General features: G+C 35.9%; 48 protein-coding genes (1 of these 48 running past the window's edge). 19 read left to right on the top strand and 29 right to left on the bottom strand.

The window, feature by feature from the left end; all coding sequences use genetic code 11:
* Both WD055_05275 and WD055_05270 read left to right on the top strand, forming a co-directional pair.
* On the top strand, positions 1-246 hold the 3' portion of the coding sequence (locus tag WD055_05275) for an HAD family acid phosphatase (protein MEX0849616.1). 30 nt of this gene lie to the left of the window's left edge; only the last 246 of its 276 coding nucleotides appear in the window; its start codon lies beyond the left edge, outside the window; it ends in the stop codon at positions 244-246.
* A 403-nt stretch (positions 247-649) separates the two neighbouring features.
* Positions 650-1,342: a hemerythrin domain-containing protein gene (locus WD055_05270; protein MEX0849615.1), complete on the top strand. Its 693-nt coding sequence runs from the start codon at positions 650-652 to the stop codon at positions 1,340-1,342.
* Between the two features lie 3 nt (positions 1,343-1,345).
* On the opposite strand, the gene WD055_05265 is transcribed toward WD055_05270, so the two are convergent.
* From WD055_05265 to WD055_05255, 3 genes are all read right to left on the bottom strand, one after another.
* Positions 1,346-3,967: a pitrilysin family protein gene (locus tag WD055_05265; GenBank protein ID MEX0849614.1), complete on the bottom strand. Its 2,622-nt coding sequence runs from the start codon at positions 3,965-3,967 to the stop codon at positions 1,346-1,348.
* Positions 3,968-4,044: 77 nt separating this feature from the next.
* The gene (locus WD055_05260; protein ID MEX0849613.1) at positions 4,045-4,506 is read right to left on the bottom strand and encodes a hypothetical protein; all 462 of its coding nucleotides are present in this window, start codon (positions 4,504-4,506) and stop codon (positions 4,045-4,047) included.
* A 1,048-nt stretch (positions 4,507-5,554) separates the two neighbouring features.
* Complete coding sequence (locus WD055_05255) at positions 5,555-5,695, bottom strand: hypothetical protein (GenBank protein MEX0849612.1); 141 nt, start codon at positions 5,693-5,695, stop codon at positions 5,555-5,557.
* Positions 5,696-5,878: 183 nt separating this feature from the next.
* Between WD055_05255 and WD055_05250 the strand changes: the two genes are divergently transcribed.
* From WD055_05250 to WD055_05230, 5 genes are all read left to right on the top strand, one after another.
* Positions 5,879-7,408, top strand: coding sequence for a clostripain-related cysteine peptidase (locus WD055_05250; protein MEX0849611.1), 1,530 nt, complete (start codon positions 5,879-5,881; stop codon positions 7,406-7,408).
* A gap of 76 nt (positions 7,409-7,484) precedes the next feature.
* Complete coding sequence (locus tag WD055_05245; GenBank protein ID MEX0849610.1) at positions 7,485-8,054, top strand: uracil-DNA glycosylase; 570 nt, start codon at positions 7,485-7,487, stop codon at positions 8,052-8,054.
* A gap of 512 nt (positions 8,055-8,566) precedes the next feature.
* Complete coding sequence (gene nusA / locus WD055_05240) at positions 8,567-9,634, top strand: transcription termination factor NusA (protein MEX0849609.1); 1,068 nt, start codon at positions 8,567-8,569, stop codon at positions 9,632-9,634.
* Positions 9,635-9,665: 31 nt separating this feature from the next.
* On the top strand, positions 9,666-11,624 hold the full coding sequence (gene infB, locus WD055_05235; protein MEX0849608.1) for a translation initiation factor IF-2: 1,959 nt from the start codon (positions 9,666-9,668) through the stop codon (positions 11,622-11,624).
* Positions 11,625-11,790: 166 nt separating this feature from the next.
* Positions 11,791-12,780: an MraY family glycosyltransferase gene (locus tag WD055_05230; GenBank protein ID MEX0849607.1), complete on the top strand. Its 990-nt coding sequence runs from the start codon at positions 11,791-11,793 to the stop codon at positions 12,778-12,780.
* A 370-nt stretch (positions 12,781-13,150) separates the two neighbouring features.
* Here the strand turns inward: WD055_05230 and nfo are convergent, their stop codons facing one another.
* Positions 13,151-14,008, bottom strand: coding sequence for a deoxyribonuclease IV (gene nfo, locus WD055_05225; protein MEX0849606.1), 858 nt, complete (start codon positions 14,006-14,008; stop codon positions 13,151-13,153).
* A gap of 277 nt (positions 14,009-14,285) precedes the next feature.
* Here nfo and WD055_05220 point away from each other — a divergent pair, with 277 nt between their 5' ends.
* Both WD055_05220 and WD055_05215 read left to right on the top strand, forming a co-directional pair.
* Positions 14,286-16,319 (top strand): hypothetical protein, encoded by a 2,034-nt coding sequence (locus tag WD055_05220; protein ID MEX0849605.1) that lies wholly within the window; start codon positions 14,286-14,288, stop codon positions 16,317-16,319.
* Positions 16,320-16,374: 55 nt separating this feature from the next.
* The gene (locus tag WD055_05215; GenBank protein ID MEX0849604.1) at positions 16,375-16,671 is read left to right on the top strand and encodes a nucleotidyltransferase domain-containing protein; all 297 of its coding nucleotides are present in this window, start codon (positions 16,375-16,377) and stop codon (positions 16,669-16,671) included.
* 939 nt (positions 16,672-17,610) lie between these two features.
* Here the strand turns inward: WD055_05215 and WD055_05210 are convergent.
* Positions 17,611-18,408, bottom strand: coding sequence for a hypothetical protein (locus tag WD055_05210; protein MEX0849603.1), 798 nt, complete (start codon positions 18,406-18,408; stop codon positions 17,611-17,613).
* Between the two features lie 167 nt (positions 18,409-18,575).
* Here WD055_05210 and WD055_05205 point away from each other — a divergent pair, with 167 nt between their 5' ends.
* Together WD055_05205 and aspS are read left to right on the top strand one after the other, a co-directional pair.
* Positions 18,576-18,935 carry a DUF1499 domain-containing protein gene (locus WD055_05205; GenBank protein MEX0849602.1) on the top strand — a complete coding sequence of 120 codons (360 nt, stop codon included), beginning with the start codon at positions 18,576-18,578 and terminating at the stop codon, positions 18,933-18,935.
* Between the two features lie 138 nt (positions 18,936-19,073).
* Positions 19,074-20,843: an aspartate--tRNA ligase gene (gene aspS, locus WD055_05200; protein ID MEX0849601.1), complete on the top strand. Its 1,770-nt coding sequence runs from the start codon at positions 19,074-19,076 to the stop codon at positions 20,841-20,843.
* 93 nt (positions 20,844-20,936) lie between these two features.
* Here the strand turns inward: aspS and WD055_05195 are convergent, their stop codons facing one another.
* From WD055_05195 to WD055_05185, 3 genes are all read right to left on the bottom strand, one after another.
* Positions 20,937-21,998 (bottom strand): hypothetical protein, encoded by a 1,062-nt coding sequence (locus WD055_05195; protein MEX0849600.1) that lies wholly within the window; start codon positions 21,996-21,998, stop codon positions 20,937-20,939.
* Positions 21,999-22,165: 167 nt separating this feature from the next.
* Positions 22,166-23,101 (bottom strand): hypothetical protein, encoded by a 936-nt coding sequence (locus WD055_05190; GenBank protein MEX0849599.1) that lies wholly within the window; start codon positions 23,099-23,101, stop codon positions 22,166-22,168.
* Between the two features lie 350 nt (positions 23,102-23,451).
* On the bottom strand, positions 23,452-24,603 hold the full coding sequence (locus tag WD055_05185) for a hypothetical protein (GenBank protein ID MEX0849598.1): 1,152 nt from the start codon (positions 24,601-24,603) through the stop codon (positions 23,452-23,454).
* A gap of 236 nt (positions 24,604-24,839) precedes the next feature.
* On the opposite strand from WD055_05185, the gene eno reads away from it, so the two are divergent.
* Complete coding sequence (gene eno, locus WD055_05180; protein ID MEX0849597.1) at positions 24,840-26,090, top strand: phosphopyruvate hydratase; 1,251 nt, start codon at positions 24,840-24,842, stop codon at positions 26,088-26,090.
* Here eno and WD055_05175 read toward each other — a convergent pair.
* The 6 genes from WD055_05175 to WD055_05150 form a co-directional block, all read right to left on the bottom strand.
* Complete coding sequence (locus tag WD055_05175) at positions 26,079-28,736, bottom strand: secretin N-terminal domain-containing protein (protein ID MEX0849596.1); 2,658 nt, start codon at positions 28,734-28,736, stop codon at positions 26,079-26,081. The genes eno and WD055_05175 overlap by 12 nt on opposite strands.
* A 24-nt stretch (positions 28,737-28,760) precedes the next feature.
* Positions 28,761-29,315, bottom strand: coding sequence for a hypothetical protein (locus tag WD055_05170; GenBank protein ID MEX0849595.1), 555 nt, complete (start codon positions 29,313-29,315; stop codon positions 28,761-28,763).
* Positions 29,312-30,934 (bottom strand): pilus assembly protein PilM, encoded by a 1,623-nt coding sequence (pilM, locus tag WD055_05165; protein ID MEX0849594.1) that lies wholly within the window; start codon positions 30,932-30,934, stop codon positions 29,312-29,314. The genes WD055_05170 and pilM overlap by 4 nt, the downstream gene beginning before the upstream one ends.
* Positions 30,931-33,942: a secretin N-terminal domain-containing protein gene (locus tag WD055_05160; GenBank protein MEX0849593.1), complete on the bottom strand. Its 3,012-nt coding sequence runs from the start codon at positions 33,940-33,942 to the stop codon at positions 30,931-30,933. Before WD055_05160 ends, pilM begins: the two co-directional genes overlap by 4 nt.
* A 6-nt stretch (positions 33,943-33,948) precedes the next feature.
* Complete coding sequence (locus WD055_05155) at positions 33,949-35,070, bottom strand: type II secretion system protein N (protein ID MEX0849592.1); 1,122 nt, start codon at positions 35,068-35,070, stop codon at positions 33,949-33,951.
* Positions 35,071-35,184: 114 nt separating this feature from the next.
* On the bottom strand, positions 35,185-36,174 hold the full coding sequence (locus tag WD055_05150) for a MoxR family ATPase (GenBank protein ID MEX0849591.1): 990 nt from the start codon (positions 36,172-36,174) through the stop codon (positions 35,185-35,187).
* Positions 36,175-36,311: 137 nt separating this feature from the next.
* Here WD055_05150 and dcd point away from each other — a divergent pair, with 137 nt between their 5' ends.
* On the top strand, positions 36,312-36,842 hold the full coding sequence (gene dcd, locus WD055_05145; protein MEX0849590.1) for a dCTP deaminase: 531 nt from the start codon (positions 36,312-36,314) through the stop codon (positions 36,840-36,842).
* A gap of 41 nt (positions 36,843-36,883) precedes the next feature.
* On the opposite strand, the gene WD055_05140 is transcribed toward dcd, so the two are convergent.
* The 9 genes from WD055_05140 to WD055_05100 all read right to left on the bottom strand — a co-directional run bounded on the left by WD055_05140 (position 36,884) and on the right by WD055_05100 (position 45,315).
* On the bottom strand, positions 36,884-38,128 hold the full coding sequence (locus WD055_05140; protein MEX0849589.1) for a hypothetical protein: 1,245 nt from the start codon (positions 38,126-38,128) through the stop codon (positions 36,884-36,886).
* Between the two features lie 81 nt (positions 38,129-38,209).
* Positions 38,210-38,953, bottom strand: a complete 744-nt coding sequence (locus WD055_05135) for an ATP-binding cassette domain-containing protein (protein ID MEX0849588.1) — start codon at positions 38,951-38,953, stop codon at positions 38,210-38,212.
* Positions 38,950-39,738 carry an ABC transporter permease gene (locus tag WD055_05130; protein ID MEX0849587.1) on the bottom strand — a complete coding sequence of 263 codons (789 nt, stop codon included), beginning with the start codon at positions 39,736-39,738 and terminating at the stop codon, positions 38,950-38,952. The genes WD055_05135 and WD055_05130 overlap by 4 nt, the downstream gene beginning before the upstream one ends.
* 14 nt (positions 39,739-39,752) lie before the next feature.
* Positions 39,753-40,076, bottom strand: coding sequence for a preprotein translocase subunit SecG (gene secG, locus WD055_05125; protein ID MEX0849586.1), 324 nt, complete (start codon positions 40,074-40,076; stop codon positions 39,753-39,755).
* A 103-nt stretch (positions 40,077-40,179) separates the two neighbouring features.
* Positions 40,180-40,503 carry a hypothetical protein gene (locus tag WD055_05120; protein ID MEX0849585.1) on the bottom strand — a complete coding sequence of 108 codons (324 nt, stop codon included), beginning with the start codon at positions 40,501-40,503 and terminating at the stop codon, positions 40,180-40,182.
* Between the two features lie 111 nt (positions 40,504-40,614).
* Positions 40,615-41,580, bottom strand: a complete 966-nt coding sequence (locus WD055_05115) for a hypothetical protein (protein ID MEX0849584.1) — start codon at positions 41,578-41,580, stop codon at positions 40,615-40,617.
* A gap of 18 nt (positions 41,581-41,598) precedes the next feature.
* Positions 41,599-42,351 carry a triose-phosphate isomerase gene (tpiA, locus tag WD055_05110; GenBank protein ID MEX0849583.1) on the bottom strand — a complete coding sequence of 251 codons (753 nt, stop codon included), beginning with the start codon at positions 42,349-42,351 and terminating at the stop codon, positions 41,599-41,601.
* Between the two features lie 43 nt (positions 42,352-42,394).
* Positions 42,395-42,700 carry a hypothetical protein gene (locus WD055_05105; GenBank protein ID MEX0849582.1) on the bottom strand — a complete coding sequence of 102 codons (306 nt, stop codon included), beginning with the start codon at positions 42,698-42,700 and terminating at the stop codon, positions 42,395-42,397.
* Positions 42,701-42,753: 53 nt separating this feature from the next.
* Complete coding sequence (locus WD055_05100; protein ID MEX0849581.1) at positions 42,754-45,315, bottom strand: AAA family ATPase; 2,562 nt, start codon at positions 45,313-45,315, stop codon at positions 42,754-42,756.
* Positions 45,316-45,477: 162 nt separating this feature from the next.
* Here WD055_05100 and WD055_05095 point away from each other — a divergent pair, with 162 nt between their 5' ends.
* Positions 45,478-45,837, top strand: coding sequence for a hypothetical protein (locus tag WD055_05095; GenBank protein ID MEX0849580.1), 360 nt, complete (start codon positions 45,478-45,480; stop codon positions 45,835-45,837).
* Between the two features lie 5 nt (positions 45,838-45,842).
* Here WD055_05095 and WD055_05090 read toward each other — a convergent pair whose 3' ends face one another.
* From WD055_05090 to WD055_05080, 3 genes are all read right to left on the bottom strand, one after another.
* Positions 45,843-46,181 (bottom strand): hypothetical protein, encoded by a 339-nt coding sequence (locus tag WD055_05090; protein MEX0849579.1) that lies wholly within the window; start codon positions 46,179-46,181, stop codon positions 45,843-45,845.
* A 78-nt stretch (positions 46,182-46,259) separates the two neighbouring features.
* Positions 46,260-46,682: a hypothetical protein gene (locus WD055_05085; GenBank protein MEX0849578.1), complete on the bottom strand. Its 423-nt coding sequence runs from the start codon at positions 46,680-46,682 to the stop codon at positions 46,260-46,262.
* 143 nt (positions 46,683-46,825) lie between these two features.
* Positions 46,826-48,088 carry a GIY-YIG nuclease family protein gene (locus tag WD055_05080; protein MEX0849577.1) on the bottom strand — a complete coding sequence of 421 codons (1,263 nt, stop codon included), beginning with the start codon at positions 48,086-48,088 and terminating at the stop codon, positions 46,826-46,828.
* Positions 48,089-48,251: 163 nt separating this feature from the next.
* On the opposite strand from WD055_05080, the gene WD055_05075 reads away from it, so the two are divergent.
* Positions 48,252-48,374, top strand: coding sequence for a hypothetical protein (locus WD055_05075; protein MEX0849576.1), 123 nt, complete (start codon positions 48,252-48,254; stop codon positions 48,372-48,374).
* Positions 48,375-48,449: 75 nt separating this feature from the next.
* Here the strand turns inward: WD055_05075 and WD055_05070 are convergent, their stop codons facing one another.
* Positions 48,450-49,202, bottom strand: a complete 753-nt coding sequence (locus WD055_05070) for a hypothetical protein (GenBank protein MEX0849575.1) — start codon at positions 49,200-49,202, stop codon at positions 48,450-48,452.
* 191 nt (positions 49,203-49,393) lie between these two features.
* Here WD055_05070 and WD055_05065 point away from each other — a divergent pair, with 191 nt between their 5' ends.
* On the top strand, positions 49,394-50,404 hold the full coding sequence (locus tag WD055_05065) for a PP2C family protein-serine/threonine phosphatase (protein ID MEX0849574.1): 1,011 nt from the start codon (positions 49,394-49,396) through the stop codon (positions 50,402-50,404).
* Between the two features lie 246 nt (positions 50,405-50,650).
* Complete coding sequence (locus WD055_05060; protein ID MEX0849573.1) at positions 50,651-52,636, top strand: hypothetical protein; 1,986 nt, start codon at positions 50,651-50,653, stop codon at positions 52,634-52,636.
* A 77-nt stretch (positions 52,637-52,713) separates the two neighbouring features.
* Here the strand turns inward: WD055_05060 and WD055_05055 are convergent, their stop codons facing one another.
* Positions 52,714-53,661 carry a hypothetical protein gene (locus tag WD055_05055; protein MEX0849572.1) on the bottom strand — a complete coding sequence of 316 codons (948 nt, stop codon included), beginning with the start codon at positions 53,659-53,661 and terminating at the stop codon, positions 52,714-52,716.
* A 14-nt stretch (positions 53,662-53,675) separates the two neighbouring features.
* The gene (locus WD055_05050; protein ID MEX0849571.1) at positions 53,676-55,412 is read right to left on the bottom strand and encodes a vanadium-dependent haloperoxidase; all 1,737 of its coding nucleotides are present in this window, start codon (positions 55,410-55,412) and stop codon (positions 53,676-53,678) included.
* Between the two features lie 185 nt (positions 55,413-55,597).
* On the opposite strand from WD055_05050, the gene WD055_05045 reads away from it, so the two are divergent.
* Both WD055_05045 and WD055_05040 read left to right on the top strand, forming a co-directional pair.
* The gene (locus tag WD055_05045) at positions 55,598-56,788 is read left to right on the top strand and encodes a M23 family metallopeptidase (GenBank protein MEX0849570.1); all 1,191 of its coding nucleotides are present in this window, start codon (positions 55,598-55,600) and stop codon (positions 56,786-56,788) included.
* Positions 56,789-56,815: 27 nt separating this feature from the next.
* Positions 56,816-57,376, top strand: a complete 561-nt coding sequence (locus tag WD055_05040; GenBank protein MEX0849569.1) for a hypothetical protein — start codon at positions 56,816-56,818, stop codon at positions 57,374-57,376.
* Positions 57,377-57,671 lie beyond the last annotated feature (295 nt).

The following is a 57,671-nucleotide window of genomic DNA, read 5'->3' as shown; positions in this document are numbered from 1 at the left end:
GCGTTCTATTTTTTTGCAATCATAACAAATGACATTTTAGCAAAACCCGCAAACATCGCTGAAGTAAAAAAACAAGTTCAAGAATATTATGAATCTGAAGCATTTGAAAAGGAAACAGATAAAGCTTTGCAAAAAGCATGGCAACAGTTGCAAAACATAAAAGCAACTGAAACCTCAGTGGTGATTATTGATATTGACGAAACGGCACTTTCGTACTACGCATACTTTAATAATAATGCAATTTAGCAAAGAAGAAAACACAACTTTTGAGCGCATTATCTTGCGTACACCTGAAGAAAAAAATCACCCCATTTTATCAATATAAAAAACAAAAACGTGCTGAACTTGTACAAGAAAGCTATGACATTATTACGCATTGGAGATCAATAGAGTGACTTAGAAGGTGACTATACAGGCATTAAAATAAAAATTCCAAATTATATTTTGAGTGAATAGCGTATTGCTTCAATATCTGGGTGAACTTTTGAACAAAAATCTCGAGAGCTAAATTTTTCTTTTTTTGATCTATGAAGCAAAAATTTCACTATTAATCACACAAACTTGTAAAGTTATTACATATTCGATAATAATAATAACAAGGGACTGATTCATCTCATGTTCTTAATTACTATAAAAGAGGAAATAAAACATGAAGAAATTGTTAGCTATTTTTTTTGTTATTCCTATATTATTAAATTTTAAGATTTTATTCTCTATCGAGCAAAAGGATGTAAATGTGATTAAAAAAGAAGAATTTGAAATCCCATTAACAGAAGATCTCATGAGAGAACATGGCATTCTCAATCGTCTTTTATTGATCTATGAAGAGTGCATTAGAAGAATAGATTGCAAGTCTGATTTTCCAATACAATCACTTGAAAAAGCTATTCAAATAATTGAATCTTTTATAGAAAATTATCATGAAAAACTGGAAGAAGATTATATCTTTCCACTTTTTGAAAAAAAGAAAAAAAAGGTACAATTGGTCAGAACATTAAAAGACCAACATGTAAAAGGCCGAATAATTACATCACAACTTAAAAAAATAGTTACTAACAAAAAAGATCTTAATACAAAAGAAAAACATGCCGCAAAAAGATTAATGCAAAAGTTTATATCTATGTACCGTCCACATGAAGCACGTGAGGACACGGTTTTATTTCCTCTTATTCGTTCACTAATAAGTCCAAAAGAATTTAAAGAGCTCAGTGAGAAATTTGAAGAATTGGAGCATAAACTATTTGGCGATAATGGCTTTAAATCTATTTTAAATAAAGTAGCTGACATTGAAAAACAATTTGGCATCTATAAATTAGAACAATTCACTCCGAATACAAAGTAATATCTACAATCGACCAACTTTTATTGTGCTGATATTATCAACATCCATAACTTCTTGGACCGCCTTCATCATTTCATTTCTATCGACTTGTTCAATCATATGCACTCGTTGAGCATAATAATCTTTTGGCAATGAGAGTCGATCGATGAGCAAGAAGCTGTGAGCAATACCTTTTTGTGTTGCAAACTGATCAATTAAAGAATGAGACAATGCATCTTTTGCAGCACGGAACTCTTGTGAGTCAACTTTCTGTGCGGACGATTGCATTGTTTGCTTAATAACTTTTTCAGCTTCATGCAAGCGATCTTGTGAAACGATTGTCTTAATAAAGAACATTCCCGGTTGATGGCCGGCACCAAATACCAAAGAACCACCAATCGTATAAAATAGACCAGTTTGCTCACGCAATTGAAATAAATGTGAACTCATAGATCCGGTAACACCACCGGCAAAAATTTGATCGAACACCAAAAGAGGGTCATATTTTATATTTTTTCGGTCAACTGAAAGCCCTGTAAATGCAAGAACAACCTGGTCACGAACAATAGGATGAATAATATTTTTTTGCTTAGGCATTACAAGATGAGGATATTCAATTCGAACTGATTGCACCGGCTCCCATTGATTGAATATTTCTTGGACTTTTAGTTCAAGATTTTTTTCATCAAATGCACCTACAACTGCCAAACAAGCATTGTTGGGCCTTACATGCTGTTTATAATAATGCAATAAATCATCACGATTGATCTTAGCAACAGACTCCTTTGTCCCTAAGAATGATTTTTTATAAGGGTGATCCTGATAAATATGCTCTCGTGCAATTTGTTTTATAAACTGATTAGGCTCATCCCAAAAATCATCAATATCAGATAGAATCTGTGCTCGTACTTTTTCAATAGCTCTTTCATCAAATAATGCATTTTCCACCAACTCATCTATCACTTGCAATGCAAAATCTAAATCTTCTTTTAACAAAGTCAACGAAATGGAACCGGCTCCAACCTCTAAATGCATTCCCCGTGAGGCTAGTTCTTGCACAAGCTTTGTTTTACTAAACTTTTTAGTGCCTTCTTCAAGCAGTGCAAAGGTAAAATTACACAAGCCCTGTAAATGCTCCGGATCACAATAAAATTGCGATTCAAATTCTAAAATCAGTTCAATTTTTTGTCCCCCCGTAGGAGAAAAAAGAACTTTTAAACCATTTTGCAAATCAAATCGCTCATGCTGTGGTACAACAAACTGATTCATTTTTTTCGTGTCTATTTGATGTACCAACTTACCCGGCTCAATTTCAGTCTCGCGCACTTTACGTGATAAAATAACAGCATCAGTTCGATCACTTTCTTCTTGAACGGAAAGCCAATGCTCTTTTTCTGTATCAGGCAATGGTGCTATTACACCTTTATGCATCGTTGTTGCACGCAAACAGTTGGATATTAACGTTTTTATTTGCTCTTTTATTGTACGTTCATCTGTTTGAATAAACTCATTAATATAATTTGGATTTTTTGTTGCAAGAAAACCTTTGCCTATCATATAAGCGCGCTCTTGCAATGTTTCACCTTGAACTAAATGCCCCATACTCACTTGCTTGATTGCGCGAGAAATTTCATCATCATCAACAGACTCTTGCAATGCTATAAGCACCTTTTTTATCTGTATTTCGATCTCCTTAACTGCATTTTCATCCACCGGGTCAACATGAAAAAAGAGCAAACCATGCTCAAAAAGGTCATCCAAAAACATACTCACATCAGTTGCCAGTTGCAGATCATCAACCAACAATCGATACAACCTTGAGTTTTGTGATTGACCAACTATGTGCGCTAACACACTCAACAAAAATTCACTGTTTTCTTTAATCCCCGGCACGCGCCAAGCATACATCAATAATGGACGCTGAATATCACGATACAAGGTAGCGCTTGTAGATTGCATATCTTGTTGTGCATAATGTTCTATTTTTTCAATCTTATCGCCCGCAGGAATTGCTCCAAAATAATTTTTTATTTCAGCAAGCGCCTTTGCCGGATCAACATCACCGACCACAACCAAAGTTGCATTATTTGGTTTATAATGCTTTTTATAAAACGCAACTAATCCGTCTCGCGTTATACTCCATAAATCTTGCTTATAACCAATAATAGGGTGATGATAAGGGTGGTCAGAAAATGCCGAACTTGTCATCGACTCGATCAAACTTGAAACATAATTGTCTTTATACATTTTAAGTTCTTGAATCACTGCTTTTAGCTCAGACTGCAGCATATCATCAGGAAATGTACAATTAGTCATGCAATCAGAAAGCATTTCAAGAGCAGCATGCCAATGCTGCTTGGGAAAATCAAATAAATATCCTGTATAATCATATGAAGTAAATGCATTGGTATAGCCGGATAATTTTTGAGTAATCATATTGATATCGGATTCAGAAAGCTTATGAGTTCCCTTGAAAATCATATGCTCAAGCAAGTGGGCTAACCCTTTTTCTCCATCTTTTTCATCTTTTGAGCCGACATTATACCAAAGTTGTACAGAAACCTTCGGTGTTGATGAGTCAGGATTAATAATTATTTGAAGACCATTTTCTAATGTATAATGCTCAATAGAGCCAAAAGCTTTCATATTTCCTCATTTCGTTGATATAGAGCGATATTTTAAGTGTAGATTAATTTGCTAAAATGAGCAAAGAAAAGGCCAATTTAGCTTGTTTTTCCCAGCCTACTCATAGCAAAATTAACAATACTAGCCACATCTGGATTAAGAGGAGAACCTAAAGGAAGATTAAGCATTTGAGCACACAATTGATGATCCTCTTTACCTAAATGCAGCGTAGCGCCTGATCTATCAAATAAAACATGCAAATTGGCCCAATGCTCTCCATTGTTTAACTTCATATCTGCAGGAATATCTTGACCAAATATCTTATTTAGCATATCAGTAAATATCTCGCGAGAATCTTGTGTATCTCTCCTGACACAACAAGATATTGATACTGCACATATTAATACAGTACATACACCAACAAAAGGCCAAAAATATATTTCCCCTTTTTTCTGCCATTGCTCAGGAAAATTCATAACAATTTTATGTTTAATCCGATTTAAATGCTTCTGAACATCAAACTGCTTATTACAATTTACAGGAATTATATATGACATCATGAATATAAAAAATAACCGGTTTTTCATTTTTTTGTTCCTAATATAAATAGGCACCAACGTGACTATTGGAAACATTATGTTACCACACATATTATTTTATACACAATAGGGCTCTTTATTTTCCATTTACTTGATTACATAGTCAAATCTTATATACTTACATAATGAAAGAACATGACAAAAAATCAATAGTTAAATCTCACGCAAATCGCCTGATCTTATGGCTTGCATTCACAAGCTCTTTTTTGCTGGGCATCAGTTTTGCTTATACATATCAATGGATAATATTTTCAGTCTTTTGGTTTATTTCAATATTTATTACACTAAATTCATCTTCATGGAAACCATTTTTTTTGTGTATTATTTTTTTTGTACTAGGATTCACCCGCTTACAATTTCAGCTGTATAGACACAATTGCCATGCATCTCTCATTCGCAATCAAATAGTAAATATAACCGGATCGGTTTATGATATTGATCCCGTGCAGCACGACCTATATCATTATACTGTTTTAATTGACGTCACTTCGACAACCAACACTAAGAACAACATCCCCTCACGATTCAATTGGCGACTACAGTGCTATACAAAACAAAAGCCTTATTACACAGTTGGCGACACAATCATGCTCCAGGATATTAAAATAGGAAAAAAAAATAGTAATTCTTTTAATACCTATTTAATAAAAGAAGGAATACATGCAACTACGTTTTTAAAAAATAACAAGGCAAGCATTCTTTATCATCCAAGGTTTCATCTTAAAAGATCTATACATACATTCAAACACAACATATTAAATCAACTACAAAAAAAATGTTCTCCTAATACAATAACATTACTGTCGTCAATTTTTCTAGGCAATAGATCTTGCATAAAAAAGCAGTATCAGCACATTAAAAACCTCTTTTTAAATTGGGGCATTATACATTATCTGGCCCGGTCAGGATTGCATCTCATTATATTCATTTTATTATTACAGTTAATCCTCCGATATATTCCTATCCCTCTCCTTTCAAAACAATTAGTTACTCTTTTAGTCACAGGTTTTTATGCTTTACTCACTTGGCCAAGTATCTCATTTTCACGAGCATATACCGGATTTTTATGGTGCATGTTTTGCAAAATATCAGGGCTCCAAATCAATATCGTCCATACCATCCTCATGCTTATTTGTCTTTTTTTATTCATCAATCCTTCGTTACTTTTTTTTCTAGATTTTCAATTGAGCTTTGGGTTGACTCTTGTTCTTGCAATAACAAATAGCCAACTGTTGTATCAAAAGTAAAAACAGAATACCAATTCATTGCATTTTGCCTCCTATTTTTCATATCATGTAATTAAAATTCACATCAAAAAAAAGGGGAAGGGATAATGAATTTTAAAACAATAAAAGCATGTTTAATTGTTTTTACTTTATTTACTTATGAGCATCTCGCTTTATCGCGAGAGCAACATATTATGCCTGCGGTTTCATACAACAAAGAAAAAAAACATCATAAAAAAACATCCAAAAGACAAACCTCCATCATTGTTTATATGGCAGCCGACAATGATTTACGCAGCTTTGCAGCACGCAACATAAAACAAATGGCGGCAATTGGCTCAAATGAAAATATCCACATAGTTGTGCATCTGGATATTCGCATCGCAGGAAACAAAAAAATAACTCGACGTTACTATATTGAAAAAAATAAAATATTACACGTTAATGCTTATGATCCTGCAACACAACGCATGGACAGTGGACAACCTGAAACATTAATATCTGCTTGCCAATGGGCAATTACAGATTATCCGGCACATGACTACGCTCTTATTTTCTGGAATCATGGAACCGGTGCTCTTGATCCATATCATGGCAGAATTATCAGCCCAACAGAACTCTTCACATATAATCCAACCTTAAACATGCTTGAACTTGATCGATCAACAAGTATCTTAGGAGATGTTGATCCGGCTCAACACAATCATGATGCACAAGACATATTATGGTTACTTGAACAACAGGATCCGGAGTCTCTTGCTTGGCAGGAAATTGATAATGATTTACAAACAAATGAACGCAACCTATCAAAATCAAATGCTGAAGAATGCGAAGACAACTCAAAGGGCATCTGCTGGGATGACTCAGCCGGAAACTATCTTACAAATGAAAAACTAGATTATGCCTTAAGCGCTGTTCGTAAAAAATATCTAAATAATGAAAAATTTGCAATTATCGGCTTTGATGCATGCTTAATGTCTATGATTGAAGTTTGTGATTTATTACAACAGCACGCTCATATTATGGTTGGATCACAAGAAGTAGAACTTGGCACAGGGTGGAATTACCAAAAAGTTCTTGAGCCATTTTTATATAGATCGCTCAACAAGCGTGATTTTGCTCGTCACATTGCACATGTCTATGAAGAAACATATAATAAAATAACAAACGACTATACGCAATCAGCAATCTTTCTTGACGACCTTAGCTTTCTTCAAGAGAACATAAATGATGTTGCAACTTTACTCATTGAAGCCTTACAGCTACAAAAAAACAAAAGCGTGAACAATGCAATTCGTGCGAGCAAAAACAAACTACTGTGTACACACTTTGATGAACCAAGTTACATTGACCTGCACCATCTATATGTGAACCTTGAATACAATTTAAAACATTTTAGTTTTACTAATGCAAAACGAGGACAAAAAATAACAAATGAACTGAGGACTCTGCTTGATCATGGACGGGCAATCATCAGAAAACTGGTTCTTGCAAATGTATGTGGCAAAAACTTAAATCAAGCTCGTGGCATATCAATTTATTTTCCCGAGCGACGTATTCATAGCTCATATGCACATATACCATTTGCAAAACAAAACAAATGGTCACAACTGATACATATGTATGTAGCGGGATAAAAAAAAAGAACTCTTTAATTTTTTGGGCCAATGCGTATGCTAATATATACATTGGCCCTTTTAACTAAAAAACGATATGAACTTAAAGATATATAAACAGCAGCTACTTGAAGAACTGTATGAACCTTATAAAAATTCAAACAAACTTCTTGTACAAGGCGGAAGTAATCGCATTATATTTGGAGAAGGAAGCTCCAATGCAAACCTTATGTTTATTGGCGAAGCCCCCGGTGCAAAAGAAGATGAACTACAACGTCCATTTGTAGGCAGATCTGGAAAGCTACTAGACAAAATACTACAATCTGCCAACGTAAGGAGAAAAGACGTATTCATAACCAATATAGTAAAAGTTCGCCCACCAAAAAACCGCAAGCCATATCCCGATGAACTTCACCAAGGCAGAAACTTATTATTTGCACAAATTCAAATAATTCAACCTAAAGTAATCTGTACCCTTGGAGCATCCGCCCTTGAAGGATTACTTGACACACAAATATCTATTTCACAAGTACGCGGGAAATATATAAAAATGAAAGATTTCTTACTTCTGCCCACATTTCACCCGGCATACATCTTACGCGACCCAAAAAGACTCCCCACCCTAACAGAAGACATCATTAAAGCCATAGAAGAATCTACTCTATAAACCCCACACAAAAAAAATACCTTTTATATAGAATTATTTTCAATAAGAAACAATTAGGCTTGTAGAATCCATACAAACTGACTTCTTGTCTGGTGGATAAGTGGTGGATAAGTGGTGGATAGATGGTGGATAACTTGTGGATAACTTTTAGGCAAAAAAACAATCCTCCCTCCTGAAGGGCGATCTTATTTTTACATTTTTCTTTATGTGCCTCTATATAAAGATATCCAAGGGTTATTTTTGAGTTATCCACAAGTTATCCACAAGTTATCCACCACTTATCCACCATCCTAAGACACCTGTATGGCTCGATCTGCAGACTATATAAGAGCTTTAAGAAAAAGTTATCCACCAAAAAAGTCTTTGCTTATTACTATTATATTTATTAAAAACATATATATATATATAAGAAGTTAGAAAGAAACATCATAAAAGAAATAGCTTCATTTTCAGTTTTTTTATGTTACACTTATCTATACAATTCAAAAATGTTTCAGTAGGCAAAGGATATTGTGAGATTAACAGCTGTTATAGAGGAACTTGTTGAAGAGCGCGGTCTTGACAAGGAAACTTTAAATTCGATTATTTGTGAGGGTATGCTAGCTGCGTACGAAAAAAAATACCCTAACTTGCCTTTACGAGCACGTCATGACAAAAAAGAGGATGATGTTGCCATTGAGGTCGAAAAAACAGTTGTATCTTCGGTACAGGATCCTGATGTTGAAATCAGCACACGTAAAGCAAGGCACATTGATGAAAAGCTTTCTGCTGGAGATAAAGCCTGGATTCCCTTTGATGGAAAGATAGGCCGTATTGAGATCTTGCGTGCTAAGCAGGTCATCGCTAATCAAATTAGAAAAATTGAGGCGTTGGCTGTTTATAATGAATTCAAAGAAAAAGAAGGTACGATTGTTCACGGCGTTGTTCACAAATGTGAGCGCGGCGGCATAGCAGTTAAGCTTCAAGATTCTATGGGTTTTTTGCCAAAGTCTTTAATGAGCTCAACCGACAAATGTATTGTGGGATATCCGATTCGTGCATTGCTTAAAGAAGTTCTTTCTGAGCCCCGCAATGAAAATCAGCTTATTTTGGACCGTGCATCAGACCAGTTTTTATACAAGCTTTTTGAGTTAGAAATACCAGAAGTTTTTGAAAAGCTTGTAGAAATAAAAAAAATCGTACGAGCGCCGGGTTATAAATCTAAGGTTGTTGTTGCATCTAATGACAAAAACATTGATCCCGTAGGGACTTGTGTTGGGGTTGGCGGCGTACGTATCAAGCCAATACTTAAAGAGCTTGGCGGTGAAAAGATAGATGTGCTATCTTGGGACGAATCTCCTGAGGCCATGATAAAAAATTCCTTAAAGCCGGCCGTTGTTAACAAGGTTCAGATAAAGGGGCATAAAGCCTATGTATGGGTTGATGAAGACCAGCGGTCATTGGCTATTGGTAAGATGGGGAAAAATATTTCTTTGGCTGCAAGGCTAAATGAGATTGATATTGATCTTGTGCAAGAAGACAAGAAAGATGAAGCGGTTGCAGATATTATTGATATCAATATAGCCGGTTTAGAAGAGTAAAAAAACTGTATTGTAGAAGCAAGATGGTGTGATGCGTATATATGAATTTGCAAAAAAGCATAACCTTTCTTCTGAAGACTTAATAGAAGCCTTAAATAAGGCCGGCTATAAAGTTGGAAGTCATCTGTTTATGCTTACTAATCAAGAGATGGGATATTTGAAAAAAAAATACAAAGGCCCCCAAAAAAACAACCCTTCGATTAAAAAGAGTTCTGGCCAAAGCTCTTATAGAAATCGGACTGATTCGAATAATGCACCGCAGGGCGACCCTGTAAATGCAGCAAGCAAGCCTGTAGCAGCTGTCTCGGAGATACTTCTTTCTCCTATGACGCCATCAGATTTTGCCCAAACTTTGGGTATTCTTGCCAATGACGTGATTTTAACATTGCTTCGTTGGGGCATTCTTGCGCCAAAAAACTTATTGCTTGACGAAAATGTTATTCGTCGCCTAGCAGAATACTATGAGGTTTCTGTAAAGGCTCCTGAGGCAACATCTGATCAAAAAACTGAAATTGAAAATTCAGAAGTTGCAGACATTAAGTCTCGTCCTCCGATTATAGTTATATTAGGTCATGTAGATCATGGCAAAACAACGTTACTTGACTACATTCGCAAATCTCGTGTTGCGTCTCGAGAAAAAGGTGGTATTACGCAACATTTAGGTGCATATCATGTCGACACTAAGCACGGCGGGATTGTTTTCCTCGATACTCCAGGTCATGAAGCGTTCACAAAAATTAGATCTCGCGGTGTAAAAACTGCGGATATTGCAGTTCTTATTATTGCTGCAGACGATGGAATTATGCCTCAAACCATTGAAGCTATTAAGTTTGCAAAACAAATGGACGTGCCGATCATTGTTGCAGTCAATAAAATTGACAAAGCTGACCCCATACGCCTTGAAGTGATAAAGCGTCAGCTTTCTGAACATGATTTGTTGCCGGAAGATTGGGGCGGTCAAGTTATAGTTGCTCCGATTTCTGCCAAAACAGGGCAAGGAGTTGATGAGTTGCTTGAACTTATTGATTTGCAAGCGCAAGTGATGGAATTAAAAACTGACTTTGCAGGTGAAGCAAAAGGGTATGTTCTTGAGTCTAAGATAGAAAAAGGTCGCGGTTCAGTAGCAACCATTATGTTGCAACAGGGTATATTACATCTCGGTGATTATTTTGTTTCGGGCAACGTCTCTGGCCGAGTTTCATCAATAACCGATTCATATGGCAAGCAATTAAAAGAGGCCGGTCCGGCTAATCCAGTTCGTGTTGCAGGATTTTCTTCATTGCCGAATTCAGGGAACTTTTTTGAAGTTGTTTCAAAAAAATCTGCACGTCGAGCTCGCCCAGAAGAGGATCGTTCACGTGTTCTCTTGAAAGAGAAAGCAATCAATCTTATTGTTAAAACAGATACGAATTCTTCAAAAGAAGCATTGCTTGATTCCATTAAGAAAATTTCAAAAAAAATAAAACATATTGATTTTTCTATTGTTTCATCAGGTGTTGGAGAAATCAATGAGAGCGATGTTGCTCTTGCTGCAAATACAAAATCTGCCATTGTTGGTCTACATGTAAAAGCTGAACAAAATGCCTTACAGCTAGCAAAAAAAGATGCTGTTTCAATTGTTTTGTTTGATATTATTTATAAACTTCTAGAAGATCTACAAGAACGAGCTGAGCAGCAAAAAGAAGTTGTAATGGTTGATAAAAAAATTGGCGAAGGATCTATACTAAAAGTCTTTGATATTAAAAAACTGGGGATTGTTGCCGGTTGTATGGTTAAAGATGGTGTTTTTTCTCGCAATGGAAAAGTTGTTGTGTGGCGTGGTAAGCAAAAAATTGGCCAAGGTCAAATTATTAGCTTACAACGTGAAGGCAAAAATGTGAAAGAAGTTCATGCCGGTTTTGACTGTGCATTCAGAGTTGAAGGCCTGGATGATTTTTATGAAGATGACCGTGTAGAATGCTTCATCTCGGTTCCTGAAGGTAAGGCATAACTCTTTTGCTTTATACTGCTTAAATCAATAGTTCGAAAAAAAAATCTTTGGTCATCTTTTGTTTTTTAAGAGATGACCAAAAAATATCTTTTTTCATTCGCCTAATGTTATACGTTTTGATATGCTTGATGGCATTAATTTGGTATTTAACACAAAAGGCATTGCAGTGAATTTTATTCTTATCAAGCTTTTTTTTAGTGTAGTTATTTCTTTTTTACTTACTTATTATTTTGTGCCTATTTTTATCAAAATTGCGCATAAGTTTAGTATTATTGATCATCCTGATGGTGTAGTTAAAAAACATAAGACGCCAACTCCTTATTTGGGGGGGGCAGCTATATACTTAGGGATATTAACAACTCTAGGGATTACTTTCCCGTTTGATAATCAATTTTTTTTATTTTTAGTTGGTTGCACTATTTTATTTTATGTTGGTCTCATTGATGACTTGATCGCATTAAGGCCGTCGCAAAAATTTGCAGGCCAAGCAGTTGCAGTTCTTTGTTTTTTAAAAGCAGGTTTTTATTTAAAATCACATATTTTTTATAACTACTGGAATATACCCATATCGGCTCTTTGGATGTTGATTATAATTAATGCTTTTAATTTGATTGATATTATGGATGGGCTTGCAGGTACAGTGGCTTTATTTTGTTCGCTGAGTTTCTTATTTATTGCTCTTTTAATGCATAATTACACTGTAGCTCTTTTATTGTGTTCTTTTATCGGAGCATTAACAGCTTTTTTTATATTTAATAGACCTAAGGCTCGCATCTATTTAGGAGATGCAGGTTCACTGTTTATAGGTGGATTTTTTGCTACAATTCCTTTTTTATACAATTGGGGAACAATTAATTGGCATGGTTATCTCGTGCCCCTTATTATTTTAGCGATTCCTCTTTTGGAAGTTGGTGGACTGATTTTGTTAAGAACGGCTAAAAACATTCCTTTTTACCATCCAAGTCCAGATCATTTTGCAATATATTTAAAAAATAAAGGTTTTGGTCCATATCAAATTTTGATTTTTGTTATGGCAGCTTCAATAATTCTTATGATTTGTTCCATTCTATTTGTTCAAGGCTTAATTGATATCGTTGCAGTTCTTGTCTTAGGGAGTTTCTTTTTGTTGTTTTGGCTGTATTGTATTTTTTTATAGCTATAATTCCAAAAAACCTTTTCATATCTTAAAATTTTATTTTGTTGCTTTTTTGTTGCTTTTAGCAAAAAGCAAACGTTTTTTTTAAAAAACAGTTAAAATAGCCTCTTTTTTTGTTGTTGCAATATTTGTTTATTAAATTGTGTTGCTCTTTGATCAAAAAAGGTAGAAATTAGAAGAGTCTTAAGCTTGAAATCATGCTCCTCCCTATCTTATAGGAGTATGGTTAAATGCACTGCTTGTTGAGAAAGTAATAGATTGTGGCCAGCATAGTTTATTTAGCTACAATTCCTTCTTAGCTCCCTGATTGGTCAGATCTATTACTTGCTCGCTTTTCTTAAGCAGTCTTTTTTCCCAAAAACAACTTTTTTTACTCGGTAATTAAAGCTTTAAGCGTGGCGATGTTTTTAATATCATCTTCAGCTGAATCTTTGGGCGTTTCTAGAATTTTGCTAATATACGCCAAGCGTGGGTCGTTCATAAGTTGCTTGAAAGCTTCAAGCCCTATTTGTCCTTCTCCGATATGTTCATGCCTATCGACACGAGATCCGCATGGTTTTTTTGAGTCATTTATATGTATAACTTTTAAATATTTAAGTCCAATGATATCATCAAATGATTGCATGACTTCTTGGTACTTCTCTTTTATATCATATCCGGCTGCAAAAATATGGCATGTGTCTAGACATATGCCAATTCTATTCTTTTGTTCAACTTTTTCTAAGATATATGCTAAATGTTCAAAACTATAACAGACGTTTGTGCCTTGTCCTGCCATTGTTTCTAGCGTCAACAGAGTATTGTTTTGAGTAGAGCCCTCCAAGATATAATTAATTTGTTCTGCAATGCGTTGCAAGCAATCAGGCTCGCTTTTTTTTAGATGAGAGCCTGGGTGGAAAACTAAGTGGTCAACTCCAAGTTGTTGTGCTCGATTAAATTCATCAGCCAAAGCATCGCGGGATCTATTTGAAGTTTCTGCATTTGGTGACCCAATATTGATTAAATAGCTGGCATGTATAGTTGCAGAGGTAATAGAAGATTTTTTAAATGTTTCTTTGAACGCTGTAATTTCACTTTCAGTGAGAGGTTTTGTTTTCCACTGCCTGTTACTTTTACTAAAAAATTGTACGGCAGTGCAGCCGATTTGTTCGGCTCGTAGAATTGATTGTTCAATGCCGCCGGCGATTGACATATGGGCGCCAAGTAATAGCGTTTGTTTTTTTTGCATATAATGATCCAATGATTGTTTCTGCTTATGTATTAATAATAAGTTTAGCAATTTATAGTCATAAGATCATTTTTTATCATGAAATTAAATTATTAAGGGACCGAAATGTCTAAAGATTATTGATATAATAGTGTGGTTTTGCGTTGACAAAACAAGCAAAGAGAGTACAATTAATCAAGCTATTATTGAAGCAAAAAATAGCATCTAAAAAATGGAGAAATGTGGTAGAGAAGCTCTCAAATTAAATTACTCTTGTATATTTCGCACATAGGACGGTATGAATCTCAAACAAATATTAAGTTTATTTTTTTTAGGTTGTTTTTTATCCACACAACCATTGCTCTCGCTAGGCTCGCTTTTTCAACCAACTGAAGACTTTTCATTTTTCTTTTCAGGAAAATACCGTCCGGAAACATTTTATGCACGCAATGCAAACTTATTGAATGATAATAACTCTGAAGATAAGTTTTACTTTAGTCGCCATACATTAGACATTACTTTTGACACCCTTTACGGTCAGGGTACCTATGGGCGTAATGTGGCAGAAATGAAGGCAACTTTGCGTAACCGTGCTGTATGGGGAGACCCTGCAAGTGTTTCTCCTGTAACACCGGCATCAATTGTTGATTTGGATGCAAAAGGGTTGACTCATACTCATTATTTGCCGCGCAACATTTTATGGATTCGTGAATTTTGGTTAGGGTTTGATATTGGTGAAGCTTTTGGTTTGACGTTTAAAAATACGCAAACATTTATGATTGGAGCTTTTCCATTTTTACTTGGTCGCGGGATTTCGCTAGGTGAAGCATATGCGGTTGGCCCGTCAACTCTTGGGTTTTACACTGACTTTAATGTTGATCAATTTGCCTGGGGCGCTAAATTTTCCGGTGATATTGTAAAAAACATTTTAGAATATGATTCATATGTAGCTATTTTAAGAAATAATACGGCTAATATTCGCAAAAACATAGCCGCTATTTATGAAATGGAGATAGGTCGTAGAGATGATCCGGAACGCGGATTCGGGAGTGTTGACTTTTTAGTTGCACAACGCTTTAAGTGGCATGTGTTCAAAAATGAATGTTGGGGTGAGTTATATATTGAACCATATGGTATGTTTAATCATGATCCGGAGCAACGAGTTGAATTTAAAGCTGATGCTGAAAGCAAGCTGCTTACTTTAGGTCTTTCCAGCGAGTATGAAGGGTCACGATTTGCGTTTGGATTTGACACGGCGATGAACTTTGGGCGTCAACGTATTCGAGGTTGGGATCGAAATCGCATTGAAAAACAGTTGCGTGACGGGGTTGAAATGCGTGTGAACAGTCATGCGTTTATTGGCCTCGACCCGGTAAATCCAAATGGTGTTACCAATCTTGATCCATACAAGGTTCCTCATTCACCAAAAAATGTTGTTGCTCCTAATGGCAATACGAGCAATGTTGGCAAAGCAGCACAAAAGTTAATAAATGATGCGCCGCAGTGTGAATTTTTTAACGGGAAGCCGATTGGTTTTGTAGAGAATTTTTCTGATGATATGCCGTTTATTCCCAATAATGTCTTGCCGGCACAAGAAGATCAATTTTTCAATGCTACAAATAGATTTAGAGATGGCTATAAGAATCGCTATAAGGGTTGGATGTTTGTAACAGATGCGGCTCTGTTTTTGTGGGATAAAGATATGCAATTAGCGGTAACTGCAGGAATTGCATCCGGTGATGATAATCCAAATTTTGAAACAGTTGATGGTGATTTCACAGGGTTTATTGGTTTGCAAGAGATTTATACAGGTAAGCGCGTACGAAGTGCGTTTTTCTTAGGTTCTTCGGGAAAATTAAAAATTCCACTTTCAGCGCCAACAACGGGTCAAGCTCCAAGCCGTTTTGCACAATTAACATCAGGATTTAGTAATTTAGTTTTCTGGGGTGCAGCAATGCATTATACTCCCTCACAAATAAATAGGCGTATTGTGTTCAATCCAAATCTTTATATGTTCTGGCAAGATAAAGCAACCCATAAATTTGATGTAGTTACAAAAAAAGAGTTGAACGGTTTGGCGGATACATTCTTGGGAACTGAGCTTAACCTGTTCTTTGATTATTATTTATTCAGAGATTTAAAGCTATACTATGTAAGTTCAATTTTTGTTCCGGGTGGTCACTTTAAAGACATTAAAGGAAAGCCGTTTAATTCTCGCCAATTACGTTTGCTTTCTGCTCGTAACATTGAAGATCCGAATGATCCGAGTATCCCAAATATTGGCGATGATCTTGCATTTACTATGAACATTGGTTTGGAATATAGATTTTAAGACTTGTTTGAATAAAGTAATGATATTTTATTTTTAACATGCATATATTAGATATATGAAATCAAAAACAGAAACGTATAAGAAAATTGTTGTTCCTATAATTTTAAAACATTTGCCTCATGCAAAAATAATTCTTTATGGTTCGCGTGCTCGTGGTGACGATAGACCGGGATCAGATATAGATATAGCTCTTGATGTTGGTAAAGAGGTTAATTCTAAAAAGTTAAATGCTATTATCATGGACCTTGAAGAATCATCGTTGCCGATTAAATTTGATTTGATTGATTTTTATGCTATATCGCAAGAAATGAAAAGCGAAGTTTTAAAAGATGGTGTCGTATGGAAAAAATAAATAAAAAAATTAAAAATTTTCAGGCCGCTTTAGAAACATTGGATGATTCAATAAAAAAAGGCAAATTGCTGAAACTGAAAAGGAAGGCTGGGAGTTGACGGCTCGGGATTCTATGATTTAACGATTTGAATATTGTACGGATATGTTGTGGAAAATGCTAAAGGTTTATCTTGAAGATATTGAAAAAATAACACTATAGCAATATTTATTAAGTTACGCACAATGAAAAAGTATACTTATCTTTTGAAATGAGACTTCATTAAGGTATTATTTTGTGCAGAACTGAAAAAGGAATGCTATACGATAACGAACCGTACTCTTGATGTTAAAGTATTTCCATTGTCGTTCTCCCAGCCGTCGCTAAAGCTAAGGCGGGCAGGCTGCGAATGCCTATGCATTACCCACATCTTTTGTAATGCTTTAAATAATTATTTTAAACAGGTTTAATTTTCAAGCTTATTTTAGTAAAAATTACTTTCAAAATAATTATCACACAAAATAACAAAGTTTCTCACCCCTGTCATTCCCAGCCGTCGCTAAAGCTAAGGCGGGCAGGCTGCGAGGACGACAAAGAAGACTGTTTGTAGTAAATTAAAAACGCAATTTGGAAAGCCGCCGAAGACGATTTTTATGAAAAAGCTGTGGGGATATTATGCGAAATGTGTGCTGCTTAGTGAAGGACGCTATATCTACTTATTCGCCTAAGAGTATAATTCGTGAAGCTGTACAAGTAAAATTTCTTTCAGAACAAGAGGACACCCAATGTCTCGATATTATAAAGAAACGAAATGAATCCTCTCATATATATAGACAAGAGATAGCTGAAAGCATTGCGGTAGTTATTCCTCAATATTCTTTGCTTATGTATGAAATTGCTAACCGAATTGAAAAAAAGATAAAATAGTTCTCAATTTTTATTCAATATTAAATTTAATTATTCTAATCGAGCATTTCAGCTACTTTATCTTTGCATAGTTCAAATATAGTTTTGATTGCGCTTGGCAGGCTATTTTTTTGAGAATAAAAAGTACTGCTTTCTTCAGGAAATTCTTCTTCTTCTTCTGCGTCTAAGATCTCAAGTTCTTTTGAGTGTTCATATTTATCAAATAATGCTTGAGGGTTAATTTTTAAAACAAGCGCAGGATGAGACTCTGTCGCATCGGAACATTCTTCATGAATATATTTTTTAATATCTTCTAAATCAGCGCCTTTACTCAGATCAGATACGCTTTGTGCAAATGGAGTTACGGTTTGAGGAAAGATCGTAAAATACTTAGAGGCTAAGTTTTCTTGTGCAAATAAAGGTCCACTTTCAGTTAATTTCAACCAAAAAAGAGAAGCGCTTGTTTTTTGTGCAGCTTTTATTAATGTTATATCTTTTCCCACTATTTTTTTTAAAGCTTCTTGTTGGTATGATGCTAGATCCGTTGGGAACTGTTGGGAGTTTACTTCATCTTGAACAGACTGGGCCAGTTTTTGAGCTATTGATTCATTCGGTCCTGAAGCAATGCCGATAAAATAATTTGTACATGGTCCGTCAATAGTTTCAGTTTTTTCTTCTTTTATAATTGACTTATAATGCATGAGCGCACCAGGGATAGTTATTATTTCTTTAGTAAAGCATGTATCAAGAAGATCTTGATTTTTGGTTGTTGTTTTTTTTCTGCCCGGATCAGCTGCATATGTAACTGTTGAACAAATTAAACCAATAAAAAATATTTTTTTTAATATAAACATTTCTTTCCTCGTTTTAAATTTTTTAGCTATGTTGAACAATAGAAAATTTAAAGTGTTGAGTCAATTTTTATATAGTTTCATAATTTTCAAGAATGCAAAAAGGGTTCAGGTGAACGTTGGTAAAAATAAGTTATTATGTTTAACCTCTTTTTTTTTGGATAAGTAGCATGAATAGTACTGAGTTGGGAGTTAAAGATGGTATGCTTTTCCCATGTAATGGAAAATGGAATTGTGCCATAATCCAGAGCGTTGATGGGCAAAAAACGAATGCTCAATCTATGTATTACGCCGGCTCAAAGAAAGAGGCTCAAATGCGGTTGAAAAAAATAATTTTAAGTTTTGCTCGAACAAAAATAATTACAGAAACTGATGATTATTTTCATGCAACATTTGAGAGTAAACTTTGGCATTTTGTTGATGATGTTGAATTCTATTTTTCTGAGCATGAGCCGATTGTTTATATGCGTTCTGCCTCACGCGTCGGCACATATGATTTTGGCGTTAATAAACGCAGGCTCAAAAAATAAAAAAGATGTTTGAAAAATGATTGTAATTAAGATGGATATTGCCTATTTAGCTAATCAGAATGGTGCATAGCAAAATGTGCTAAATATGATAAAATATATCTAGTAATGCAATTATCCATCATTTTCAAGGAATATTAAATGCAACGTTCAGGGCGTACTATCGAATGTGCAAAAGTTAATCAAAGTTTATTAGGGAAAGAAATTACATTAACCGGTTGGGTAAATCGTCGCCGAGATCATGGCGGACTTATTTTTATTGATTTACGTGATCGAAGTGGTATCATGCAGTTGGTTTTTAATCCTGATTTTGATAAATCTGCTCATGAGCTTGCGCATGATTTGCGTTCAGAATATGTGATTAAAGTTACCGGTAAAGTTGTCAATCGAACTGAAGAGACAATCAATAAAGATTTGCCGACCGGTGAGCTTGAGCTGCAAGTTGAAAAATTGGAGATTTTGAATAAAGCAAAAACGTTGCCATTTATGCTTGAAGAAGCAGCACAAGTTGATGAAGAATTGCGCTTGAAATATCGTTATTTAGATTTACGTCGCCAAGAGATGCAACGTAATTTTGCATTGCGCCACAAAGTTATTTTTGCTATTCGACAATTTTTGAACGATCATGGTTTTTATGATCTTGAAACACCAATCTTGACAAAAAATACACCTGAAGGTGCTCGAGAATTTATCGTGCCATCACGCGTGAGCAAAGGCTCATTTTATGCATTGCCACAATCACCTCAACTGTATAAACAGTTGTTAATGGCAAGTGGCTTTGAGAATTACTTTCAAATTGCGCGTTGTTTCCGTGATGAAGATTTGCGTGCCGATCGTCAACCTGAATTTACTCAACTTGATATCGAGATGTCATTCGTTAATGAGCAAGATATTCAAAATTTGACTGAAAAACTTTATGCATTTATTTGGGAAAAAGTTTTTGGCAAAAAACTTGATATCCCATTTGAACGTATAACATATGATGAAGCATTTTCTAAGTACGGATCGGATAAACCTGATGTACGTTTTGATTTGCCAATTCATAATATTGATGCACTATTTAAAGATTCTGAATTAAAATTTTTACGTGCTGTTTTGGATAAAGGTGGCAACATCGGTGCAGTTGCCGTACATGACCATGAGTTTGCCCGTTCAGAACTTGATGGCATGGTTGGCCGTGCACAGCAGTTGGGTGCAAAAGGATTGTTGTGGATTCGCTTTAAAGATGGCAAAGCTGACTCTCCGGTTTCAAAGTTTTTACCAGACGACTTTTTGCAGCAAGTTCAAAAGGTAATTCCACAAGCAAATGAAAAAACAACACTGTTTGTTGTTGCTGGTCCATATCAAGAAGCTTGGGCAATATTAGGAAGATTACGTTTATTGTTAGCTGACGATTTAAAACTGATTCCAAAAGATCAACATAAATTTTTATGGGTTACCGATTTTCCATTATTTGAATATGACAAAGAATCAAAAGCATGGCATGCAGTTCATCATCCATTTACCAGTCCGCAAGAAGGTTGGCAAAATATTGAGCAAAAAGATATGAAAGCACGTGCTTATGATTTAGTGCTTAATGGTGTGGAACTAGGCGGTGGATCGATTCGTATTCATCAAGCAGATATGCAAGACCAAGTATTTGACTTGCTTGGATTGAACAAAGAAACTGCACAGAAAAAATTTGGTTTCCTGCTCGAAGCACAACATTTAGGATTTCCGCCACATGGTGGCATTGCATTCGGCATCGATCGTTTTATCATGTTACTTACTGACAGTAAATCAATTCGTGATGTCATTGCATTTCCTAAGACAGCCCGTGGTTTTGATCCATTGATGGAAGCACCAACTGAAGTTGAGGATGTTCAATTGCGTGAATATGGTCTCAAGATTATGCCGGGAAGGAAATCTTAGTTAGTTAATTATTATAAAAAATTAAATCTCGCTTTATTTGTGTGAACAGATAATACGAGATTTTTTTATGCATAAAGATAAAGTGGAATTGACTTAAATACTTATTTTATTCCATTGATGAGATATAAACTCTTTGCACGCATCTGCAAATGCAAAAGCACCTTCAAAAATGGTCATTACGCGACCTTTTTGCTCAAATGCACAGGTTTGAGTTATCGGATCATATGTTGTTAAAAATGGTCGAGTATATGTATAGGTTTCAGCATCATTATCTATTGGTGTAAGTAGACCGAGATTGAATTTCCAGGGGCTATCTGTTTCATTCATTAATTCAGTAATGCGTTGTGCGGGCCAAAAGCAGGAAGTAATTGCTAAATATTCAGCATTAAGATAGCTATCAATATAGGTGAAGATATTTTTAAATTGATTAGTCTGCATTCCGCAAATTAAGTTTTTTTCCAAACCATGTCCGCCAATAAAAATAATGGGTTGTTTATTGGTCTTGTCTTTATAACTATGCCATTTTTCAATATCAAAAAGTTCGTTAAAATTGTTTATCCAATCGGTAGAATATTCGCTATCGTTTGAATGCCTGAAAACTCTTGGCATGCTATTATCATAGCTATAATCATTTAAATCATCTATATAGCTAAAAGAATCTACCCGAATACCGATATCAGGAGCGAAGTTGTGCTGTAAGTAATATAGATTTAAACGTGTATCATAGATATGCCATTCATTTGGGTTAAAAGCAAATAATTCAGTTAAATAGGTTTCGAGCTGTTCGTTTTCAAGGTTAACTGGCTTATCAGATACATACAGTTTGCCATTGCGGACAGAGCAAACTTCTCGTGGGTTATCAATGCCGATAGATGTTAATTCTTTTAAATATTTGTTGCGCAATGTAATGAATTCTTGCAAAATGTCAGGGGTTATAAAAATATGTGGAGCTTTATGAATAATTAATTTTATGAACTCTTGCTTAACAGGAGTGTTCCAGCTGTAAAAATCGGTAGCACCATTTAAAAAGCATACAGCTGTTTTTTCATTATCAAATTCTAGATTAAAATCAAAGTATGGATATGTTGTTGCTGTTACATTTGCTGCAGATAAAAGAAGAACAATCAGAATCTTTAGTTGATTAAAAATATGCATTGGGCCCCTTTGCAGATAGTATAAGTAGAATTTTTATCTGATTATAATTATATCTACAATTATAGATATGTAAAAAGGCTATTAGGGGAATGACTATGGTGTTTTTTAAATGAGTACTTGTGTTATAGGTAGTTTGAGCTTATGTATGTAAATGATACGTATTCTTATCAACTAATTACATGGATGTTATCAGTGCCGGCAGTAATTAAGGTGGCATGCTGACTTTTGTTTTTTTCTATGAGTAAAGTATCAATCTGGCGGATAATTTGTTTAATGCTTTCGTTTATATTACCGGAAAATGCGTGAGCTATTTTTTTTATGCCGGCAAAAAAAGAATAAATATTGCGACATTGTGGGCATGTGCATTGAGAACAAAAAGGGTTAAGCCACAAAGTTTGTTCAGTTTTTAAAGGTGTAAAGATAGTAAAGTGGAGTTTTTTAAGGCCATATGTTTGGTTCATCATCTTTAGTACTCGGCCAGAAGTCCAAAAGCAGCTTTGCATGCCAAAGATATCTATCTTAAGTTGATCATTAAAAAATTTAAGGAGTGACGCAAATTTATCTCCTGGAATGCCTGCTGCCATACAGCAGTGTAAGTGGCATGATCGTGCAGATCCATGCCCATTCATATAGATAAAACTTTTATGACTTGGTTGGCAATAGTATGCTTGCCATTCTTGAATGTCGAAGACTGTGTGAAATCGTGTAGCCCAATGATAGTTATGAGATGTCGGTTTAATTGATGCAAAAGGTTGAGATATACGGGTGAAAGATTGAATTTTTATACCAATTTTTGTATTGGATTTTTTTTTGTTGATATAGAACAATCCAATGTGTGTATCGAATAAGTCATAATTATTACAAAAATTACGCCTATGCTTACTGTTTTTAAATCTGTTTTTATATGCTTTCCATAAGCTTGGTGTTAAAAATATGTGCTCTGCATCACTATCAAGTGTATTTACAAATTCCTTTTTTATAGCAGCAGTTTTCCAAGATGCAGGGTCATCTGTATCATCGAAAATACAAATACCGGTAACTTGCGCTTCTAGCGGAATAGAAATTAAAAATAGTGCACATGTGCTTAGAAAATAACCTCTCACAATGAATACCTCCACTAAATCATCCCAAACGGGATGTTTTATGATCATTAAATGTTATTACAATAGTACATTTGCGACGTATTATGTCAAGCTTTAACGCCTTTTTTGAAGTGATTTGGTCGGGTATGGATGTATATAATTCTAATTTGTAATTTTTTAATGTTTTCTTAGGCTGAATCAAAAGATGAAGCAAATAATTATATAGTCTTGAAAAGCAAAGAAATATTTTCTGGATAGGCTCTATGATACAATGTTATTAAGATGTAATCTGTTATAAAAGTAAACATGCGGTGCGCGTTTAATATACGCGCACCGCATGTTATTTTTTATTGATCTTGATGTCGATGTGGTTACACAAATACCGGTTGAGTTGAGCCTGCATCAACTAATGATGTTTTCATATTATATTTATGATTTACCTGCACGACTTGAATGTCGTTTAGCATGGTATTGATATCTTCAGTTACGGTACCTTTAAATGATGTCGCTAAGTCATGTAATCCGCTCAGTAACATTTCACCTGTAATAGCTTCATGAACTTGAACAGCTTTTGTTTCCGGTTCATATGACCATACCAATGGCATTTCAGAAGTATAATTAACTACCTTTTCTTGATCAATAGGTGTTATTAGTTGACAGTTAAGGTGTGGTGTCTTGTTATTTGCCATTAATTCTAAAATACGTGTTGCCGGCCAGTAACATGTTTGCACACCGAGTGTGTCAATATTGAGTTTATCATTAAAGAAGGTGATTAACTTTGCAAATTCTGCCGATGGAACCCCGCATGCACGTTCTTGTGCAGGGCGTCTTGGTGTTCCATGTCCTGAAATACATACAATTTTCTTTTTACCGTAAGGATGATTTTTGTGCCATACGTTTGTTTCAAAAAGATTGATAAATCCATCTACCCAGGCTTTTTTTTCAGTTGTGATATTCATGCTGCAAGGATTATCTATTTTTGTAAATGTATCTAATTTTAATCCAATATCTTGTAAATCATCTTTTGGGCGTAAGTAATACAGCCCAATATGTGTATCATAAAATTCCCATTCATCTTCATCAAACACAAGTATTGTTGCTAAATTGAAAAATTGTGGATCATTTTGTGAATACACTTTTTTGTTGTTTTTTGTATTGCGTACATTTGTACTTTCGATTGTTAATTGATCAAATGGTTTTTCGATATTCTCTTTTTTTAATTCCCTCATCTGTTCATTCCGGTGATGACAAAATGATTTCCACAATGAAGGTGTAATGAACATATGTTGTGGGTATTCATAAATAGCACGCATAAATTCACTCTTTGATGGGCCTTCGAACCAACCAGTTCCTTCATGGTCGCCATTTATGATGTAGATTTCAGTGTGATTAAGGTTTTCTCGTGCATTCTGCACCATAGGTGTTGAATGAGGTAAGAATTGATTAAAAGCTCCTTTTTTTGCTCCTATACCTAAAAATATAAGGCAAATAAGGGCACTATAGCTAAATATCTTACGATTCATAGTTTTTCCTCCATTTTCCATTTAATATATGCCTTAAGAATAGCATTTTTTGACATATTGTCAATCATATCAAAACGAGTATCCGAATTAGATTCTTATAGGAAAAAAAGGAGGAGAAAAGAGTTTCAAGGTTATCAACCCTTAACATAATATAACAGAAGGTTTTAATTCTCTAAAAACTGATATAGTCTGAAATACATAGATTTTTTTTTATGAAATATAAGAGGTTGAGCATTATGAAAATAGAGCAGATTGTCGCAACAGAAATATTTGATTCACGTGGTGAGCCCACAATAGCATGTACCGTAATATTACAAGATGGATCTTATGCTAGTTCTTCAGTTCCTACAGGAAGATCAAAAAGTTCATTTTCTGCCGTGGAATTACGTGATGGTGGAACACGCTTAGGTGGATTGGGTGTACATAAAGCAATTGCGAACATTCATGACATTATAGCTCCTGCATTGATAGGCCATGCTCCTTCAGTGGTTGAAATGGATATGAAGATGGTTGCTCTTGATGGTACTGAAGATAAATCAACATTGGGTGCAAATGCAATGCTTGCGGTGAGTATAGCAGTGCTCAAGGCACAGGCTATGGTTGAAGATTTAGAACTGTATGAATTGATTGCCCATTTATGTGATTTTGAACGTGTTTCTTTACCATTTGCAATGTTTAACTTAATTAATGGTGGTGTGCATGCACATAACAATATTCCCATTCAAGAATGCATGATTATGCCTGTTGGTGTAGAAAGTTTTCGTTCTTCTATTGAAGTAGCCGCAGCTATTTTTCAGAAAACTGCTGAAATATTAAAAAAAAGAAAACTGTTTTTTGCAGTAGGAGATGAGGGTGGTTATTCAGCTCCATTTAATAATGAAATTGAAGCATTAGATTTAGTTATGCAGGCACTCAAGGAACTTGGCGTTGAGCAACAAGTTGTATTAGCGCTTGATATTGCAGCAACACAACTTTATGATCCAAAAACAGCAATGTATAATTTTGGGGATAAAAAATATAATGCACAAGAACTTATTGATTATTATGATAAGTTAAGCAAGCAATATCCGTTATATTCTATTGAAGATGGTTTAACTGAAACTGACTGGCAAGGTTGGAAAAAAATGACAGAACAATTAGGCGATCGACTGCAAATTGTGGGAGATGATCTTTTTGCAACAAATCCTGCACGTATTGTTTATGGCATTGAAAGTAATGCAGCCAATGCAGTTATTATAAAGCCTAATCAAGTGGGAACTGTTACAGAGGCATTGCAATCAGTTAAGTTGTGTAAAGATCATGATATGAATGTCATCGTTTCACATCGTTCGGGCGAAACAAATGACAATTTTATTGTGGACTTAGCTGTTGGTAGTAGTGCAGGGCAAATTAAAGCCGGTGGATTAATGCGTGGTGAACGCATTGGCAAATATAATAAGTTACTATGTGTTGAAGAAGAACTTATGGATGCAATGTTAGGCTTTTAAGGGATTTTCTTCACTTACTAATAAATCTTTTAAGTTTTTATTATGATTGTTGCTTATTTCTTTCGACTCAGCAATTACACAAGTATTACAATTTTTTGACGACAGGTGCCGTTTTTTTGATGGTTGAGGCGTTATTTTTTTAGTAGAACAGTTTGTATTGCAGCTTTGTTTTTGTTGCGCATGAGACTTTTTTAGATTGTTTTGAGGTTTTTGTTGAGCAATGGTAGTCCCAGCAATTGGCGGAGTTGTTTTTTCTTGCTTCTGTGGTGCAGATGTTTCTCTTCTTTGCAATGGATTGTCTTGGTTGGATAGCATGCCTTTTAGTTCTCCTTGTCGGTTAAGTGACTCATCTATAATGTTCAAATGTTCATCAAGAAGACGACCTTCTTCTTGTGCAATGGAATCAATTCCTTCAGCGGCGTGTGATACTTGAGTTATTTCATCTTTTGTTAAAAATTCATCGGTAACATCAGTAGCCTCATTATGAACTTTGAAGAACCATCGAGTGACGGGATCACGTAGATTATCAAATAAAGCGCCTTGTCGAGAGTAATCTTTTGCAACTTCAACATATGTTTTGGTGTATTGTCCAACACCACCACGAAGTTTCGGTTGAATAATTGTTGGTGTAATAAAGATGGTTAAGCTTGTTTGATTAATTGTTTTGTCTTTTCGTTTAAATAGCCAACCAAGAATTGGAATTTTACTTAAAATTGGCGTTTGGACAACTCGATCTTCAGTTTGATCTCTTACCAATCCGCCTAGGGCAAGAATGTCACCACTCTTGATAGATGCATTCGTGGTCAAATCACGATTAATACGATTCCCATTTGTAACGGTTGCGTTTTGGAATTGATCTATATCAATTACCACTTGTAGGTTTACGGTATTTGCAGTGCTGATACGTGGGGTAATGTGTAGATTTGTATTTGCTTGTAATGTCTTTTTCCTACGAGTAATACCACTGGTACTTGGAGCAGCCTGATCTTCAACCAAACGACTTTCTCCAACTTCAATAACCGCTTTTTGATTATTGGTGGCGATGATATGAGGATGAGATAAAATTTTGGTATGATCGAATATTTTTAGTATTTCCAGCAAACTCCACGTGCGTCCATCATTGTCATTTAAAGCAATAACCGCTGTGCCGGCAACTAAGTTTTGTGGAATACTCACAGGTGAGGGGACTATAGAAGGATTTGCGCTCGGGACTGTTATAGAGTTTAAATCTGAATTTACACCACGCAATGTATTAATTACCTCTGCATCATCTGAATCTAGTACAACTTGATCAATCATTGCCGATTGAGCTGTAACCTCACCCGGAAAAGGGAGATCTTTTGGGTTACGGCTTATGGATCCAAGTCTGCGGGCATCATCTAGAGTGAGATCGGCAATGAGTACTTCTATAATAACTTGCGGTTGTGGTTTGTCCAGCTGTTCAATTAATACTTTTATCCGCTTCCAATCATCGTTGCGTGCCGCAACAACCAACTTGTTTCCCCCGAAATATTTTCCTTCTTCACCTTCTTCTGATGCTTGTGCAGGACTATCCGGTTGAATAATTACTTGATCAAAAAAACGTTCAGTACCAACTTGAGCACCTCCTGCTTTTGACTGCTCAGTGCCGCCACTGCGAGATGAATCGACAATGTTTTGCAGTACAGGGGCAAACTCATCGGCATCCAGGTATTGCAGTTCATACATGTGCAAAATAGATTTTCCTGAATCGAGTTGTATATCAATATATTTAAAAATAAAATCTTTAACACGTTCAACTGCTTGTACTCTTCCTAATACGACTAAGGAGTTAGTGCGAGGCTCGGCGATGACTTTTACGTTTTTGGAAAAGTAAGTAACGGCTTGATCTCGTTGAGATCCGGGACGGAATCGACTCACAGGAGTGCTGGCAGCAGTTTTTAAGATGCTTTCATTAAATATTTTAGCAACGGTATCAGCTGTGGTATAGCGAAGACGTACAACTTCCAGGCGCTCTTGAAATCCGGTTTGATCCATAGCTTCAACAATGCTCATTAATGATTTAATATCTTGTGCTTTTGCAATGAGTAAAATGCCATTTGCTCCTTTATCCGCTTTATAAAGAGCATCTTCAGGTAAAAGTTCTTTGAATAACGCGCCTAATTGATTGTCAAACTCCTGAGAAGCTTTGATATTCGATAGATAATACATGTATCGGATGCGTTCATCAGTGCTAGGGATATCGCTAATGGGGGTGTTAATGTAAATAGGCAATGATTCGCGCGAGATGTTTTTACTGTTTTTTACCACTAAATAAAGATCTTTTTTTGGGATCAGACTATATCCGGCGATATCAAGGAGCGTATATAAAATGTCCCATGCTTCTTTAAGGGTAAGTTTATGATCAATAGCTAAATTAACTTTTGTATTAATAGCATTTGCGCCGGTGGGTAAAACGATATTAATATTTTTTTTTGCAGCTAACATGTTGATAATATCGATTAAATATTCATCTTTAAATACAAATGATATATCTGCTTTGCGTCTCTTTTGTTGTGATTTACCGGTGATTTTTTCTGCCAACGCAACGCTTTGTGTCAGTTCTGCCAGTAAAGATGAAGGTAAAGAAAGCGACACTAATAATAAATATAATATATTTTTTTTCATTAAATTTTTACTCCACAAAATTGATTATCCCGTACGAGGTTGTAAGGTGGCAATTGTTAGTTGTACTTCAATTGCACGAGGTGTTTTTCGTGATTTTTGTATTTCCAGTTCTTTGGTATAAACCCGTTTATTTTGTTCGAGTAAGTTTAACAGTTCGCTTACATTTTTCATATTCATATCGCCAAATTTTGCGGATAATATACTTTCATTATAATCTTGTTCGCCACGTTCTTGAGTAGTTACCGTACTTGATATCTGTTTATTTGTAAGATTCAGTTGAGCTAATATTTCTTTAAAATAGCCGGCAATTTTAAAGTTAGGATCAGCCTCAAGCATAGCATTTACTTGTTCTTTTTGTTGTTTTACTGAAGAAGCTTTTTCCAAAAGTTCTTGAACTTCTTGCCTTACATCATTTAAGTTTCTGATTTGTCTTTTATAATGATCGATATTGCTATAAAATCGGTATATCAAGAAAAAACTGAGGAGCGTAATCACTCCAATAAAAATACCGCTATATTTATAAAAATTTTTTATATCTAAATTATCTAAAAAATCTTTAATTTTATTTACTATATTCATGTATCTCCTTGGCGTTCATCAGCAAAACGTAATTCCATATTGAAATTCGGATTGTCTTGTGGTTGAACATAGCTAAACAGGTCAGATTGTCGCAATTCATTTTCAAGGCGTATTAGAGCTTCATGATCTCTGACTTGTGCTTTTAGCGTCATAATACCACGATCTTGATCAATAGTTATTTTTTCAATGATTAATCCTAACCCATCGCGATCAAGGCCGGTAAGTTCTAATAGCAGGTTGAGCAATGAATTATGTGCTGAACGTGCAAAAGAGAACCATAGTTTTTCCTCTTTAACCGTTTCTTCTTGCGCTTCATCGAGCATGTCATCGATAGGACCTCTATCAATTTCAGGGAACCATTCATTGAGGACTTCAGCCGTTTCAGCTTTTGATGCATCAAGTTCGATGCGTAATTTGCGTAATTGCAAGAAGCTATGCATAAAAATGCCGGCAAATAAACCAAAAATTAATATGCCTCCTAGGATCAACTGTTTAAGCAGTAGTTGCTCAGATGAGGGCGCAAACTCTTTTTTGCGCAGATTAAAGTGATCGACAGTTTCTGTTGGTAATGATGCTGCAGTGCTTATACTGTTTGCAACTGGAATTGTGACCATATTTTTAAATATGATGTTCGTATTTTGTGTGACTTCGGTTGGGTTGAACAATGCGCACGGTATATTTAATTCTTTGCCGATCCAATCTGCTATGCCTATAATTTCAGCTCCTATTCCCAACAAAAACATCTGATTGTTTAGGGTTGATATTTCTGTTTGTGCGGTGAATGACTGTAGGGTAAATTGAATCTGTTTTTTAAGGGTAGACGAAGCTCTTTGTAATGCTTGAGTTGATGCTTCATCAGAATGATTAAAGCCAAAGCGCATTAATTGATCAAGGGCATCGCGTGGAGATAAAGAAAGCTCTGTTGCCAGTTGTGTTGCAATAGAATTGATACCTGTATTGAGTGTGCGAATAAAGCGTAACTGGCCATTTGTGATAAATGCAATTTTGGTGATTTCACTGTTAATTTCTATAAGAGTAACGTTGTCTTTTATTTTACTATAAGTTGGAATTTGCTTATACAGACCATAAAGATCGAATAAATCGACTGTAATTACTTCCGGGTGCACACCTGCTTGATTGAACAGTTCAAGTTGTTGTGTGATATATTGTTTTTGAACTGCAGCAACTAACACTTCGGAGCTATTTTGTTCTGTTATAGGTTTAGTAATAATGAAATCAACAACCGCATTTGCTATAGAAAAAGGCAAAAGTGGCTCGACTTCAAAGTCGATAACTTTCTGTATTTTTTCAATGTCATCAAACGGAAGGCGCATGCTTTTAAATATTACGTGTGCACTTGATAGTGCAGTTCTTATTTCATCATATGAGCCGATTTTTTTTATAATTTTTTGTATAGTTTGTGCGGTGCGTTTTGGGAGGGTATCTCCATTTTCTTGCTCAATCGGCAATGCAATGCATTTTTCAATAACGCTTGAATGTGCACGTAAATAAGTTACTGTAGCAAATACATGTGACTGTGTTACTTCAAAGCCAATAATACGTTTGGCAAACAAATAGTAAGAGCCAATCTTTTCGGGCAATAAAATATTTTTTATCATGTCGTCACTCCTATTTGATCATTAGGCATAAGGTGTTGTAATGACCTACGTGCATCACGACGGCGACTTTTTTTATTGTTTTGTGAAATACGGATTGTATCATCGGGTTGTTCAGTGAGTTGCTTTAATAATCCGGATCGATAAAGAGATTGGTTTGCCGGTGGTGCAGGTGGTGGCTCTTTTTCTAACTTCGGTTGCTTTATGATTGCAGGTGCTTTTGCTTTTCCCGGACGATAAAATTTGCCGTTGCGGGTCACCCTTTGATCAATTTTCTGTTCTTCTATTTTTTCTATTTCTTCTTTAGCGGATGATTCTTCTGTGATTCTGCGCTTGAATAGGAAGTCCTCTACAACACCAGCAGGGTCTTCTTGCTGATCATCAAAGAAGCGCCTATATACTGGATCACGATACTCACCGGAATCATGAAAAGTTTCAACTGTTTCATAATAGTCTTCCATTTTCTGTTGAGTGTGTTCGTCTACTATTTCGGTAACTTCAGGTTCGATAATGCGTGTTGATATTAAAATAAGTAGATTATCTTTAATTACATTTTTACTTTTATTACGGAATAGCCATCCTAAGATAGGAATGTCACCTAAAACTGGGACTTTGTTTAAAGTTTCAATTATGCGGTTTTGGATTAGTCCACCAATGGCAATAACTTCACGATCGGCCACTATGGTTTTTGTGTCAATAGTTCTCGTTTGTTTTGCAGCTTCTTCATTATTTTGTAAGCTGCTTATGAAGTTTTCAAATAGTACATTTAATTTTAAAATGATCATACCATCAGAGTTAATTTGTGGAGTAACTTCCAGTTTGAGTTCTGCGCTAAAATCTCCTAACGCATCAGCTGGAGTTTCCCCGGCAAAAATAGTACTGGTTACAACACGACGGATCTCACCTATAGCAACTGAAGCTTTTGTCTTATTGGTTGCAACAAGAAATGGATTGGAGACGACCTGTGTATTTGTGATACTTTGCAAAATGTTAAAAATTCCCCAAACGCCAAATGCGTCAGCACCGAGTGAGAAGACTGTGTTACCGGCAGCTGCACCGGAAACAAGGTTTATTAAGTTCGCCAATAAGCGATCAGCGCCGGGTCCTGTGTTATTGGTTTGAATCCCTTTAGGAGATCCACCCAAGCGAATACCTGAAGTTTGAAAGTCAACATTGTTGCCTAAAAGACCATTTGGACCAGGAACTTTGTTACGAATTTGTGAACCGATTTCCTTATTGTCTTCAAAGTTAAGGGTGAGGATTAAAGCTTCAACGGCGACCTGTGGTTGCGGTTCGTCAAGTTTTTTTATGATCTTTAATGCTTTTAGATAATCTTCGTAGTCACCTTTAATTACCACAGTGTTTGTTGCAGGTTCAGCAGTAAAACTCATTGGTTTAAGGTATTTATCCCCGCCGCGAACACCGCCTGCTTTGCCGGCAGCAGTTTCTGAACCAAATTGAGACATGTTGTTCATAATGTCTGATACTGTAACGGCGCTTGCATAGCGCAGCTGATAGGTATGTAATGGAGAGTATGGTTTTTCCAATTCAACATCAACATACTTCATAATGAAATCTTCAATTTTTTTAATAGCGTCTTTTGGTCCAAGTAAAATTAATGAATTAGATCGCGGTTCAGCTATGAGCCGTGCATTTTCAGGGAAATAAATTGATGCAGATTGCTTTCGTGCGCCAAATAATCGCGAAGGAGTTGCTCCTTCTCCATCTGGTTTTGAAATGGTGTCATATAGTTTTTTTACATCCATAACATCAGCGCGCTCTAATTTTAGTACAGACATTGATTGAGGCATGGAGACTTGATCGAGCTCTTTGATGATCTGCATTAAACTTTTAATATTATAAGTTTTATCGGTAATCACTAATGCTTTTATTTCTTGCAGGATAACAGCGCGAGCATTGGGGCTTTTGAGTGTATTTACTATATCTTTAATGGTATTTATTTCAGCATTTTCAATGAAGTAAACAAAGCGTACCACCTGATCATTATCGGGTAATGTTTCGGGCTCAACGCCGATATATGCAGGGACAGGTGATTTTTGCGCTTTATCTGCGGTTACTACACGATAAAACCCTTGTTCGGACTCTGGAACCAGAGCAAATCCGGCCAGGTCAAGGAATGTTAAAAACAGATTCCATGCAGCTTTTTTATTCAAGGGTTTATGAGTTTTGAATGATATTTTATTTCCCTTAAGCGCCTTGCCTCCCGGCCCAAGGGGATCAATTGTTTCGTCAGTAATAAAATTGACATCATAAATGTCAGCAACTTGTGTCAAAAGATTTTGAATATCAGCATCTTCAAAATAGAACTCAATAAGGTCGTCATCGGCGGCTTCCTTTCTTTGTTCTTGCTCAAGAGCCTCTTTTTTGGATGCTTCTTCTTGTTGTTTTTCATGTTCTTTGCGTAACATAATTTCTTTTGGTTCATAAAGTGCATCAAATACGTTTTGTTCTTGTTCAACCTCTTGTCCAGGATACTCACCAATAGGGTCAATGATTTCTGTTGGTGTTTTCTCTTGTTCCGGTTGAGCGGTTTCAATTTTTGGAGGAACTTTCTTTGCAGGTTCTTCAGGCTCTTCTGTGGTTTTGGTTACGGATTTAGAAGGTTCGACTCTGCTCGAAGATTCTTCGGCCGGTTCGGCAATCGCCTCTTGTATGAAACGATTTATACCTTGTCCGGTAGCAGATGAAAATTGTAAAGTCGGATCGCCGGTTTGCTCTAGTAGATTAACGTCTTGCTTTATTGCTTGTTGTTCATTTTTGGTGGCAATTTCATTTTTATTATTTAATTTGGCAGCCGCATTATTTGTTGCTTGGTTGGCTATTGGCTCATCTTCATCATTAACGGTATCAAAAATTGAGGTGCGAGATCTTTTTTGTAATCGCTGGCCAACTTGCATAGCTTGTGATTGCTCATCAGGCAGGACACGTCCTGTTTGTAGACTCAGTAAAAGGGCACATGCATATAAATTTTTTTTTCTTTTTTTTATCATATTTTATTACTCAGTTGTTTGCGTGGGTTTATAGCCAATTGGCATTCTTCCTCTTGAAAGCATATTTTGTCGCTCTCTTTTTTTCAGATCCCGTACGCTTGGTGCAAATGCATGTTTTTGTTGCATTGCTTTAATCTGTCTTTCTTTTATTTTTTCTTCCAACGCTAACTCTTGTGCCGGATTTGTCTTTTCTAGTCTATCAAGAATACTAAAATCTTCTAATGCATATACAAGAGTCGTTGGTTCATGTTCACGCAACACTTGAACAGTAATAGGTTCATTCGGTTTTTTTGCGATTATATTTTTATAAATTTGGAAACGATGAGAGGTATCGGTTGCCGGTATATTATCAACATGAGTAATGATGTCTCCAGTCATAAAACCGAGTGCAGCTCCTAATGAATGTTTTTTTGTTTGGCCAACGCGGCATCCAATGCTGCGACCTTTTTGGAATGCAGTTGTTAGGTCAAGCATGTCTATAAATTGTGCAAGGTTTTGTATGCGTTCGGTAAATGCTTGTGGGTTAATTGTGTGATGATATTCATCAATTTTTTTAACTACGTTTTCCCAGCCGCTTAATGCTGCATAAGTTGGGTCAAGTTCAGCATCTTTTTCACGTAAATAAAGTACCTCTTGTTGCCCATTTGAACGCAAGAAAATAACTTTGTTTTTAAAAATACGTATAAGTTGTGCATCACTTATAGTGTTACCAACTTTATATGTTTGCTCATTTTTTGTTTGATTGTCTTGAATTACTGCTCGATTTTTACTGTCATCGCTTGCTATAACTACAATTCCTTTGAGTGTAATATTGAGCGGATCTAAAAACGCTGGCCTTGGCATTTCAGGTGTTCTTGGTAGTTCAGGTGTTGGTGCCTGTGGAACAGGAATTTGTATAGCTGGTGAAATCGGCTGTTTGAATTCTTTTTGATATGTATCAAAAAGGTCATTTTCATAGATTTTACTTAAATTAATTTTGATTTCATCCCGCTTAATGCGTTCAGCCGAAAGTTCTGGCTCTATTGATTCTCGGTAAGGGACTTTTTGGCGTGAAAGCAGCATAAAAAGGAATGCGCCAATTAACAATACAGCAATGGCACTGTTTAAAATCCACAATGGATGTCTCATGAAGATATTCCTTTTTTAATACCTAATGTTTCAACGATAGCGTTCTTGTTGTGTTATTGTCAAGAGCAAATTCCTTCTTAATTGAAACTTTAAATAACATAGTAGGGTAATTATTTAGGGTGACGGAATTGTTGTTAAAATAGTATCAATCACTTGATCGCTGGATATATCTTCAGCTTGTGCTTCGTAGGTTAATCCTAAGCGATGACGTAACACTGCAGGTGCAACTATTTTGACGTCATCAGGAGTAACAAAGTGACGACGCTTTAAAAAAGCATGTGCTTTTGCAGCATACGATAAAGCAAGTGTTGCGCGGGGCGAAACGCCATGAGCAATATAAGGAGCAATGCGCGCTAAGTTGTATCCCTTTGGATCACGTGTTGCAAAAACAATATCTAAAATATAATTTGCGATTTTGTCGTCCATATAGATTTGCTGCACAAGCTTTTGAGCTTTAAATATGTCTTCTTTAGTTAAAATGCGAGCAATGCTTTTTGAATCAAATGTTTTCCTTAAAATTTCTCTTTCTTCATCTTTCTGCGGATAATCAACAAGAAGCTTAAACATGAATCTGTCAACTTGTGCTTCAGGCAGTTGATAGGTGCCTTCTTGTTCGATTGGATTCTGTGTTGCAAAAACTAAAAAAGGTTCATCTAAGGTAAATGTTTCAGATCCAATAGTAACTTGATGTTCTTGCATAGCTTCCAAGAGGGCTGACTGAACTTTTGCCGGTGCACGGTTGATTTCATCAGCTAAGATTAAATTAGCAAATACAGGACCTTTTTTGGTTTCAAAGTTTTGTGTCTTAGGGTTATAAATTAATGTTCCAATTAAATCAGATGGCAATAAATCAGGAGTAAATTGAATGCGATTAAAACTGAGGCCAAGAGCTTCTGTGACCGCTTTGATCATAGTTGTTTTTGCAACGCCGGGTACACCTTCAAGGAGAATGTGTCCATTGCATAAAAGTGCTACATTAATAAAATCTATAATATCTTTTTGACCAACAATAACTTTGCCGACCTCTTGCGAAAGACCAGTAAATCGACTACTTTCGTCTTTAATTTGTTGTATTGTTGATTCTGAAATAGTTGTATCTGTCATAACGAACCTTTTTTTTCTTAATATAAAACTAAAAAGAAAATGATCATGCTTTTTTTCTTTATAAATGATAATCTTTATTCTAACATGTTGAATGAATAAGACAATGCGTCTGTAATACCAATTTTTTAGGAACGATTATGATCTTGTCAGGAAGAGAGATTAAGCGCCGACTTGATAAAGATATTTTTATTACGCCGTTTAATCCTCAGCAATTAAACCCTAACAGTTACAATTTGCGTTTGCATAATGAGCTTATGGTTTATGAAGATGAAGCTTTGGATATGAAGAAAAAGCCAAGTGTGCGTAATATCATCATTCCCGAGGAAGGTATTTTGCTGGAACCGGGTATTTTGTATTTAGCGCGAACCATTGAGCACACCAAAACCTTAGGGTGTGTGCCTATGTTAGAAGGGCGTTCTTCTATTGGGCGTTTAGGTTTGTTTATTCATATTACTGCCGGATTTGGTGATGTAGGATTTACCGGTTTTTGGACATTAGAAATGTTTTGTGTCAAACCGATTCGTATTTATCCGGGTGTTGAAATTTGCCAAGTTTTCTATCATACGATTGAAGGTGACTTTGATGAATATCAAAGTAATAAATATCAAAATAATCAGGGAATTCAACCGAGTATGTTGTATAAAGATTTTAAGCAATATTTAAGATAAGTAAATAAAAAGCCCCGCAACTTGCGGGGCTTTTTATTTACTTACGATTTAGAAGTTCTTTCAATTTTATCTTTTGATGATCGTGGGCTTAAGGGTCCGGAGAAGAAATGTTTTGTTTTTGATCCACGCGAATTTCGTCTTTTTCTACTTGATGAACTGTCTGGATTTTTAATTTCGTCTTCATGCTCACGATATGCTTGTATCTGATGAGCAATCATCTGTATCTGAAGTTCCATGGTTGCACGTCCTTCAACTTGTTTCTTAAGCAATTCAAATATCTGTTCTTGTTGTCTTTGTAATCGCATTATTTGAGGTAAAAGTTCTTCTGTTTTTTCATTAACTTCTTTTTTTTCTTGATTTAATTGTTTGAGTATTTCATTCTGTTGCCGTATTACTATGGGCATTTGTCCGAGCCATTTTTGTGTGTCGGCCGTATCAACAAGTTGGGTATAGCCAAGGGCGCTAAAAGCTAATTCTTGTGTCTCTTCATGCGCTTTTTTATGAGCTTCTTGCAGTGGTTTAATGTCATGCTCATAGAGTTTTCGCATAAGCTCAAAGCATTTATGTTGCATTGCAGGATCTATATCTTTGGCATCTGCAGATAAGTGAGTGTGATTTGCAAGATAAAGAAGATAATCCTCAGAAATTGTCTGTAAAATTTTTAATAGAACGGCACATTTTGTAGGGCTTTCATCAAGGATTGATGTTATTTTCTTTAGATCAGGATTGCGTTCATGTTGTGCAAGAAGTTCACATTCTTCGGGATTTGATCCAAGGTTCAATAGTTGATCAGTTATTTCATCGGAAAAAGATAGGAATGTTTTTATTTTTTGTAAATTTTCTTCTGTTTGTACAACGTGTGCAACTATAGCTAATGCTTCTTGCTCTTTCTGTGGCATTTCTGAATAATGTTTTTGTGCTGTTGCCAGAACATGTGGCATCATTTTTAATAAGTTTGTCCACTCAGGAAGACTTTCTGTTTTGATGGTTTTTGTTTGTAGGAGAGGCTCGTCGGCGATTTTTTGCATTTGAGCTGTAATTTGTGGCGCTGTGCCTTCGGTGAATGACTTACTAGGGGTTCTGCGATGCCCACGTCTAGACGCTAATGTTATTCTTGATTGTGTCCGTGATAATTTTTTTTCAGTTTCATTTGAAATAGTTGTATTAGGCAACGAAGATTGAGACGTGCTCCATTTGCTTAAGCTGCGAGGTTTGTCAGGGGCGGAATCGGCAGTTTTTATAAAAGTGGAACTTAATAGAAAAAGAGAGATGATTGTATATTTCATTGGTTGCTCCTTTTTTTTAAAAATAGGGATCGCAATATTGTCGTTGCAGATATACCAAACGGATTTTGCAAAGTAAAGAGATTAGTATGTTTTTATTGGGCCGTTGGGCAAGCCGCGAATGAATTGGTAGATGTAAGGATTGGTACATTGCCAAATATCTTTTGCTGGACCGAAATAGGCAATGTTCCCTTGATACAGAAATGCAATGTTATCAGCAAACTGAAAAAGATCTGTGCTGTGTGTGATAACGATAGATGTTACCTGGAACTGTTTTTGTAGGCCAAACATTAATTCATGAATGCGTCGTTCAGTAACAGGATCTAGGCCGGTTGTCGGTTCATCATATAAAATAATTTTTGGATTGGTAATTAAGGTGCGCGCTAATCCTACGCGTTTTGCCATGCCACCTGAAAGTTCTGAAGGATATTTGTATAATGTATCTTCAGGAAGTTGAACCAATGCCAATTTTTCTTTTATAATAGGGATGATTTCCTCTTTTTGGTGCCCATCATTGAGCATGCTAATGCCAACATTTTGCCAAACAGTTAGTGAGTCGAGTAGTGCGGCAAACTGAAAGACATAGCCAAATTTTTTTAGTTGTTCATTTAACTGCGATGGATTTAGTTTGGTGATGTCTGTGTCGTCAATAAGAATTTGTCCGGAAGTGGGTTTGATGAGGCCAATAATTTGTTTAAGGAGTAATGATTTTCCTTCACCGGATCGGCCAATAATGACGGTCATTTGTCCTGAGGGGATGCTTAAATTTAAATTATCGGTAATAGTGCGATCACCAAATTTTTTAACAAGATTGCGAATTTGAATCATAGATGATCCAAAAGTTTAGTTAAAAAGAAGTTAATTACCAATATCAAAACTGAACTAAGTACGACCGCTTCTGTTGTTGCTTTGCCTACACCGCGTGCGCCACCATGGGTATAGTAACCTTTATAGCATCCGACCCACGTTAAAATTAACCCAAAAAAAGCAGATTTAATAAGGCCGCCCATAATGTCATTGAGTTTGCAAAATTGTATAATATTTGCAACATACTGTTCGCCGCTTAAATTGAGTGAATAGGCAACAACAAAGTAGCCTCCAATAATTCCACAGATACTACAAAACAAAGATAAGCATGGTAAAACTAAGATGCCGGCAAATATGCGTGGTGCTATTAAATAAGAAAATGTGTTGATGCGCAACGTGACAAGTGCATCAATCTGTTCGGTAATGCGCATCGTGCCCAATTCGGCTGCAATTGCAGAGCATGCACGTCCGGTCACCATTAAACCGGTCAGAACAGGCCCTAATTCACGCGCCATGGCAAGTGCAGTAACTGATCCGATAAATTGTTCGCCGCCAATACGTGAAAAACCGATATAACTTTGCAATGCAAAAACCATACCGGTAAAAGTACCAGTCAATATAACAATATTTAAGGAGTCAATGCCAATCTGTTCAATCTGTTGTAGCAACGCTTGAAATTTTAATGGTTTAGTAAGGCCAATGTATATTGCTTGTAACAGAAAAAAGGCAAAGCGTTTGCTGTTTTTATATGCATGCACTGCATATGAACCAATAACGTTCAGGGGATGTATGAAAGACATATACATGCTAAAGAGTATTGTTAACCTTGTTCTGCCGGTGCGGTTGGCATTGGTGCAGGTGCTTGGATAGGCATTTGTGCTTGACGTTGACGTACGAAAGTTGCAGCATTATTTTGTTGTGTTCTCCAAATTGACAATGCAAGTCCACCAACCATAAAAATGGTGCCCATAACCCAGGTAGTCTTTTGGAATAAATCTTGACCACCGGAACCACCAAAAAGCATTTGAGTTCCGCCACCAATTGCACCTAGACCCATGCCGCCTTTACCTTGTTGGATTAAGATGATAAAAACAAGCAAAATGCAATTAATTGTGTAGAGCGTTAGAAGAAGGGTGAATAACATGCTAGATCTCCGTTTAATAATAAAAAAGCTATTTTATCATTAGGATACTCTTTTTGCATGTTTTTGCAAAATCATACAGATTTTTTTTGTGATTTTTTAGAGGTCATGAAATTTTGCTATCTATGAATTCAATGAGAATTGGATCCCATTCGTCATTTAACGCTTCAGCATTAAGGTTTAGAAGGTATCTTTTTCTTTTTTCATGGTCAGTTTTTTGTGCAGCCCTTAATATTTTTTGAATTTTAGGGTCATTTGATATTATTCGTTTTCCGGATAGGTTTGCGGTTATTTGTGTAACCCATAGGCGATTTAACCGGTCAAATGTATAAATAGGTTGTCTTGCTTCTTTTGAAAGCAAGGGTTGAGTTTCCGCTGCAAAGCATGTACCGGCGCTTATGATTAAGAAAGTGAGCAATAGTTTTTTCATATTTTTTCCTATATTAAAATTATATGAATATTAAAAGATGTATTATTATTGACAATACCTGTTTTTTAATTCACATTGCAATAATATTAGGGCGTTTTTAAAATTTTAATCTTAAAATCCTATAATTTCATATAAGATGAAGCTAAAGTAGGTGGCTATGAGTAAAGAAGCTGTTATTCGGCCAATGCATCGCTTTTGGATGACAGCAAAAGCAACAATGGTAAATGCAAGCAATGCAAAAGGTAATAAATGCCAGATGGGGAGCAGATTGATTGATGGAGGGTTGAGCAAGGTAAGTATTCCAAGCATTAAACCGCCTTGATTCCATATTGAGCCGAATGCATTACCAAGTATGAGTGCGTATTCTTTATTTTTTATTGCAGTTAAACTTAGAGTTAGTTCAGGTAATGAGGTTCCTAATGCAATAAATGTGGCACCAAAATGTGCAATAGGAAGTCCAAGTAAGCGTGTTAGTTCAATTGCATAAGTGACCGTGAGGTGTGCTGCAAAAAGAACTACACAAACTGCTAAAATCAGTTTGATACATGTGCCGACAATACCGGTAACGATCCATTCATTTTCGAGCGTTTTTTCGATATGTGCCATATTGTCTTTATGCATGTTATTTTGGCCGCGTAATTTGAAAAAGAATAGATTAATAGTGAAGTACATTAATATTAGAGTTAGGCCATGCCAAAAGGTTAATTGTTGATGTGCAAAAATAAAAAGAATTAAAAGGACTGTGCTGATGAGCAAGTATATAGTTCGAGCAAGTTCATTCTTTTCAATGAGTATGGGACGGATGAAGAATGCAGGAATGCCAAGACCCATAGCTAAATCAAAGAAGTTCGAACCCATGATGTCTCCGACAGCTAGAGCGGGAGTTTTTAACCATGTTGCATTAAAAAGTACAAAAAATTCTGGAAGTCCGGTGGAAATTGATATGAAAAAGAAACCAATAATAAGGGTGGAAATGCCGGATAAGTAGGCAAGTTGTAGGCTATAACGGACAGCCAATTCACCTGATAGCCAGAGCAGTATTAAGCCGGTGATAACGAATGTAATTGATAAAAACATTGTAGGTCCCCTCTTTATTTAGTTTTTAATGATATGTTCAAATGTTGCAAAATCTAAACTAGCGCCACCGATTAACAGACCATCTATATGTTTAATTGATAAAATATTGTGTGCATTTTGTGCATTGACGCTGCCGCCATAAAGAAGAGAAAAACGGGTATCGGTCTGTTTTCTTGATTGAGTATGAAGCCATGCAAATATTTCAGTTAAATATGCAACTTCAGGAATGATGCCGGTGCCTATTGCCCAGATTGGCTCATAGGCAATTGCATAATGTTTAACATGATGATTAAGTTCTGTGATGGCGGTGTAAATAAATTCAAGTTGTTCGTTTAAAATGTTATATGTTTTTTTTTGTTCAAAAGCTTCTTTTGATTCACCAATACAGATAATGGGGGTGATATTTTGTTTAAGAAGCTCTTTGCATTTTTGTTCAATATCAACATTGCTTTCATGTTGATATTTTCTATTTTCTGAATGGCCAATAATACAATAGGTGCATCCTGTTTGTGCAAGTGATTGAGCCGAAACTTGACCGGTATAAGCACCGGAGCCGTGTCGCGATACTGTTTGTGCACCAATATGAACTTTTGTATTTTTTAATATCTGTTTTACATTGTACAATGCAGGAAATGAAGGGCATAATATAATTTCGCTCTGTGATTGATCAGCAACTTTTTTTAAGCCTTCAAGATGATTGTGCGCAAATGCACAAGCTTGATCAAAAGATAATTGCATTTTCCAATTGGCGACAAACATTTTTTTCCCCATGCTATAGAGCTCCTTAATGTAGGTTTATATAATATTAATCGTGTTATACCCCTGGATTCTCTTTTAGTAACGTTCTGATGCGCATGTATTCGCGTGGAGTTAAGCTTTTTACGTCGGGCAAGGAACAACGATGCTTTTTTGTGACGAAAAGCTTTGTCTTACTGTTTAAAACATCGCTCTGGCTTAACCTTGATAAGGCTTCAAGTTTTTGTTTTGCGAATGTTGTAACAGCCGTCTTCCTGTTTTTTGGAGAATCAACGGAGGCTGCTCTCGGCCGTGTTTCTCGATTTTCCATAGTTAATAATGGTGCAGAATGGAAAAAGATAGTTATCACTATTATTTTCTTCATAATATTGCCTTTAAGTGACACCTATTTTTTAACATCACTATTTAAAAATTCATTTATCTAATGTGTAATTGATCATTTTTGAGTTCAACATGTATCTCTTGTGTTTCTGGGTGTTGAAGCAAAAATTGTGAAATTGGCACAGTTATATGATTTTGTATTGCACGCTTGAGAGGCCGTGCGCCGAATTCAGGTGAATAGCCAAGTTCGGCAATACGTTTAATTGCACCGTCGGAAATCTGTAATTTTACATTGCGTTCAGCAAGTCTATTTTCCAAAAGAGCAATTTGTAGGTGTGCAATTTTTTGTACGTTGGCTTCAGATAGTTTTTTGAAGTATACAATTGCATCAATACGGTTTAAAAATTCAGGCCGGAAGGTTTTGTGTAGAATCATCTCAATCTGTTTTTTTACTTCATCGGTTAATGCATTGGCTTCAAGGATTAAACTTGACCCAATGTTAGAGGTCATGATAATGATAGTGTTTTTGAATGAAACGGTGCGACCTTGTGAATCGGTTAATCTGCCATCGTCTAAGATTTGAAGCAAAATGTTAAACACATCACTGTGTGCTTTTTCTATTTCATCAAATAAGATAACGCTATACGGATGTCTGCGGACTTGCTCAGTTAATTGCCCGCCTTCTTCATAACCAATGTAACCTGGAGGAGCACCAATTAAACGTGCAACGGCATGTTTTTCCATGTATTCTGACATATCAATGCGAATCATTTTATGTGGATCATTAAATAAAAAATCGGCAAGCGTACGGGCAGCTTCAGTTTTCCCTACACCGGTTGGTCCAAGAAAAAGAAATGAACCGATTGGGCGGTTTGGGTCTGTTAATCCGGTGCGATGCATTTGAATTGCATGAGTAATTTTTTCAACCGCTTCATCTTGGCCAATCACCTGTTTGTCTAGAATTTTTTGCATATTAAGTAGTTTTTCGGTTTCACTTTCTTTGAGCTTTTCTGCAGGGATTTTTATCCAACGGGAAAGAACTGCGGCAATATCATCTTGATCAACTTCTTGTTTTATTAATTTTGTTTTAAGGTTTTTTATTTTATTTTTTTCTTGTTCAAGTTTTGCTTCAAGTTTGGCGATTGTGCCATATTTAATTTCAGAAGCTTTTGCAAAGTCTCCGGCACGTTCTGCCATGTGATATTGATAGTTTGAGTTTTCAATTTCTTCTTTAATTTTGTTTATTTTCTCAAGTGGTGCTTTTTCCGCTTTCCATTGATTAAGCAGCTTGTTGTGTTCTTCTTTGAGTTCAGCGAGTTCTTTTTCTAGTTTTTCAAGACGGTCTTTTGCTTTACCGTCATCTTTTTCTTTTTGTAGGGCAACTTTTTCAATTTCAAGTTGACGAATACTACGTTCAAGTTTGTCGATTAGTTCAGGTTGTGAATCGATTGACATTTTGACCATTGCAGCTGCTTCATCCATCAAATCAATTGCTTTATCAGGCAAAAAACGATCGGAAATATTTTTATCTGATAACTTTACTGCATCGATGAGCGCTTGATCTTTGATGTGGATTCCATGATGTAATTCATACCGTTCTTTCAGTCCACGTAAAATTGAAATAGCATCTTCAACAGAAGGTTCTTCAACTAATACTTTTTGAAAACGGCGTTCTAGGGCGGAATCCTTCTCGATATATTTTTTGTACTCTTTGAGTGTAGTTGCGCCGATGCAATGCAGTTGTCCACGTGCAAGAGCAGGTTTGAGTAGATTTGAAGCGTCCATGCCACCACCGGATGAACCGGCACCAATTAACATATGTAATTCATCGATAAATAGAATGATATCATCAGGATTTTTTTCGATCTCTTTTAAAATATTTTTTATGCGATCTTCAAATTCACCTTGATATTTTGCACCTGCAATTAATAACCCGAGATCTAAGCTAAATATTTTTTTGCCTTTTAAGCTTTCAGGGACATCGTTATCAACAATGCGTTGTGCTATGCCTTCCACAATTGCAGTTTTACCAACACCTGGTTCACCAATGAGTACAGGATTATTTTTCGTCCTACGGGATAAAATTTGAATCACACGGCGAATTTCATCATGTCTGCCTATTACCGGGTCTAATTTTCCTAAACGTGCTTGTTCGGTTATATTTTGTGCATATTTTTCTAAAACATTATATGCGCTTTCGGCGGTTTTGCTATCCACGGTACTTCCTTTTCTTAATTCTTTCATATAGGTAAGTATATTTGAATGGGTGAATGCATGCTGCTTAAAGAACGATCGCAAAAACGGAGGCAGATGTTCAGTTTGTGCCCATGCAAGCATGATATGTTCTAGGCTTATAAATTGGTCATTTAATGCGTCAGCTTCTTTTTTGCATAAGGTTAAAAAGTCTTGCATGGCAACATCCATGCTCAACTTGGTTCCTGGTGCTGAAGGCAATTGGTCTAGAGCTTGAGCAGTCAATGTGCGCAGTTGATCAATGGGGATGTTGAGCATTTGTAAGAATGAAATACAAAAATCATTATGTAATGCGGCATCAATAGTGTGGACCGGTTGTAATGTTGGGTTGTTTTTTTGCATTGCCAGTCTAACAGCATCATTGATCAGTTCTTGGGTTGCATTAGTAAAGTTTTGTGTATCCACTAATTTATCCTGAGTGAAATTGTTTGCAATTTAGCATATCTGTTTTGCTGTTTTTTTAAGCCTTTACGGTTAAAGTTAGGGTAATATATTTACCTTGTACAAACAATAGTTTTATCTTTTTTTTGGTATATTTTATTAAAAAAAATAATCGAGGCTATGATTATGAAAATAGGAATTACTTTTTCTTTATTAGTTTCCCTTTGTAGCTTAAATGGAATGTTTGTGTCGCCAATAAAGAAAGCTTTATCATGCACGATTTCAAAATCATTTGGGACTAAAGCTTTCGAAATTAATCCGGGTATTGTATGGCTACGATCGCTTAATAAAGCACTTCAAATGAAAGAATCCATACGGTTTGTTGAATCGCATGCTGCTTTAGCATATGCATTTTCTCGTGAAGCTGGTGAATTTCCAGATTTTAATGGTTGTTGTGAGTTTGTGACAGAGGCCTACTTGAGTGATTTGTCTAAAACAGATCAAGCTTTTGTTGCAGGATTGGCTGCATCTATAGTAGAAAAGTAGGGTTTTTATTTTTCTTCGTCTTTCAATTTTGCTTTAATAAAATCTATATACGCTTTACTCCAGTTCTCCTTTGTTGCTTTTGATAGTAATTGTAGCAAGCTTTTTTTGCGGTCCTCTGAGTTGCGTTTTAAAGCAATCTTGTATATTCGATATTCTTCTGAATCCGATGCAAATGAGCTGTCTATATAGCCCATTGTTTCTGCTGCGAGCCAGCAATCTTCCAGCTCTTCTGTATCAATTAAGGTTAAATCGAAAGTGCCGTACTTGGTTCTATGAGCTTCACTGTTAATGGTTAAATTTATTAACCCAAAAAGGAATAATAAAAGTATGTTATTGTATTTCATTTTTTATCTTTCAAGATCAGGCATTCCTTGATGTGTTTTTTCATGAGATTTATCCTTTTTTTAGTTAATAAAATTTACTTAAAATGAATTAGCTTTTGGCCTTTTCCTTAAATGTGATTTAATGGTGCTTATAAATCCTTTTTCATTTAATTTTTTATTAATAAACTCTCTCAAAGAAGCATCCCATTGTTCTTCCTTGGCCTTGAGAGCAATTTGTTCTAACTCTTTTTTTCGCTCACTGGAGTCACTTATTTTTGCAATTAGGCATACATCATTTTCTTCAGGGAGGAGATCTTTTGGGGGTTTGTAGAAGTTGGGGAATTGTTTATACCCTGTCCAGCACTTCTCCAATGCTTGTATGTCGACATCAAAAGCAAATCCTACTCCCGGAATCATTGTGCCATGAGGATATCTTTTGCGTTCATTGGGGCTATGATCACTGGCGTGTGAATATGGCGATAACAACATTAAACTTATTAATATTAATACATATTTTTTCATCTTTTATTCTCATTGTTTATGGTGAAGCTATTATAAAATATCATCTTTTTCTTTAAGTATAGAGTTGAAAGTGTTGCAATATCAATGGTTTTTCATGTTAAAAGAAGCTTTTAGAAGGATGATGTCATTTTTATAGGTGTTTTTTAGTTTCGAATATCTTTATTTCGACGTAATTTGTGATAGCTAATAGCAAAATGATGGGCATAATCACGTAAAGCAATTAATGTTTTGCCGATTGGGGTTTTGACGTCCAGATGAATGCCATCAGGGTGCAATGGCGTGAAAAGAAGCTCTTCTCGTTTTGCTAAGCTTGCAAATAGTGTATTAGGAAACAGATCTTTGACCGCATTCAGTTGGCCTTTGCCACCATCAATCAATATTAAATCGGGTAGATCTTCAGGTTTTTTATAGCGGCGCGAAACGATTTCATGCAGTGCAGCGTAATCATTTTGCTCTTGTAAAGAACGAATTTTAAATCGCCTAAAGTTGTTTTTATCAGGTAGACCATTGCTAAAGCGCACACATGATCCAACCAAATATGAGCTTTGAAAATGTGAGATATCAAAACAATCAATGGTGCGAATTGGTTTGTTTGTTTGCAACAGCTCTTGCAATGATTGAGCTAATTGCTCTTTATCAATAGGCAAGCGCTTTGTTTGATGCATAGCAATAAACACGCTTGGTGCATATTTTTCGTGTGAATACTTTACGTGTAATGTATTAAAAATCATATCAAGATCAAGTACATATTGATGGAGTTTTTTTGCTTTTTCAAAAGCTAACACTTTGGTGTGCTCTTTTATTTTTTTGTGTAACCTCGTCAAAAAGTTTTTTCGGTTTTTTTTGAGTGCACTTTTTGCTAATTCAATACGAAAGAGATAATCCTTACTATCAAATATATCTTTGCACGATCCGGCACATCTACCAATATGATAATCAAGGCAACCGTTGGCAATCTTTTTGTTACATATCTGTAGTTTAAAGGTATCGATTAAGAATTTGGCGACAGAGCGGGCTTGGCGCTTATGCAAAAAGGGGCCAAAAAATATGCCTTTTTCTTTTTTATTGCGCACAATCTTCAGTTCGGGTAGTTCTTGTTTGCTAAACATTAAATATACAAATGGTTGACCACTTTTGAGCAAAACATTGAATTTGGGTTTATGTTCACCAATCAATTGCGCTTCAAGTAGCATTGCTTCAATTTCAGTATTGGTGAGTACAAAATCTATATTATGAGCTTCTTGAAGTAATGCTTGTACTTTCCAATCGCTATTTTTGGCAAAATAGCTGCGCACCCTGTTTTTGAGTGATTTGGCTTTACCTATATACAGAATCTCATTGTTTTCATCTTTAAATAGGTATACGCCCGGTAATGAGGGTAAGTGTTGTGTTTTGAGCTTATCCATACTTTTCAATATAGCATTTTATTGGGTTTTGCATAAAAAAAGAGTGATTTATGTTATATTGACTTCTTTCCTCACCAGTTTGCATGGTTTGGAAGAAGTACCAAATATAGAGAATCTAGGATCGCTAAGTATCAGGAATAACAGTATAAGCAGTTTTGATGGGATGCCGGTACAGCCGAACCTGCAAGAGCTAGATATTAGTGGTAACCAATTTAGTGAAGATGCAAAAGAGCAAGGAAGAGAGCTTATGCCAAATATTGTTATTACTACTGATACTACTTTTTAATATTCTTGCTCAATAATAAGCGGCTCATGAAGAGCCGCTTATGCTTACTTTACAATAACTCTACATTTATCTTATTTAATGAATGACAACGGTGCGGTTGAATGCCGTGTTGAATGCAACTTGCTGTTGAGCTAGAGCTGCACGTTCTTGTGCTTGTCTTGCCAGCATAGTATCATGGCCTTTGAGTTGTTCTATCCAATCCGGTTCACTGCGAATAATGTTGATACATGTATCAATCTCTTTCAAGTAGGCGTTGGTTGTTTCGATGCATTCGTGAGCCATGTTAACCAACAGGTTGTCATCGGAGTTTATGATTGCTTCTCTGAACAAGGTTGTAGCATTGTGTAATGCTTTGCGGTAGTTGATAAAGTCGTTGTATGCAGTTACGCGTGGATAGGTAAATTCAATATATTCATTTTTAATGTTTTCAATTAAGTTTTGTTGTAGGTCGATAAGCTCATTAAGAACTTCGTCGTTGATTGCTTGAGATAATGCCTTATGTGCGGTGCCATATTTCCCTTCAGGTAGATTGCGATATGCAAACCATGCTGCTAATGAACCGGTGGCGATTGATGCGGCAGTAATCAATGAAGAAACTATTTCCGGATGATTTACATTTAATGTATGTCTATATGAAATGCCAAGTAACCAGCTTAAAGCATAAAGGGTGGCGCTTCCTGCTCCGATGCCTGATCCGGCCGTTAAAAGTGCAGTTTTAGCAGATATGTTTGGTTTTAATTGGAGGACTTCAGCCCCAGGCTTTTCAGTATGTATATGCATTACAGGCATAAGCAAAGCTATAAGTAAAAGCTTGTGGTGTAGGTTCATGTTTTATCCTCATGAATAATGTTAATAAGTTATACGTAAATATGCTTGTATTATATTCGCTATTCATGGCTTTAGCAACAGGCCAGGAGTGATTTTTATGTTTATATTGTTAAAAATTGACCATTTTGGATAAAGTCTTGTATGCTTCAGTCAAAGTAAAGTTTAAATATGCATTTAAAGGAGCATTTATAATGAATAAAAACATAGTAGTTTCAGTGTTATTATCTCATTTTTCACTTTTTTACGCAGCAGATATACAGATTCCGTTGGTTGAAATTGAAACTCCTTGGGGAGTAAGCGCAATTGAGGGGCGTCGTTTTACAATGGAGGATCGTCATACTGTTGTAAAAAGTGATGAAGGCCAACTTTTTTTTGGTGTATATGATGGTCATGGAGGAAAAAGCGCTGCAGAGTATGTAGCAGAACATCTGCATGCAGAAGTATTTAAAGTTGGTGAAAAAGAAGGATATTTGAATGTTGATGATCAGTTTAGAGGTCGCTCGGGCACAACAGTTGTCACTGCGCGTATAATTCCTGAAGAAGAAGGGCGAAAGCTGGTTATTGCGTGGGCAGGAGATTCACGAGTGCTTTTGGTAAAACAGGATGGCTTAGTTCGTTTTGCAACAACTGATCACAAGCCAAATGATGAAAAAGAAAAAGAGCGAATTGAAAAGTCAGGTGGATATGTTTCGTGGGCAAGAGTTAATGGTGCTTTGGCTGTTGCTCGAGCAATTGGCGATAACTATAGATCTTTTTTGGGTAAAAATGGAGAAAAAATTATCAGTGCAGTTCCTGATATATGTAAAATTGAAATAACTGCAGATGATGCATTTTTAATATTGGCGTGTGATGGTGTTTGGGATGTTATTTCAAATGAGGAAGCGGCACAGTTGGTGTCAAGAGAATTGCAAAAGGAAAAAGGCTCGAAAGTGGAAAAAGAGGGTTCAGCTTTGTCTTTTGAAGATGGCAATGATACTGCGTGTAGATTAGCTGCACAGATGTTAAGAAAAACTGCATTTAATAAAGGTAGCCGAGATAATATAACTGCTATGGTGGTTTTGCTTAATAAACTGAATAAAGCGTCAAAAAAGAAAAAAATAGAAAAAAGTAGAGATGGCAAAAAAGACAATTCCGAGTATCAGGTTTTTGAACCAAGAGTGCCGGCGGATCTTCTCTATGGTTATCCTGGTCCAATTTTTTAATTAAAAATATTCACTATCTTTTTTATCGAATCCATGTGGACTCTTTTTTTTATTGTGAAACGTTTTTATATGGGCTTCCCATAGATGTTTTTGTATTAATATTAATTGCTTTTTTTGTGATTCTAAGTTATTTTTGTACATAACGGTTTTTGTAAGAAAAATACTGGCTATAAAGCAATAGCGCGCCTTTCTTTTTTATACAATACATTTTTTAACATTTTTTAAATTACTTCAGGAGAAGGATATATGTTCAAAACATATAAAGCGACTTTTTGTTTAAGTTTGCTTACGTTTACTTTTATATGGTCAAAAGAGCAATCAATTGGTGCAAGTTATAACGAATTAAAATATGCATATATGTGCTCACAAGGCATTGATACAAAAAATGTCGTAAGTGAGCCCGAAAAAAAAGAAGAGGTTGATTTTTCACTTCCAAAATTGGGTAAACAAGAGCAGGCGTTAAAAATATATGATATTTTACAACATGTCGAGACCGATTATTTTTTTCCATCACAATTAAAGCCGGAACAACAAGCTTCTTTGGATATTTTATATCGCGATTTGGAGCTTTTTTGTGGTGATGGCACATATCCGGAAGCAAATATTGCCGGTATTATTGACCGCACATGGTCATCTGCCGGTTCTGCAGTGTTACGAAAGATGCTGACCAATCCGCTTGCGTCATCAGATCCGAATAAGTTTGAAGCTCGTCAAAATTTGATTAAAAAATTTGTTGCAGATGAAGAGTTGCTGCTTGAAGCTGATGCGCTATGCCGTCAATGGGCTGAAAATGAAGAACGTATGCTTACAAATTGGCTTGAAACTGATGCCGTAAGTAATGACGTTGTAAACAATTGCTATTATCAACAATCTTGGCTTAAGGAATACAATAATAATCCATATGCGATGGAAACATTGACGCGATTGGGGAATTTGGGGACATCAATTCAATTTGGTGGCGATTTAATAATTACGACAGCCGTAGAAATTGTATTAGTTAAGTTGATTTCAGGTCTTTCATTCAAGGATTCAGCTCAGGCTCTTTTTAACACTTATAAGGGCATGTTTGAGCCTTTAAGTATTCCTTTTCGGTGTTTGGCTGCTTCAGCTTATGGTGGATTAAGAGTTTATCAAGCAAAAAAAGCATATGATGCTGCAAAGCAGACTAAAGATGCAATTAACTTCTTACAAGAAAAAATGATTAGTATGAGTAATGTTATTAGCTCAATACAAGCATTACAGGCATTAGGCAATGAGTATGCTGCCGTTACACAAGGTCTTGTGTCATGGCAACATGTGAATAATTTATTGCATTATTCAGAAAATAATGATTTTGCCAAATTAGTTAAACTGTTAGATACAAGTACTTTCACTGGCGAGGCTTCATTCTTTTCACTTTCAGGTCGTGTATTGGCTGCATATGAATTGATGCAAGCGCAAAAAAATAACTTTGCGGGTGCAGTTGAAGTTATGGGTGAGCTAGATGCATGTATTTCTGTTGCAAAATTATATCGTCAATTTGCAGAGCGTAGAGTAAATTTCTGTTTTGCTGATCTTAGAAAGGCTGATACTCCATATATTGATATTAAATCATTTTGGAATCCATTTGTTGATCACAATGTTGTTGTCACTAATGATATTCAATTAGGTGGTATGCACACAGAACAAAATGTTGTACTTACCGGTTCAAATACAGGTGGAAAATCAACTGTAGGGCTTAAAGGAACTTTGATCAGTTTATATCTTGCGCATACATTGGGTATTGCACCGGCAGAGGTTTGCTCATCATCTATATTTACTGATTTCAGTTCATACTTGCATATTTTAGATAGTGTTGCGTTAGGCGAGTCAGCATTCCAAGCAGAAATCAATCGTGCGCAGTCATTGATTAAAGCAGTAAATAGTCTACAGGAAGATGAATTTGCATTTATCGTGATTGACGAACTGTTCAAAGGAACTTCACCTGAAAAAGGTGCTCCTGGTGCCTACAAAGTAATTAAGCATCTTGCAAGTCGCAGCAATGTTGTGTTTATTATTGCTACACACTTTAAATTGTTAACCGAGCTTGAGCAGGAAATGAATTCCGTTAGAAATATGAAGCTTGATATCTATGAAGATGAAGATGGTAATTTGGTTAAGCCATACAAATTGGAAAAAGGTATAAGCACGCAAAATATCGCGGATATTTTGATGGAATCCGGTTTGGATATTCAAGATTTAGATTTTGAATAATTAGTCTAGAGTTTTGAAGTTGGCAGCGGGGACGAAAACATTTCGTCCCCGCTGCGTTTTTATACAATGTAGTTGAATTATGCACCAATGGTAAAGAGTGAAAACGGTTCATCTGCAGCTATAGTAACTGAAAATTGAGTGCCGCTTAATTGTGCAATTGTTAACGAATTGCCGGATAGTGTTTGAGCAAATACTTGATAGCTGTTTGCATCGGTATATGATTGGGCTGTCAGGTTTATAGTATAAACAAATGGTCCCGCACCTGAACGGACAGAAGTGAATCCTGTCCCCGATATTACTGTTCCATCGGCATTAATTGATCCACGATATACAACTAACGGTTTAGCTTCACCAAGTGTAGCGACAACCGGATTGAATGCAGTTTCATCGGGTGTGATAGTCATAGGCGCAATTTTATCTGATGTTACAGCATTATTAGCCAATTTATCATTAGTAATTGAGCCATCAGGAATTGCATCTGCAGGAATTTGGCCGGTTGTAATATTGCCGTTATTAGCAATTAAAGCACCGGTCAAGTTATCAACTTTGAGGGCATCTTTTACAATCAATTTAGCAATGCAAGCATTGTTATTGACTACTAAATCACGCGTAGTTACTTTGCAGAAATATTTGCATTTAATGCGCCGTGTGTTTATTTGCGTTGCTAGCTCATCGTATTCATCAGCTAATTGATTATAAATACGCTCAAGTTTGCAGCGTAATGCTTGTTCTTCAGGTGAGTTAGTATTACACGTAGCTGTTATGCAAGCATGTAATGCTTTAAGGACTGTTTCATAATCAATATTCTTAGCTTCAGAATTAAGGAGTTCTTGGATGTGAGGGTTTTGAAAGTTGCATCCGGCTGTATTCCACATTTCATTCAATGTTCGGCATGCCGAGCTAACTTGTTCATCTAATAAAACAATAAGCTCCGGTTCAAGCATGCTGATTTCATCAAGTGGATCAATCGATTGTGCATGACTGATCATAAAAATCAGTGAACACAACAGATAACGTAAATTCATATTAGGATCCTTTTTTAGCTGATAACAGCAATGTCATTTGCAGTTATACGAATGCGTTGGCCATTGCGTTTAGTAAGCTCAAAGCCATCAAATTTTTCTTCTGCATAGGTTGCGGCCCAATCTTGCAAGAAGTATATTGCAACAAGTTCGCCTAAATTGATGCCATAGTCACCATCTGAACGGTAATGGACACCGGCAAAATCACGTGCTAATGCAATATTTGATGCTAGTTTATCAAGTTCACCACCTACTGTAATTAGATTTGCGCCTTCAGCATTAGTTAATGCAATGAGTAATGTTGGATCATTTGGATTTGGTTTGACTGGTGTTAAATAATCTGCAAATAGCGCTTGATCAGCAACTAATGCTTTTATTACTGTTGTGCATGCACCGGCAACAGTTGCATGTCCTGCTGGATATGATGGATGAGTTGGAGAACCCTCAGGGTACATTAATCCAAGCAAATAGGTTGCATTGTTGGGATCAAGTGGGTTTTGTGTAATATTACGAGCCAAGGTCCAGTCCATAACATTTACGCCACCTAAAGTTGCAAAGAGAGCGTCATTTAAACCGTATGGATTTTCTCCTGTAACTTTAGCTTGATGAGCTAGTCCGGCCATTGCTTCAGGGCGCAATCGGCGAGCAGCGCGCCATTTGTGTGCCCAAGCTTCTTTGAGTGCTTGTACTGAAACTGCTGCAATTAATTGTGATGTATCAGGAGCTCCCATAGTGCCAAACGGATCTTCATTAGGCATCAGCCCATTAAAGTAGGGTAAGTTTGGTGCTGAAGGAAATCCATTATTAATTAATACATTGAGTGCATTGTTGTATGAATCAACCGGGAGGTCATTATGGACCCATGTGCCGGCATCTCGTCCATTAATTGCATAACGTTGTCCATCAAAATCAGTTGGGCCGTAAGCAACAGGAACAAAACCATCTTGAATTGAAACAAAATTATCCCATGTAACACCAAATTCATGCTTACTTGCAGTTGGAATATAAGGATTTATTATTGCCAGTGGCTGGTTTAAAAAGTGTAGATCTTGCCAAAAAAACTGAGAAAGATAGGGGCCAACCAAGCAACCTGCATCAGGACCACGGAAAAGGTTTGCCGGTGTTACCGGTTTAGCGCCTTTGTAATCATTGCCATACGCATTGAGCAGGTTTGCAGCTTTTTGTGTAATTGATTGTCCGTCTGTATCGCGATCAGTTCCTTGACCAGTTCCATAATCATTAAATGAAACGTCACGGCAAATTGCTTGCAGATAAACTTCAGCCATTTCACATGCAGCCCAACGACTATCAAGTTTTGGAGGTAATGCGAGTGGAACTAATGAGCTATCACGTCCAATGAGTGACCAAGCAGCAGAGCATTGTGGATTGACTAACTTACTGGCATCATTTGCGGTGCGCACGATTGTATTATAGGTTTCTTGTTTGCCATTTTTTAATGCTTTTACTAGGGTTTCATAGCTTTGTTGCCCAACATCTGTTGCAATGCCTGTGCTAGCATCGTGAGGAAATGCTTTAGTGTAATTGCCTGCATAATCAGGTACTGTTTCTTGATCTCCATTGTTTTCGTTTTCAATGTTATAGTTTGGTACATTATAATTTTCGTTATAAGCACATCTCATACGAGTTTCATATGCTCCCGGACGTTCATCGTAGGAAAAACGTTCTACGCCATATATATTGTAAACGCAAAGCAATGTGATGCTTAAGATCTGAAAAGGCATTTTTTTTCTCATGCCTATCTCCTTTAAAAGTGAGTGAAAAGTGATTGTTCAGATTTGACACTAGCATATTCATTTTGCGGAATGCAAAAAAATTTTTTTTTTGACTTAATTGATTTACCCTTGGTTTGAAAAAGGGTATAGTAGCAAAGAGTTAGGCAAAGGTTATTTTCGTTTTTTGTTAACAGGGTTAAGACACAATGATTCGTTTAAAGACAGTATTAATGTCAAGCGCAATGCTTTTTTTTAGTTGGATGGGTTATAGATCTATTGGTTATTTTTTCGATAATCAATTGCCGGTAGTTTCAGTTCATGGCATGCAAAATTTATCATATTATGCAGGGGATATTCACTGTAATATTGGTACAAATAAACCGGGACGTTTATCGATTTGGGTGGATAATGCGCCTTTGGTACAAGATTTTAATATGCATACTAAAAACAAACTTTATCCATTTATTATTCCCACACAAACTTTAACTAATGGTGAGCACTCATTTAAAGTTGTTTGTACTGATAAGAGTTACAATGCAAACAGTACAGCTGTTGAGCATTCATTTGTAGTTGACAATAAACCACTTGATGCTGTATTTATGCATGAAAAAAAATTAAAAGTATTGCAAGGGCGAACCCTCCATGTGAAATTTAAAGTTAATAAAGATATTGAGTGTGCATATGTAAAAGCGTTAGCTGAAAGATATGATTGCTTTTTAGAGTCAATGCAGTCGGATATTTATGAATGTTTTATACCTATTTCATGTGATGAAAAGGCAAATGAATATCTGTTTTCGGTTGAAGTCAAAGATCGCGTAGGGAATCACATCACACTTGACAATGCTTTTGAGATTGTACATTGCGATTTTAAAAAACAGACAATAAAAGTTGATCCTGAAAAACTTAAGGAAGAAAAAGAGCGTGGTCGTGCCATTGCTGAACTTGAAGAACAGTTGACTATATTGGCACAAGGTTCACCAAAAGAAAAAATGTGGCAAGGTTCTTTTTGTACGCCAATTGAGATTGATCGGGTTACTTGTGAATACGGAACGGTGAGGACAACTCAGGAGCGTGGACGTTATGCGCACAAAGCATTAGATGTAATAAACCGACCAAAAAGTGTTGTATGGGCAACTCAAGATGGTGTTGTTGCTCTTAAAGATAGATTTGATTTTAGTGGAAATACAGTGGTTGTTGATCATGGTCATGGTATTTTATCTCTTTTTTATCATTTAGATGATTTTGCCGATATTGAAGTTGGGCAAAAAGTTTCAAAAGGCAACCCTCTAGGCACACTTGGCAAAACTGGCTATGCAACCGGTTATCATTTGCACTGGGAAATGCGTGTGAATAATGCACAGGTTGATCCAATGCAATGGACAAAGGAAACCTTTTGATCTTTTAATAGATTTTTAGGATAAACAATGATGTATGCCGGATGGTATGTATGGCTGCTTAATATGAAATCGACTCGTCGTTTTTTATTAACATATACAATAGTTTCAATGTTGTTTTTAGGATGGTTATTCTTTTTATATATACCAATGCATAAGTATGTAGATCAATTGTCATCTGATATTAAGCAACGAAAAAAAGATGTTGATATTTGCACATTACAAGAAACAGCTTGTCAAAAACTATCTCATCAAATGCAGCAATTAAAAAAAGATGTAGGTCTTGATTGTGAATCATTAGATCAATCTTTACAGCATAGTTTTGCTACGATTATACATGAAGTTGAACAGTTAAATTTACAGTTAATTTCATTAAAAGAAGAACGACAAAGTAAAAAAGGTTGGTATACAACTGCATATGTTGAACTTGAAATCTTGGGTTCGTTTATAGCAATTGTGCATTTTTTACAAACAATGGCAGAAAACAAATTATTAGTGCAGTGTAATCAGATGCTCTTGCAACTGCAGCAGGATGAACGGTTCTTATTGCATTGTCAGTTAAAGTTTTTCATACCATCCGGACTTTCTTAAAAATATCAATACAAAGTGATTGGTCTCTTTTTTTTAAAAAATTTTTAGATCAAGCTCATATTATCCAAGTACATTTAAATGTGTTTGCTCTGTTTGTTTATACAACGCGAGTTCGAAAATTCAAGATCCTTGTAAGTAAGAGATTATAGGGGAATGTTCTCCTTTGTCATCCTCGGCTTGAACCTATGCATTACCCACATCTTTTGTAATGCTTTAAATAACATATTTTTTTGTTTTAGACTTTCCATGGCGCCATTTCCCTCATCCTGTCATTCCTGCGAAGGCAGGAATCCAT

The organism is Candidatus Dependentiae bacterium, from assembly GCA_040878395.1.
In the GTDB taxonomy this organism is placed as follows: Bacteria; Babelota; Babeliae; order Babelales; family Vermiphilaceae; genus JAKBEL01.
The sequence above is the reverse complement of the archived record's forward strand: the minus strand, read 5'-3'. Positions and strand labels throughout refer to the sequence as shown.

Excerpts from the sequence above, each read along its gene's own strand:
- WD055_05270 (MEX0849615.1), top strand. The coding sequence starts at position 650 with ATGAAGAAATTGTTAGCTATTTTTTTTGTTATTCCTATATTATTAAAT.
- WD055_05265 (MEX0849614.1), bottom strand. The coding sequence starts at position 3,967 with ATGAAAGCTTTTGGCTCTATTGAGCATTATACATTAGAAAATGGTCTT.
- WD055_05260 (MEX0849613.1), bottom strand. The coding sequence starts at position 4,506 with ATGATGTCATATATAATTCCTGTAAATTGTAATAAGCAGTTTGATGTT.
- WD055_05255 (MEX0849612.1), bottom strand. The coding sequence starts at position 5,695 with ATGAATAAAAAAAGACAAATAAGCATGAGGATGGTATGGACGATATTG.
- WD055_05250 (MEX0849611.1), top strand. The coding sequence starts at position 5,879 with ATGAATTTTAAAACAATAAAAGCATGTTTAATTGTTTTTACTTTATTT.
- WD055_05245 (MEX0849610.1), top strand. The coding sequence starts at position 7,485 with ATGAACTTAAAGATATATAAACAGCAGCTACTTGAAGAACTGTATGAA.
- infB (MEX0849608.1), top strand. The coding sequence starts at position 9,666 with ATGCGTATATATGAATTTGCAAAAAAGCATAACCTTTCTTCTGAAGAC.
- nfo (MEX0849606.1), bottom strand. The coding sequence starts at position 14,008 with ATGCAAAAAAAACAAACGCTATTACTTGGCGCCCATATGTCAATCGCC.
- WD055_05220 (MEX0849605.1), top strand. The coding sequence starts at position 14,286 with ATGAATCTCAAACAAATATTAAGTTTATTTTTTTTAGGTTGTTTTTTA.
- WD055_05215 (MEX0849604.1), top strand. The coding sequence starts at position 16,375 with ATGAAATCAAAAACAGAAACGTATAAGAAAATTGTTGTTCCTATAATT.
- WD055_05210 (MEX0849603.1), bottom strand. The coding sequence starts at position 18,408 with ATGTTTATATTAAAAAAAATATTTTTTATTGGTTTAATTTGTTCAACA.
- WD055_05205 (MEX0849602.1), top strand. The coding sequence starts at position 18,576 with ATGAATAGTACTGAGTTGGGAGTTAAAGATGGTATGCTTTTCCCATGT.
- aspS (MEX0849601.1), top strand. The coding sequence starts at position 19,074 with ATGCAACGTTCAGGGCGTACTATCGAATGTGCAAAAGTTAATCAAAGT.
- WD055_05195 (MEX0849600.1), bottom strand. The coding sequence starts at position 21,998 with ATGCATATTTTTAATCAACTAAAGATTCTGATTGTTCTTCTTTTATCT.
- WD055_05185 (MEX0849598.1), bottom strand. The coding sequence starts at position 24,603 with ATGAATCGTAAGATATTTAGCTATAGTGCCCTTATTTGCCTTATATTT.
- eno (MEX0849597.1), top strand. The coding sequence starts at position 24,840 with ATGAAAATAGAGCAGATTGTCGCAACAGAAATATTTGATTCACGTGGT.
- WD055_05175 (MEX0849596.1), bottom strand. The coding sequence starts at position 28,736 with ATGAAAAAAAATATATTATATTTATTATTAGTGTCGCTTTCTTTACCT.
- WD055_05170 (MEX0849595.1), bottom strand. The coding sequence starts at position 29,315 with ATGAATATAGTAAATAAAATTAAAGATTTTTTAGATAATTTAGATATA.
- pilM (MEX0849594.1), bottom strand. The coding sequence starts at position 30,934 with ATGATAAAAAATATTTTATTGCCCGAAAAGATTGGCTCTTACTATTTG.
- WD055_05160 (MEX0849593.1), bottom strand. The coding sequence starts at position 33,942 with ATGATAAAAAAAAGAAAAAAAAATTTATATGCATGTGCCCTTTTACTG.
- WD055_05155 (MEX0849592.1), bottom strand. The coding sequence starts at position 35,070 with ATGAGACATCCATTGTGGATTTTAAACAGTGCCATTGCTGTATTGTTA.
- WD055_05150 (MEX0849591.1), bottom strand. The coding sequence starts at position 36,174 with ATGACAGATACAACTATTTCAGAATCAACAATACAACAAATTAAAGAC.
- dcd (MEX0849590.1), top strand. The coding sequence starts at position 36,312 with ATGATCTTGTCAGGAAGAGAGATTAAGCGCCGACTTGATAAAGATATT.
- WD055_05140 (MEX0849589.1), bottom strand. The coding sequence starts at position 38,128 with ATGAAATATACAATCATCTCTCTTTTTCTATTAAGTTCCACTTTTATA.
- WD055_05135 (MEX0849588.1), bottom strand. The coding sequence starts at position 38,953 with ATGATTCAAATTCGCAATCTTGTTAAAAAATTTGGTGATCGCACTATT.
- WD055_05130 (MEX0849587.1), bottom strand. The coding sequence starts at position 39,738 with ATGTATATGTCTTTCATACATCCCCTGAACGTTATTGGTTCATATGCA.
- secG (MEX0849586.1), bottom strand. The coding sequence starts at position 40,076 with ATGTTATTCACCCTTCTTCTAACGCTCTACACAATTAATTGCATTTTG.
- WD055_05120 (MEX0849585.1), bottom strand. The coding sequence starts at position 40,503 with ATGAAAAAACTATTGCTCACTTTCTTAATCATAAGCGCCGGTACATGC.
- WD055_05115 (MEX0849584.1), bottom strand. The coding sequence starts at position 41,580 with ATGTTTTTATCAATTACATTCGTTATCACCGGCTTAATACTGCTCTGG.
- tpiA (MEX0849583.1), bottom strand. The coding sequence starts at position 42,351 with ATGGGGAAAAAAATGTTTGTCGCCAATTGGAAAATGCAATTATCTTTT.
- WD055_05105 (MEX0849582.1), bottom strand. The coding sequence starts at position 42,700 with ATGAAGAAAATAATAGTGATAACTATCTTTTTCCATTCTGCACCATTA.
- WD055_05095 (MEX0849580.1), top strand. The coding sequence starts at position 45,478 with ATGAAAATAGGAATTACTTTTTCTTTATTAGTTTCCCTTTGTAGCTTA.
- WD055_05090 (MEX0849579.1), bottom strand. The coding sequence starts at position 46,181 with ATGAAATACAATAACATACTTTTATTATTCCTTTTTGGGTTAATAAAT.
- WD055_05085 (MEX0849578.1), bottom strand. The coding sequence starts at position 46,682 with ATGAAAAAATATGTATTAATATTAATAAGTTTAATGTTGTTATCGCCA.
- WD055_05080 (MEX0849577.1), bottom strand. The coding sequence starts at position 48,088 with ATGGATAAGCTCAAAACACAACACTTACCCTCATTACCGGGCGTATAC.
- WD055_05075 (MEX0849576.1), top strand. The coding sequence starts at position 48,252 with ATGCCGGTACAGCCGAACCTGCAAGAGCTAGATATTAGTGGTAACCAA.
- WD055_05070 (MEX0849575.1), bottom strand. The coding sequence starts at position 49,202 with ATGAACCTACACCACAAGCTTTTACTTATAGCTTTGCTTATGCCTGTA.
- WD055_05065 (MEX0849574.1), top strand. The coding sequence starts at position 49,394 with ATGAATAAAAACATAGTAGTTTCAGTGTTATTATCTCATTTTTCACTT.
- WD055_05060 (MEX0849573.1), top strand. The coding sequence starts at position 50,651 with ATGTTCAAAACATATAAAGCGACTTTTTGTTTAAGTTTGCTTACGTTT.
- WD055_05055 (MEX0849572.1), bottom strand. The coding sequence starts at position 53,661 with ATGAATTTACGTTATCTGTTGTGTTCACTGATTTTTATGATCAGTCAT.
- WD055_05050 (MEX0849571.1), bottom strand. The coding sequence starts at position 55,412 with ATGAGAAAAAAAATGCCTTTTCAGATCTTAAGCATCACATTGCTTTGC.
- WD055_05045 (MEX0849570.1), top strand. The coding sequence starts at position 55,598 with ATGATTCGTTTAAAGACAGTATTAATGTCAAGCGCAATGCTTTTTTTT.
- WD055_05040 (MEX0849569.1), top strand. The coding sequence starts at position 56,816 with ATGATGTATGCCGGATGGTATGTATGGCTGCTTAATATGAAATCGACT.